Origin of the sequence: Pseudomonas sp. Root329 (genome assembly GCF_001424925.1) — a bacterium.
Classification (GTDB): Bacteria; Pseudomonadota; Gammaproteobacteria; order Pseudomonadales; family Pseudomonadaceae; genus Aquipseudomonas; species Aquipseudomonas arabinosi.
The window spans coordinates 1-53,935 of sequence record NZ_LMCV01000037.1 but is presented as its reverse complement, the minus strand read 5'-3'; the positions used below and the strand labels follow the sequence as shown (position 1 = coordinate 53,935).

General features: G+C 60.1%; 61 protein-coding genes and 1 pseudogene. 33 read left to right on the top strand and 29 right to left on the bottom strand.

Annotated elements, in window-relative coordinates:
- Window positions 1-127: 127 nt before the first annotated feature.
- Window positions 128-343: a hypothetical protein gene (locus ASC74_RS24990; protein ID WP_056744918.1), complete on the top strand. Its 216-nt coding sequence runs from the start codon at window positions 128-130 to the stop codon at window positions 341-343.
- On the opposite strand, the gene ASC74_RS24985 is transcribed toward ASC74_RS24990, so the two are convergent.
- From ASC74_RS24985 to ASC74_RS24975, 3 genes are all read right to left on the bottom strand, one after another.
- Complete coding sequence (locus tag ASC74_RS24985; protein WP_056744917.1) at window positions 340-579, bottom strand: DUF2789 domain-containing protein; 240 nt, start codon at window positions 577-579, stop codon at window positions 340-342. The genes ASC74_RS24990 and ASC74_RS24985 overlap by 4 nt on opposite strands.
- A gap of 131 nt (window positions 580-710) precedes the next feature.
- Window positions 711-941 carry a hypothetical protein gene (locus tag ASC74_RS24980; protein ID WP_056744915.1) on the bottom strand — a complete coding sequence of 77 codons (231 nt, stop codon included), beginning with the start codon at window positions 939-941 and terminating at the stop codon, window positions 711-713.
- Between the two features lie 157 nt (window positions 942-1,098).
- Window positions 1,099-1,347: a hypothetical protein gene (locus ASC74_RS24975; protein ID WP_056744913.1), complete on the bottom strand. Its 249-nt coding sequence runs from the start codon at window positions 1,345-1,347 to the stop codon at window positions 1,099-1,101.
- A 413-nt stretch (window positions 1,348-1,760) separates the two neighbouring features.
- Here ASC74_RS24975 and ASC74_RS24970 point away from each other — a divergent pair, with 413 nt between their 5' ends.
- From ASC74_RS24970 to ASC74_RS24960, 3 genes are all read left to right on the top strand, one after another.
- Window positions 1,761-2,231, top strand: coding sequence for a hypothetical protein (locus ASC74_RS24970; protein ID WP_008151679.1), 471 nt, complete (start codon window positions 1,761-1,763; stop codon window positions 2,229-2,231).
- On the top strand, window positions 2,231-2,434 hold the full coding sequence (locus ASC74_RS24965) for a hypothetical protein (RefSeq protein ID WP_056744911.1): 204 nt from the start codon (window positions 2,231-2,233) through the stop codon (window positions 2,432-2,434). Before ASC74_RS24970 ends, ASC74_RS24965 begins: the two co-directional genes overlap by 1 nt.
- A gap of 118 nt (window positions 2,435-2,552) precedes the next feature.
- Complete coding sequence (locus ASC74_RS24960; RefSeq protein WP_056744909.1) at window positions 2,553-3,569, top strand: ABC transporter substrate-binding protein; 1,017 nt, start codon at window positions 2,553-2,555, stop codon at window positions 3,567-3,569.
- Between the two features lie 98 nt (window positions 3,570-3,667).
- Here the strand turns inward: ASC74_RS24960 and ASC74_RS24955 are convergent, their stop codons facing one another.
- On the bottom strand, window positions 3,668-5,800 hold the full coding sequence (locus ASC74_RS24955; protein ID WP_056744908.1) for a TonB-dependent receptor: 2,133 nt from the start codon (window positions 5,798-5,800) through the stop codon (window positions 3,668-3,670).
- An 89-nt stretch (window positions 5,801-5,889) separates the two neighbouring features.
- On the bottom strand, window positions 5,890-6,276 hold the full coding sequence (locus tag ASC74_RS24950) for a DUF2946 domain-containing protein (RefSeq protein WP_056744906.1): 387 nt from the start codon (window positions 6,274-6,276) through the stop codon (window positions 5,890-5,892).
- A 95-nt stretch (window positions 6,277-6,371) separates the two neighbouring features.
- On the opposite strand from ASC74_RS24950, the gene ASC74_RS24945 reads away from it, so the two are divergent.
- Window positions 6,372-6,809: a DUF3995 domain-containing protein gene (locus tag ASC74_RS24945; RefSeq protein WP_056744904.1), complete on the top strand. Its 438-nt coding sequence runs from the start codon at window positions 6,372-6,374 to the stop codon at window positions 6,807-6,809.
- 143 nt (window positions 6,810-6,952) lie between these two features.
- Here ASC74_RS24945 and ASC74_RS24940 read toward each other — a convergent pair whose 3' ends face one another.
- The 7 genes from ASC74_RS24940 to ASC74_RS24910 all read right to left on the bottom strand — a co-directional run bounded on the left by ASC74_RS24940 (window position 6,953) and on the right by ASC74_RS24910 (window position 14,312).
- Entirely contained in the window at window positions 6,953-7,315 is a 363-nt protein-coding gene (locus ASC74_RS24940) for a Na+/H+ antiporter subunit G (RefSeq protein WP_056744902.1), read from the bottom strand.
- Window positions 7,312-7,590 carry a K+/H+ antiporter subunit F gene (locus tag ASC74_RS24935; protein WP_008151692.1) on the bottom strand — a complete coding sequence of 93 codons (279 nt, stop codon included), beginning with the start codon at window positions 7,588-7,590 and terminating at the stop codon, window positions 7,312-7,314. Before ASC74_RS24935 ends, ASC74_RS24940 begins: the two co-directional genes overlap by 4 nt.
- Window positions 7,587-8,075 carry a Na+/H+ antiporter subunit E gene (locus tag ASC74_RS24930; RefSeq protein ID WP_056744900.1) on the bottom strand — a complete coding sequence of 163 codons (489 nt, stop codon included), beginning with the start codon at window positions 8,073-8,075 and terminating at the stop codon, window positions 7,587-7,589. The genes ASC74_RS24935 and ASC74_RS24930 overlap by 4 nt, the downstream gene beginning before the upstream one ends.
- Window positions 8,072-9,754, bottom strand: coding sequence for a monovalent cation/H+ antiporter subunit D (locus ASC74_RS24925; protein ID WP_056744899.1), 1,683 nt, complete (start codon window positions 9,752-9,754; stop codon window positions 8,072-8,074). The genes ASC74_RS24930 and ASC74_RS24925 overlap by 4 nt, the downstream gene beginning before the upstream one ends.
- On the bottom strand, window positions 9,751-10,095 hold the full coding sequence (locus ASC74_RS24920; protein WP_007986256.1) for a Na+/H+ antiporter subunit C: 345 nt from the start codon (window positions 10,093-10,095) through the stop codon (window positions 9,751-9,753). The genes ASC74_RS24925 and ASC74_RS24920 overlap by 4 nt, the downstream gene beginning before the upstream one ends.
- The gene (locus ASC74_RS24915; RefSeq protein ID WP_056744897.1) at window positions 10,095-13,013 is read right to left on the bottom strand and encodes a monovalent cation/H+ antiporter subunit A; all 2,919 of its coding nucleotides are present in this window, start codon (window positions 13,011-13,013) and stop codon (window positions 10,095-10,097) included. The genes ASC74_RS24920 and ASC74_RS24915 overlap by 1 nt, the downstream gene beginning before the upstream one ends.
- 273 nt (window positions 13,014-13,286) lie before the next feature.
- Window positions 13,287-14,312: a DMT family transporter gene (locus tag ASC74_RS24910; RefSeq protein WP_056744895.1), complete on the bottom strand. Its 1,026-nt coding sequence runs from the start codon at window positions 14,310-14,312 to the stop codon at window positions 13,287-13,289.
- Here ASC74_RS24910 and ASC74_RS24905 point away from each other — a divergent pair.
- The 7 genes and pseudogenes from ASC74_RS24905 to ASC74_RS24880 all read left to right on the top strand — a co-directional run bounded on the left by ASC74_RS24905 (window position 14,307) and on the right by ASC74_RS24880 (window position 20,770).
- Window positions 14,307-14,870, top strand: a complete 564-nt coding sequence (locus tag ASC74_RS24905) for a helix-turn-helix domain-containing protein (protein ID WP_056744893.1) — start codon at window positions 14,307-14,309, stop codon at window positions 14,868-14,870. The two genes, ASC74_RS24910 and ASC74_RS24905, sit on opposite strands and share 6 nt — an antisense overlap.
- Before the next feature lie 155 nt (window positions 14,871-15,025).
- Window positions 15,026-16,228: an SfnB family sulfur acquisition oxidoreductase gene (locus ASC74_RS24900; protein WP_056744891.1), complete on the top strand. Its 1,203-nt coding sequence runs from the start codon at window positions 15,026-15,028 to the stop codon at window positions 16,226-16,228.
- Between the two features lie 10 nt (window positions 16,229-16,238).
- On the top strand, window positions 16,239-16,676 hold the full coding sequence (locus tag ASC74_RS24895) for a hypothetical protein (RefSeq protein ID WP_056744889.1): 438 nt from the start codon (window positions 16,239-16,241) through the stop codon (window positions 16,674-16,676).
- A complete protein-coding gene (locus tag ASC74_RS24890; protein WP_046048133.1) occupies window positions 16,676-18,079 on the top strand; it encodes an LLM class flavin-dependent oxidoreductase in 1,404 nt (467 codons plus the stop codon). Before ASC74_RS24895 ends, ASC74_RS24890 begins: the two co-directional genes overlap by 1 nt.
- Window positions 18,080-18,287: 208 nt before the next feature.
- A complete protein-coding gene (locus ASC74_RS24885; RefSeq protein WP_056744888.1) occupies window positions 18,288-19,193 on the top strand; it encodes an AMP-binding protein in 906 nt (301 codons plus the stop codon).
- Window positions 19,194-19,220: 27 nt separating this feature from the next.
- Window positions 19,221-19,307, top strand: a pseudogene (locus ASC74_RS32760) (ABC transporter ATP-binding protein); the annotation flags it as partial.
- Between the two features lie 23 nt (window positions 19,308-19,330).
- Complete coding sequence (locus ASC74_RS24880; protein ID WP_056744886.1) at window positions 19,331-20,770, top strand: FAD/NAD(P)-binding protein; 1,440 nt, start codon at window positions 19,331-19,333, stop codon at window positions 20,768-20,770.
- A gap of 239 nt (window positions 20,771-21,009) precedes the next feature.
- Here ASC74_RS24880 and ASC74_RS24875 read toward each other — a convergent pair whose 3' ends face one another.
- The 4 genes from ASC74_RS24875 to ASC74_RS24860 form a co-directional block, all read right to left on the bottom strand.
- Window positions 21,010-21,234, bottom strand: coding sequence for a hypothetical protein (locus tag ASC74_RS24875; RefSeq protein ID WP_056744884.1), 225 nt, complete (start codon window positions 21,232-21,234; stop codon window positions 21,010-21,012).
- 107 nt (window positions 21,235-21,341) lie between these two features.
- Window positions 21,342-22,073: a substrate-binding periplasmic protein gene (locus tag ASC74_RS24870; RefSeq protein WP_056744882.1), complete on the bottom strand. Its 732-nt coding sequence runs from the start codon at window positions 22,071-22,073 to the stop codon at window positions 21,342-21,344.
- Window positions 22,074-22,211: 138 nt separating this feature from the next.
- Entirely contained in the window at window positions 22,212-22,514 is a 303-nt protein-coding gene (locus ASC74_RS24865; protein ID WP_056744880.1) for a hypothetical protein, read from the bottom strand.
- Window positions 22,515-22,711: 197 nt separating this feature from the next.
- Window positions 22,712-23,452 carry a response regulator gene (locus ASC74_RS24860; RefSeq protein ID WP_056744878.1) on the bottom strand — a complete coding sequence of 247 codons (741 nt, stop codon included), beginning with the start codon at window positions 23,450-23,452 and terminating at the stop codon, window positions 22,712-22,714.
- A 184-nt stretch (window positions 23,453-23,636) separates the two neighbouring features.
- Here ASC74_RS24860 and ASC74_RS24855 point away from each other — a divergent pair, with 184 nt between their 5' ends.
- Window positions 23,637-23,900 (top strand): DUF2790 domain-containing protein, encoded by a 264-nt coding sequence (locus ASC74_RS24855; protein ID WP_056744876.1) that lies wholly within the window; start codon window positions 23,637-23,639, stop codon window positions 23,898-23,900.
- 74 nt (window positions 23,901-23,974) lie between these two features.
- Complete coding sequence (locus tag ASC74_RS24850; protein WP_056744873.1) at window positions 23,975-25,036, top strand: alpha/beta fold hydrolase; 1,062 nt, start codon at window positions 23,975-23,977, stop codon at window positions 25,034-25,036.
- Between the two features lie 154 nt (window positions 25,037-25,190).
- On the opposite strand, the gene ppnN is transcribed toward ASC74_RS24850, so the two are convergent.
- Window positions 25,191-26,564 (bottom strand): nucleotide 5'-monophosphate nucleosidase PpnN, encoded by a 1,374-nt coding sequence (ppnN, locus tag ASC74_RS24845; RefSeq protein ID WP_056744871.1) that lies wholly within the window; start codon window positions 26,562-26,564, stop codon window positions 25,191-25,193.
- 211 nt (window positions 26,565-26,775) lie between these two features.
- On the opposite strand from ppnN, the gene ASC74_RS24840 reads away from it, so the two are divergent.
- On the top strand, window positions 26,776-27,303 hold the full coding sequence (locus tag ASC74_RS24840; RefSeq protein ID WP_056744869.1) for a DUF3087 domain-containing protein: 528 nt from the start codon (window positions 26,776-26,778) through the stop codon (window positions 27,301-27,303).
- 218 nt (window positions 27,304-27,521) lie between these two features.
- Here the strand turns inward: ASC74_RS24840 and ASC74_RS24835 are convergent, their stop codons facing one another.
- Window positions 27,522-28,511 (bottom strand): LysR family transcriptional regulator, encoded by a 990-nt coding sequence (locus tag ASC74_RS24835; RefSeq protein WP_162247456.1) that lies wholly within the window; start codon window positions 28,509-28,511, stop codon window positions 27,522-27,524.
- A gap of 85 nt (window positions 28,512-28,596) precedes the next feature.
- On the opposite strand from ASC74_RS24835, the gene ASC74_RS24830 reads away from it, so the two are divergent.
- The 6 genes from ASC74_RS24830 (at window position 28,597) to ASC74_RS24805 (ending at window position 35,435) form a co-directional block, all read left to right on the top strand.
- Window positions 28,597-29,766, top strand: coding sequence for a M20 aminoacylase family protein (locus ASC74_RS24830; protein ID WP_056744867.1), 1,170 nt, complete (start codon window positions 28,597-28,599; stop codon window positions 29,764-29,766).
- A gap of 39 nt (window positions 29,767-29,805) precedes the next feature.
- A complete protein-coding gene (locus ASC74_RS24825) occupies window positions 29,806-30,594 on the top strand; it encodes an ABC transporter substrate-binding protein (protein WP_056744865.1) in 789 nt (262 codons plus the stop codon).
- A 92-nt stretch (window positions 30,595-30,686) separates the two neighbouring features.
- Window positions 30,687-31,376, top strand: coding sequence for an ABC transporter permease (locus ASC74_RS24820; RefSeq protein ID WP_056744864.1), 690 nt, complete (start codon window positions 30,687-30,689; stop codon window positions 31,374-31,376).
- Complete coding sequence (locus ASC74_RS24815) at window positions 31,373-32,086, top strand: ABC transporter permease (RefSeq protein ID WP_056744862.1); 714 nt, start codon at window positions 31,373-31,375, stop codon at window positions 32,084-32,086. The genes ASC74_RS24820 and ASC74_RS24815 overlap by 4 nt, the downstream gene beginning before the upstream one ends.
- A 21-nt stretch (window positions 32,087-32,107) precedes the next feature.
- Window positions 32,108-32,875: an ABC transporter ATP-binding protein gene (locus ASC74_RS24810; protein WP_056744860.1), complete on the top strand. Its 768-nt coding sequence runs from the start codon at window positions 32,108-32,110 to the stop codon at window positions 32,873-32,875.
- 982 nt (window positions 32,876-33,857) lie between these two features.
- On the top strand, window positions 33,858-35,435 hold the full coding sequence (locus tag ASC74_RS24805; RefSeq protein WP_056744858.1) for a sensor domain-containing diguanylate cyclase: 1,578 nt from the start codon (window positions 33,858-33,860) through the stop codon (window positions 35,433-35,435).
- A 2-nt stretch (window positions 35,436-35,437) separates the two neighbouring features.
- Here ASC74_RS24805 and ASC74_RS24800 read toward each other — a convergent pair whose 3' ends face one another.
- From ASC74_RS24800 to dapA, 3 genes are read right to left on the bottom strand one after another with little or no spacing between them, the layout of a single operon-like run.
- Window positions 35,438-36,355, bottom strand: a complete 918-nt coding sequence (locus ASC74_RS24800; RefSeq protein ID WP_056744857.1) for a LysR family transcriptional regulator — start codon at window positions 36,353-36,355, stop codon at window positions 35,438-35,440.
- Window positions 36,356-36,377: 22 nt separating this feature from the next.
- Entirely contained in the window at window positions 36,378-36,752 is a 375-nt protein-coding gene (locus ASC74_RS24795; protein WP_056744855.1) for a DUF2784 domain-containing protein, read from the bottom strand.
- Window positions 36,753-36,812: 60 nt separating this feature from the next.
- Window positions 36,813-37,688, bottom strand: a complete 876-nt coding sequence (gene dapA, locus ASC74_RS24790; RefSeq protein ID WP_056744853.1) for a 4-hydroxy-tetrahydrodipicolinate synthase — start codon at window positions 37,686-37,688, stop codon at window positions 36,813-36,815.
- 418 nt (window positions 37,689-38,106) lie between these two features.
- Between dapA and ASC74_RS24785 the strand changes: the two genes are divergently transcribed.
- Genes ASC74_RS24785 through ASC74_RS31895 form a run of 3 tightly spaced genes read left to right on the top strand, consistent with a single transcriptional unit; the run spans window position 38,107 to window position 39,337 of the window.
- Window positions 38,107-38,805, top strand: coding sequence for an AzlC family ABC transporter permease (locus ASC74_RS24785; protein WP_008157336.1), 699 nt, complete (start codon window positions 38,107-38,109; stop codon window positions 38,803-38,805).
- On the top strand, window positions 38,805-39,116 hold the full coding sequence (locus ASC74_RS24780; RefSeq protein WP_165353329.1) for an AzlD domain-containing protein: 312 nt from the start codon (window positions 38,805-38,807) through the stop codon (window positions 39,114-39,116). The genes ASC74_RS24785 and ASC74_RS24780 overlap by 1 nt, the downstream gene beginning before the upstream one ends.
- A 59-nt stretch (window positions 39,117-39,175) precedes the next feature.
- Window positions 39,176-39,337, top strand: a complete 162-nt coding sequence (locus ASC74_RS31895; protein WP_008157331.1) for a hypothetical protein — start codon at window positions 39,176-39,178, stop codon at window positions 39,335-39,337.
- Window positions 39,338-39,401: 64 nt separating this feature from the next.
- On the opposite strand, the gene ASC74_RS24775 is transcribed toward ASC74_RS31895, so the two are convergent.
- The 6 genes from ASC74_RS24775 to ASC74_RS24750 all read right to left on the bottom strand — a co-directional run bounded on the left by ASC74_RS24775 (window position 39,402) and on the right by ASC74_RS24750 (window position 43,604).
- Complete coding sequence (locus ASC74_RS24775) at window positions 39,402-39,629, bottom strand: DUF6555 family protein (RefSeq protein ID WP_046047446.1); 228 nt, start codon at window positions 39,627-39,629, stop codon at window positions 39,402-39,404.
- Between the two features lie 91 nt (window positions 39,630-39,720).
- Window positions 39,721-39,993, bottom strand: a complete 273-nt coding sequence (locus ASC74_RS24770; RefSeq protein WP_056744851.1) for a hypothetical protein — start codon at window positions 39,991-39,993, stop codon at window positions 39,721-39,723.
- Between the two features lie 263 nt (window positions 39,994-40,256).
- Entirely contained in the window at window positions 40,257-40,937 is a 681-nt protein-coding gene (locus ASC74_RS24765) for an SOS response-associated peptidase (RefSeq protein WP_056744849.1), read from the bottom strand.
- Between the two features lie 65 nt (window positions 40,938-41,002).
- Window positions 41,003-41,716 carry an ABC transporter ATP-binding protein gene (locus ASC74_RS24760; RefSeq protein ID WP_056744847.1) on the bottom strand — a complete coding sequence of 238 codons (714 nt, stop codon included), beginning with the start codon at window positions 41,714-41,716 and terminating at the stop codon, window positions 41,003-41,005.
- A gap of 3 nt (window positions 41,717-41,719) precedes the next feature.
- Entirely contained in the window at window positions 41,720-42,556 is an 837-nt protein-coding gene (locus ASC74_RS24755) for an ABC transporter permease (RefSeq protein ID WP_056744845.1), read from the bottom strand.
- Between the two features lie 49 nt (window positions 42,557-42,605).
- Window positions 42,606-43,604, bottom strand: a complete 999-nt coding sequence (locus ASC74_RS24750) for an aliphatic sulfonate ABC transporter substrate-binding protein (RefSeq protein WP_056744844.1) — start codon at window positions 43,602-43,604, stop codon at window positions 42,606-42,608.
- A gap of 296 nt (window positions 43,605-43,900) precedes the next feature.
- On the opposite strand from ASC74_RS24750, the gene ASC74_RS24745 reads away from it, so the two are divergent.
- The gene (locus ASC74_RS24745; RefSeq protein ID WP_056744842.1) at window positions 43,901-44,848 is read left to right on the top strand and encodes an ABC transporter substrate-binding protein; all 948 of its coding nucleotides are present in this window, start codon (window positions 43,901-43,903) and stop codon (window positions 44,846-44,848) included.
- 15 nt (window positions 44,849-44,863) lie between these two features.
- On the opposite strand, the gene ASC74_RS24740 is transcribed toward ASC74_RS24745, so the two are convergent.
- Window positions 44,864-45,781 carry a LysR family transcriptional regulator gene (locus ASC74_RS24740; RefSeq protein WP_056744840.1) on the bottom strand — a complete coding sequence of 306 codons (918 nt, stop codon included), beginning with the start codon at window positions 45,779-45,781 and terminating at the stop codon, window positions 44,864-44,866.
- Between the two features lie 131 nt (window positions 45,782-45,912).
- Here ASC74_RS24740 and ASC74_RS24735 point away from each other — a divergent pair, with 131 nt between their 5' ends.
- From ASC74_RS24735 to ASC74_RS24715, 5 genes are all read left to right on the top strand, one after another.
- A complete protein-coding gene (locus ASC74_RS24735; RefSeq protein WP_056744838.1) occupies window positions 45,913-47,205 on the top strand; it encodes a CitMHS family transporter in 1,293 nt (430 codons plus the stop codon).
- Window positions 47,206-48,570, top strand: a complete 1,365-nt coding sequence (locus ASC74_RS24730) for an acyclic terpene utilization AtuA family protein (protein ID WP_056744836.1) — start codon at window positions 47,206-47,208, stop codon at window positions 48,568-48,570. It begins immediately after the preceding gene.
- Window positions 48,567-48,884, top strand: coding sequence for an AtuA-related protein (locus ASC74_RS24725; protein ID WP_056744834.1), 318 nt, complete (start codon window positions 48,567-48,569; stop codon window positions 48,882-48,884). The genes ASC74_RS24730 and ASC74_RS24725 overlap by 4 nt, the downstream gene beginning before the upstream one ends.
- 98 nt (window positions 48,885-48,982) lie before the next feature.
- A complete protein-coding gene (locus tag ASC74_RS24720) occupies window positions 48,983-49,882 on the top strand; it encodes a polysaccharide deacetylase family protein (RefSeq protein ID WP_056744832.1) in 900 nt (299 codons plus the stop codon).
- A 119-nt stretch (window positions 49,883-50,001) separates the two neighbouring features.
- Window positions 50,002-50,244: a DUF1652 domain-containing protein gene (locus ASC74_RS24715; RefSeq protein WP_056744830.1), complete on the top strand. Its 243-nt coding sequence runs from the start codon at window positions 50,002-50,004 to the stop codon at window positions 50,242-50,244.
- On the opposite strand, the gene ASC74_RS24710 is transcribed toward ASC74_RS24715, so the two are convergent.
- On the bottom strand, window positions 50,241-51,125 hold the full coding sequence (locus tag ASC74_RS24710; RefSeq protein ID WP_033057700.1) for a LysR family transcriptional regulator: 885 nt from the start codon (window positions 51,123-51,125) through the stop codon (window positions 50,241-50,243). The genes ASC74_RS24715 and ASC74_RS24710 overlap by 4 nt on opposite strands.
- 127 nt (window positions 51,126-51,252) lie before the next feature.
- Here ASC74_RS24710 and ASC74_RS24705 point away from each other — a divergent pair, with 127 nt between their 5' ends.
- From ASC74_RS24705 to catA, 3 genes are read left to right on the top strand one after another with little or no spacing between them, the layout of a single operon-like run.
- Window positions 51,253-52,401, top strand: a complete 1,149-nt coding sequence (locus ASC74_RS24705) for a muconate cycloisomerase family protein (RefSeq protein ID WP_056744828.1) — start codon at window positions 51,253-51,255, stop codon at window positions 52,399-52,401.
- A gap of 10 nt (window positions 52,402-52,411) precedes the next feature.
- Window positions 52,412-52,702, top strand: coding sequence for a muconolactone Delta-isomerase (gene catC / locus ASC74_RS24700; protein ID WP_046047438.1), 291 nt, complete (start codon window positions 52,412-52,414; stop codon window positions 52,700-52,702).
- Between the two features lie 55 nt (window positions 52,703-52,757).
- On the top strand, window positions 52,758-53,687 hold the full coding sequence (gene catA, locus ASC74_RS24695; protein ID WP_056744826.1) for a catechol 1,2-dioxygenase: 930 nt from the start codon (window positions 52,758-52,760) through the stop codon (window positions 53,685-53,687).
- The last annotated feature ends 248 nt before the right edge of the window (window positions 53,688-53,935 follow it).

Genomic DNA, 53,935 nt, shown 5'->3' with positions numbered 1-53,935 from the left:
CGTTGATAGACCGGCCATTGTTACCGGTCCAACAACAAAGCTGTGCAGTTGCGTTGCTGTTTCCAAGCGAATGAACTCATTACCATGCCTACATAGTTAGGTTGCTAATGAAGTTCGAGAGGTCAGCATGCAAAGCAAAGTCGATGTCGCCGTCATGATAGGCAGCGGTGTGCCTGCCAGTTTGCGTTCGCTGGGGAAGAGCGTCTGTTGGGTGGTGCTGCTCAATGGCGAACGCCGCGGAACGGCATTCTCAAGTCGCGAAGAGGCGCAGGAGTGCAGGGCTGCCTGGTTGGCGCAATTGAACGCCAAAACACCCGACAGCCTGCATGGAATCAGAGGCTAGTGGATCTGATGCATGCGCAGGTTCAGGTCGTCGACCACCCGCGCCCAATCCGCGTCTTCACGCAATTGTTCTTTCAGGAAGCCGGCTTGCTGCGGGGACCAGAACTCGGCATCGATGAGTTTTTTGTTGTCAGCCAAGGGCGAATGACTGGCAATGAAATCGTCGATGGCCTTCTCGTTGGAGTCCAGACCGAGTTGGTCGAACAAACCTTTCAAGTCATGTATGGGTGAATCCATGTTCATCTCCTTGCGGGTCGCGTCGAGTGCGAGATTTGAGGGGCGGCTTCATTGCATCTGAGGGAGCCGCGCTTCAGGAGTTCGATGGCGATGTTCGTAAGCAAAAATGAGCATAGACTGCAAACCGACTATCAGGCTTTCAATGCACCGTCATCGACGGCAAGCTTCAGCGCCTTGGCGGCCTCCTGGGCGGCAACGGCGGCAACGTCCGAGGTCTTGAACCAGCGATCCTTCTCGACCTGGTGATACGTCACGGCGGTCAGCGGTGGTTTGGCGCGCATGATAATGACTGCCTGGAATTCGCCTTCGACTTCTCTGGCTTCGCCCCGGATAAAAAATTCACCGATATCAAATTCCGTCACGTAGCCGCCTTCCCTTGAAAATATTCTGTTGTTTTGAACGCCGCCCACCCTGGGGACGGATTTCATTGGTCGGGCAGTATGGCAGTAGTTGCATGCTGGCGGCTGAGTTAAGTCGCCGGCATGACGAAGCGTCTATGGAAATGAACGGGCGGGACCGTCAACCGCGTAACTCGAGCGAGCGGGCAAGGGCGCAGGCTTCGTTATGATTGCCGCGGAAACCTCTGACGCGGCCGGTGGAAATTTCCTTGATATGAAAAAAGGCATTGCCGGCCAGAATGACCTGAAAGCGTGGCCGGGCGAGCTCTTCAGGGTAGTATTCATGCGGTTGAAACATCCCTGGGGGCAGTGTCCTCGAGCGGTTCGTATTGGGCGCCTGAGGGTGAGCAAAATGTGTCAGCGTGCACATATGAAGTCCTTTTCGTAGTTTTACCGACGTGCGTACGTGGTTTTGGGTAGTCTCGATGAGCATCGCTGCTCTAGAATCACCGTCAGTGTTTGGCGATCGATGTTCATCTAAAGCAATTTTTTGCTGGCGATATGTCGGAAAAGTGCTTTTTTTAAAGAGTTTTTTCCCTAAAGTTGGTAGTCCCGTTTTTCTGGCCGTCGGAAGGGCTTTTTCCTTCAACCTCTGACGAACGCCAGGCAAGACGACGTGAGTGTTGTTCCAGTAGTCTTCTCAAACCTCGCGATGAATGAGCGCTCTGCTCGTTTCAGGATTTCAACCCGGGTCATTTGGCTACACCTTCGGCATTGCCGCTTTTTTCTGCTGTGCGCTGTTTTCCTGCGTGCAGCATCATTTTCAGATGTGGGGATGTTTCCTTGGCAGTAAGTAATCTCGATATGCATGCTTTGTTCGTGCTGGGTGATTTGCGCGCAAAGCTGGTTAAACAGTTCCAGTCACGTTTTGTTTACATCACCGAACAGAACGCTGAAGGCATTTACATTGCCGAGATCGACACCGAAGAGGCGCTGGTGGTTGATGACAAACCAGGGCTTAAACTCAAGGTCGGCGATCATTTCAGCGCCTCTGTATTGCCCAGTCGCGAAGGCGGCAAGCTGGACATCAAGTTCCGCGAAATCAAACTGACGGTTTACGGCCTGGGTGATTACGCCTTCGTCACCACTGCTGATGGTCACGGGATCGTGTTCAAGGAAGGGCATAGCGTGGTGATGGTGTTCGCCGCCCACCAACAGTTGCAGGAAGGCCTGACCAAAACCCTGAAAGCCGTGACCGCCAAGGCGGCCAAGTGGCGCAAAGGCGAACTGGTCACCTTCAAGGCCAGCGAATAATGATCCTGACCCGCGCCGACTTCCACGAACAGAACCAGGCCAGTGCGCAAGCCGAAGCCCAGCGGATGTTCGACCAGAAGGTTGTTTTGCAAGGTGCATGGCTGGGTTGGGTGGCGTCACAGATCTATACGTTGCGTCCGGCGGAATACGCCAGCATGGTACGAAGAGCGCTGGCGCGCTTGCAGGAACCTTCCGAAAATTGATTGACCTCCCTCGAAAGCAGGAACCTCTACTACAGTCAGATGACTGAGTATTCAGAGGCTTTGCGGTCTTCTGCCAGGCCATCCTGCTATTGCTGTGAACAGCACGAGGTGCAAAAGCATGAACGGATTTCGACGGTTGCTGGCCGCTACCCTGGCCACTTTCGGATTGTTGGCTTCACCCATTCCGGTGTTCGCGGCCCAGGCGCCGATCCACTTCGCCGACCTGAACTGGGAAAGCGGCAGCCTGATCACCGATATCCTGCGGATCATCGTCGAGAAGGGCTACGGGCTGCCGACCGATACCTTGCCGGGGACGACCATCACCCTGGAGACCGCACTGGCCAACAATGACATTCAGGTCATTGGCGAAGAGTGGGCCGGTCGCAGTCCGGTCTGGGTCAAGGCTGAGGCTGAAGGCAAAGTCGCGAGTCTCGGCGATACGGTCAAGGGCGCCACCGAAGGTTGGTGGGTGCCCGAATATGTGATCAAGGGCGACCCGGCGAAAGGCATCAAGCCGCTGGCACCGGGCCTGCGCAGTGTCAGCGACCTGCCGAAATACAAGGGCGTGTTCAGCGATCCGGAAACCCCGGGCAAGGGGCGCTTCCTCAATAGCCCGATCGGCTGGACGTCGGAAGTGGTCAACAAACAGAAACTCAAGGCGTATGGGCTGGATGACAGCTATGTGAATTTCCGCAGCGGTTCCGGCGCAGCGCTGGATGCGGAGATCAGTTCTTCGATTCGGCGCGGCAAACCGGTGCTGTTCTATTACTGGTCGCCAACTCCGTTGCTCGGCCGCTTCAAACTGGTTCAGCTGGAAGAGCCGCCGTTCGACGCCGATGCCTGGAAAACCCTGACCGACGCCGACAACCCGAATCCGAAACCGACTCGCTCACTGCCCTCGAAGCTGTCCATTGGCGTGTCCGCGCCATTCCAGAAGCAATATCCGCAGATTGCCGAGTTCTTCACCAAGGTCGACTTGCCAATCGATCCATTGAACAGGGCGCTGGCCGAGATGAGCGAAAAGCACACTCCGCCACGGCAGGCGGCGCAGGCGTTCATGAAGGCGCACCCGGACGTGTGGCAGGCCTGGGTGCCCAAGGAAGTGGCGGATAAAGTCTCTGCCGAGTTGAAGTGATGCAGTGAGTCTGACGCCTTCGCGAGCAAGCCCGCTCCCACAGGAGTACGCGATCAACTGTGGGAGCGAGCTTGCTCGCGATGCTTTTGTTTTTGCTTTTAGAATCGGGTCTGCACCGCCAACTCGAAGGTACGCGGCGTACCGAGGTAGTACGCCGGTGACACATGGGCAAATTCGGCATACACCTCATTGGTCAGGTTGCGCACCCGGCCGGTGACGGTGGTGTGTTGATCGACCTTGTAGCTGAGGAACGTTCCGTAGAGCGTGTACGACGGCACGGTCAGGGTGTTGGCGCTGTCGGCAAACACCGAGGCCACATACCGCGCGTCGACACCGCCCTGCCATTGCGGCGCGAAGTCATAGGTCAGCCACAGATTGCCGACCCGGTCCGGCACGTTGGTCGGTGTGTTGCCTTTGCGTGAAACCACCACATCCGCCGCATTCTTCTCGTTGAATTCGTCGTACTGCGCATCGACCCAGGCGAAGTTGCCTTCGGCCAACAGCTTGTCGGTGATCCTGAACGAACTGGCCAGTTCGATGCCTTTGGACGTCTGCTGACCCACGGGAATGCTGCTGGTCGGATCCAGTGGATCGGTCACCGCGAAGTCCTTTCGCTCAATCGTGTAAGCCGCCACTGTCGCCGAGCCGCGGCCGTCCAGATAATCGAATTTACTGCCGACTTCCCATTGCTTGCCGGTGGACACGTCGAAGTCTTGCGTGCCATTAGGCTGTTCGGCGGCGGTGCTGTATTGCACGTAGACGTTGGCTTCGGGAATGAATTGGTAAGTCAGGCCGACCCGACCGGTCACCGGCTCCCAGCTGCGCTTGAGGTGCCGGGGATTGCTGGCGGTCACGACCCGGTGGTTGGTCACGTCCAGGTCGATGTCGTCATAACGCAGGCCGGTCAGCAGCGCGAGTTTGTCGGTGAGGGCCAAGCGGTTCTCGGCGAACAGGGCTTTGGTGGTGACTTCGTTGGTCTTGTCGCTGACAAACCCCGGTTTGGTGCCCGGGATGTCGTAGAAGTGACCCGGTTGGAAGTTATTCGGGTCGACGGTGCTGGCACCTTTGACGTTCAGTGGCGAGTTGGTGGTCTGGTTGACCTTGTACTCGAAGCCGCCGGACCAGGTCGTGTCCAGCCCGAACAACGTGTTGTCGTGGCGCAGTTCGAACTGGTTGCCGTTCTGCTCGCCCTGATGGCGAACCTGATAGGCGGTGGAGCGATTCACCGCACTGTTGTCGGCGTTGTACTGGTAGGTTTCCAGGTTGCGGTAATCGCGCTGACTGTCGAGGTGGTAGAGGGTGTTGTGCAGGGTGGTGCTGTCGTTGATCCGGTAGTCGATGATCGAGCGCACCCAGATCGTGCGCTGCTCGTAGCGGCCATCCTCGACGTTGTAGTTGTTGAAGCGGTTGTGCTTGTCGATCTTCAATTTGCCGGCCTTGGGGTTGAGCACCGGCGTGCCCCAGTAAGGGCTGTCTTCGTGTTCATCCTGATATTCCAGGGCCAAGGTGTGAGACAGGTTCGGCGTCAGGTCACTGAGCAGCGAGAACGCCACGCTCCACGCATCACGCTCCTGACGGTCGATGTAGCCGTTGCCGGTGTTGTGGCTGACATCGAGCCGCGCGTAGTGCTGCACGTCCGCGCTGGCATCGCTCAGGGCGTGGTTGAGGCCGAATGCGGTCTCGGTGGTGTCGTAACTGCCGTAGCTGACCCAGCCTTCGACGGCTTGCTCTTCGAGAGTCGCCAGTTTGGTCACGTAGTTCAGCGAACCGCCCACCGAGCCAGCACCATTGATCAGCGATGACGGGCCGCCGACCAGTTCCACTCGATCATAGATCCAGGCGTCTACCGGCCGGGCGAGGCCGCCGGAGACATTGATGCCGTTGAACATCTGGGTGATCTGACTGCTGGTGAAACCGCGGTAGGAGACGAACCCACCGAAACCCGGTGGTGCGCTGGCGTTGACGCCCGGTAGGGTGTTGGCAGCGTCCTGGAAGTTCTGCGCACCGTGGCGCTCGATGTCGTTGCGGTTGGCCACGGCTACCGAGGCGGGGGTTTCGCGCACGCTCAGGCCAAGCCGCGACGCCATGCCGCTGGACTGATCCAGACTCAGCCCCGGCTCGGCCGCCGCTTCGCCGTCAATGGTGGTGGGCGCGAGGTCGATTGTGGATTGCGCCCAAGCGTTTACAGACAGGCAGCCGAACAGGCTTGCCAGTAAAGGAATGCGTTTCATCGATGAATCCTGAATGCTTGACTAGGAAACAGCGCACACGCCAACGCCACGCGTTGGCGAAGTGGGCTGATCGGAAAAGACGAAGAAATTCAGGCGACAGGCGGAGCACGAGGGTTGGCCGAGGGCCAGGTGAAGCGGGCAGGGAGGTCAGCGTTGGCGACGACGGCCAAGGGCGGACTGTGTTGCTGCGGGAGGATTGCCAGGGTCAGGCTGGAGTTGAGCGCCGGGCCCATGCCGCCGGTGGAGCACAACGGGAAGCCGAAGGCCTTGGACAGGGTCGGCAGTTTGTCGTCGGAGGTGTTCGACGAGGCCGGCAACTGGCTGGCCGGGTCGACGGTACAGAACTGGCCGCCGATGCCGTTGAGCTGCATCCCGACCATTTGACCGTGACCGATACTGCAGGTGAACACGTTGAACAGGACGCAGCAATAAAGCATCCATGCCATCAATGTGCGATCAGTTCGGGCGAGTTTCATGGGGCGGCACTTTATCATCGCTGATGACGAATACCCTTACAAAATCGTTCAAGGAAGTTCATCCTGCTGCGACATTTCACGCTGGAAGTCTGAACATGAGCCTATTGATCGCGCAATGGATGGCTGCCATCTTCCTGTTGATCAGCCTGATCCACCTGTACTGGGCGGCTGGTGGCAAGTTGGGTAGCGAGGCGGCGGTCCCGCGAATATCCGCGGAGGACGGCGCAGAACCCAGGCTGGCCTTCAAGCCTTCAGGCTTTGCGACGTTGCTGGTGGCGGTCGGGTTGCTGCTGATAGCGATGCTGGTGTGCATGCGGGTCGGCCTGTATCTGCCGACGGTGCATCACTGGTCGCTGCAATGGGTGATCAGCGCGATTGCGATGCTGATGTTTGCCCGGGCGATTGGCGATTCGCATCTGATGGGGTTCTTCAAACAGGTGAAGGATTCGAAGTTTGCCCGGCTCGACACCTGGGCGTATTCGCCGTTGTGTGTGGTGTTGGGGGCGGGGTTGTTGGCAGTCGCCTGGATCTGAGTCGACCGGACTATCGCCTTCGCGAGCAAGCCCGCTCCCACATTTGATCTCCGTCAGACACAAAATCTGTGTTCACTGGAGAGCAAATGTGGGAGCGGGCTTGCTCGCGAAGAGGCCCTTACAATCAATACAAACCTCTGAACTTAACTCCCGCTTTCCGTGCGCCGACTGCTCACCTCGGCCGGCACATCATCCCCCGCCATGCGCTTACGAAACAGCGCCGCCCGCGCCAGCAACAGCGTGGTCACCGGCACCGTAATCGACAACAGAATCGGAATCAGCCAGGCATGCAACACCGGCCCGGACTTGAGTGCCGAAAAGTAAATGATCGAAGCCAGCGCCACGCACCAGGCGCCCAAGGTCGACGCCAGCGCCGGCGGGTGCATGCGCTGGAAGTAGTCCTTCATTCGCACCAGTCCAACCGCGCCGATCAGCGCAAACAGACTGCTGATCACCAGCAGGATCGCCACCGGAATTTCAATCCACAGAGACAGTTCAGCGCTCATTCGATCACCTCGCCACGCAGCAGGAATTTCGCCAGGGCAAACGAGCCGACGAAACCGAACAGCGCAATCAGCAGCGCCGCCTCGAAGTAAGTGTCACTGGCATAACGAATGCCCAGCGCCAGCATCATCAGCATCGCGATGATGTACAGGTAATCCAGTGCCAGAACCCGGTCCTGAGCCGACGGGCCCTTGAACAGCCGGATCAGGGTCAGAATCATCGCCAGGGAAAAGATGAACAGGCTCAGCAGGATCGCGTTCGACAGCAAGGCGCTCATTCGAAGATCTCCATCAAGGGGCGCTCGTAGGTCGCCTTGAAGTGCTGGATGAACAGCGCTTCGTCATCCAGATCGAAGACGTGCAGCAACAAAATACTGCGGTCCAGCGCCAGTTCCGACCAGACCGTGCCGGGAATCACCGTGCAGATCATCGACAACGCGGCCAGGCCGTTGGCGTCACGCAAATCCAGCGGCACCTTGATGAAGCGCGAGCGCGGTGGACGGCGACCGGCGTTGAGCACGCTCCAGGCCACGGCGAGGTTGGACACCACCACATCGCGACCGACAAGAAAGAACAAACCCACAATCACGCCCGGCCGACGAATGCGGATCGGCAGCGGTCGCAGCTTGCGCATCATCAACGGCGCGCAGAACCCCAGCACCGCGCCCAGCAGCAGATTGCCGGGGCTCATCGACAGGTTCAGCACCAGCCACAGCAACCACAGGGCCAGCGACAACCAGGGAGCAGGAAACAGACGCTTCATGGTGTGACCTCCGCTACCGCGGCTTTGGCTTCCGGGCTTGGAACCGCACGGGTACCGAGCACCGCCATCACGTATTGCTGCGGGTTGTTCAAGGCTTGGGCGGCTGCCTGGGTGTAGAGCAGCAGCGGCTCGGCCTTGAAGGTCAGCGCAATGCTCAAGCCCAGCAGCGCAATGATCGGTACGCATTCGAAGCGTCGCAGCAACGGCGACGGCCGCTCCTCAGGCGTCCAGAACCGCTGGATGCCCAAGCGCGAGAAGGCAATCAACGACGCCAGCCCGGAGAGGATCAACAGCGCCAGCAAGCCCCACGCCGCGTTAGAAACCGGCTCATCGGCGCCATTGCCCAGGCCCAGCGGATTGAGCAGGGCGCTGAGCAAGCCGAGTTTGCCAATGAATCCCGAGAGCGGCGGCATGCCGATGATCAGCAGCGAGCAGGCAATGAAGCTCAACCCGAGGAACGCCTTGGTCCAGGGAATCACCTGGCCGACCACGGCTTTCTGCTCGTCATCGAGGTTGATGCCTTTGGGCGGCTGCAAGGATTCCATCGGTCGCGGCAGATCGCCGTCATCGAACAACGGCATTTCATTCGCCGAACGCGAACGCTCGATCAACTCGGCCAACAGGAACAACGCGCTCAATGCCAGGGTCGAGCTGACCAGATAGAACAGTGCCGCGCCGATCAGGTTGGGCTGGGCGAAACCGATGGCCGACAGCAGAATCCCGGCCGACACCAGAATGCTCAGGCTGGCCAGGCGCTCCAGACGTTGTGCGGCGAGGATCGCCACCGCAGCGCAGACGATGGTCGCCATGCCACCGTAGATCAGCCAGTCGCCACCAAAGTACGCCGAGGCGCCGGCCTGACCGGAGAACAGCAGGGTCCACAAGCGCAGCAAGGTGTAGACACCGACCTTGGTCATGATCGCGAACATCGCCGCCACCGGCGCGCTCGCCGCGGAATAGGCCGGCACCAACCAGAAGTTCAGTGGCCACATCCCGGCCTTGGCCAGGAACGCCACGGCCAGAATCCCCGCGCCGGCATGCAGCAGGCCGCGATCGGCTTCCGGTACCAGCGGGATTTTCAGCGCCAGGTCGGCCATGTTCAGGGTGCCGGTGACGCCGTAGATCAGCGCCGCGCCGATCAGGAACAGCGACGAGGCCAGCAGGTTGATCGAGATGTAATGCAGCCCCGCCGACACCCGCGACCGACCCGAACCGTGGAGCATCAGGCCATAAGAGGCCGCCAGCAACACTTCAAAAAACACAAACAGGTTGAACAGGTCCGCCGTCAGGAACGCGCCGTACAGGCCCATCATCTGAATCTGGAACAGCGCGTGGAAACTCGAACCGGCACCGTCCCAACGGGCCATGGCGAACAGCAGGGCGCTGACGCCGATGATCCCGGTCAGCACCAGCATCAGCGCCGACAGACGATCGACCACCAGCACGAGACCGAACGGCACCTGCCAGTTGCCCGGCAGGTACACGCCGATGGAGCCGGGGACGCCCGTCTCCTGAGTCCATTGCAGCAACAGTACGGCAATGCCCAGCCCCACCAGACTGGAGAACAGGTTGATCTTGGCCTTCAGCGGACGGTGTTTCTCCCCCAGCATCAGCATCACGGCGGCGGTCAGCAGCGGCAGCAGAATCGGTGCAGCGATCAGGTGCGGCATCAGATTCATTCTTTAGGCTCCCGGCCATCCACGTGGTCGGTACCGGTCAGGCCCCGGGAAGCCAGCAGCACCACCAGAAACAGCGCGGTCATGGCGAAGCTGATCACGATGGCGGTCAGCACCAGCGCTTGCGGCAGCGGGTCGGTGTAGTGCAACAGGTCCTGCGGCACGCCGTCCTTGATGATCGGCTCCTTGCCGATAAACAGGCTGCCCATGCTGAAGATGAACAGATTGACGCCGTAGGACAGCAGGCACAGGCCCATCACCACCTGAAACGTCCGTGGCCGCAGGATCAGCCAGACCCCGGACGCGGCCAATACGCCGATGGCGATTGCGATGACTTCTTCCATCAGACGGCTCCTTGCGTGGCAACGGATCTAGGCAGGGCAGCGGTCTTGTGACCCCGTACCGATTGGTGAGCGAGGGCGGTGAGGATCAACAGAGTCGAACCGACCACTACGGCGTACACGCCAATGTCGAAGAACAGCGCACTGGCAATGTGAATGTCACCGAACACCGGCAGTCCGAAATGCCAGGTGTGGGTGGTCAGGAACGGATACCCGACGGCCATCGCCCCGAGCCCGGTCACCGTAGCAAACAGCAGGCCGGTGCCCATCCAGCGCAGCGGTCGCAGGCTCATTTGTGCTTCGACCCACTGGGTGCCGGCGACCATGTATTGCAGGATGAACGCTACGGACATCACCAGACCCGCGACAAAACCGCCGCCCGGTTGATTGTGGCCGCGCATGAACAGGTAGACCGACACCACAAAGGCGATCGGCAGCAGCAGGCGGACCAGCACCGCCGGCACCATCATGAAACCGAGCGCGGTGTCGCTGGCGTGGCGCGGGTTGACCAGATCAGTCACCACGTCCGGTGCCAGCAGACGCTGCTGGGCCGGCAACTGCAGGCTTTCTTTTGGCGGACGGAAGCGTCGCAGCAGGGCGAATACGGTCAGGGCCACGGCCACCAGCACGGTAATTTCACCGAGGGTATCGAAGCCGCGGAAGTCCACCAGCATCACGTTGACCACGTTGCTGCCGCCGCCTTCGGGCAGGGCACGGCTGAGGTAGAACGAGGAAATGTCGTTCGGCGTCTGGCGCGTCAGCATCGCGTAGGCCAGCAATGCCATGCCGCCACCGACCACGGTCGACAGCAGCAAGTCGCGGATACGGCGGATGCGTGCCTTGCGCAGGGTGCTCGGCAACGGCGACACCTCTTCGATCCGTCGAGGTAGCCAGCGCAGACCGAGGAGGATCAACACCGTGGTCACCACTTCGACCGCCAGTTGCGTCAAGGCCAGGTCCGGCGCCGAGAACCAGACGAAGGTGATGCAGGTCATCAGGCCGCAGACGCTGACCATGGTCAGGGCCGCGAGCCGGTGATATTTGGCCTGCCACGCCGCGCCGAGCGCGCACGCAATCGCCAGCAGCCAGAGGATCACGAACACGATCGAGCCCGGAATCTTCGGCCGGTCGCCCCAGCTCAGGCTGCTGTGGAGCATCGGGATCAACCCGGCCAACACGGCCGCGAGCACCACCAGGAACAATTGGGTTTGCAGGCGCTTGGTGCTGATCCGCCGCTCGAGACGACGGGCCAGGCGCATCATGATCACCAGGCTGCGCTCGAACAGGCGCTTGCCGTTGAACCGGCCAATGAACGGCGGGTACTTGAAACGCCCCTGTTTGAGCTGATTGCGCAACAGCAGATAGAGCACGATGCCGCAGGACATGGCGATCACGCTCATGATCATCGGCGCGTTCCAGCCGTGCCAGATCGCCAGGCTGTATTCAGGCAAGGTGCCGCCCACCACCGGCAGGGCAGCCGCGGCCAGCAACGGGCCGACCACCTGCGCCGGGAAAATCCCCACGACCAGGCAGGCGAAAACCAACAACTCCACCGGCGCGCGCATCCAGCGGGGCGGTTCGTGCGGGGTGTGCGGCAGGTCGGTGGCGGTCGGGCCGAAGAACACGTCGACGGTAAAGCGCAGCGAGTAGGCGACGCTGAAGGTCCCGGCGATGGTCGCGACGATGGGCAGCGTCATCTCGATCCAGGCCGTGGCATTGATGAACACGGTTTCGGCGAAGAACATCTCTTTGGAGAGGAAGCCGTTGAGCAGCGGCACACCGGCCATGGAAGCGCTGGCGACCATGGCCAGGGTGGCGGTGAACGGGATCAGCTTGATCAGGCCGCTGAGCTTGCGAATGTCGCGGGTGCCGCTTTCGTGGTCGATGATCCCGGCGGCCATGAACAGCGAAGCCTTGAACGTCGCGTGGTTGAGAATGTGAAACACCGCGGCCACGGCGGCCAGCGGACTGTTCAGGCCCAGCAGCAGGGTGATCAGGCCCAGGTGACTGATGGTCGAGTAAGCCAGCAAACCCTTGAGGTCGTTCTGGAACATCGCGCAGTACGCGCCGAGCAACAGGGTGCAGGCGCCGGCGCCGCTGACGATGTAGAACCATTCTTCGCTGCCGGACAGCGACGGCCACAGTCGTGCGAGGAGAAACACCCCGGCCTTGACCATGGTCGCCGAGTGCAGATAAGCCGAAACCGGTGTCGGCGCCGCCATCGCGTGGGGCAGCCAGAAGTGGAAGGGGAACTGCGCGCTTTTGCTCAGGGCGCCGATCAGGATCAGGGGTAGCAGAATAGGGTAGAGGGCGTGTGCGCGAATCAGATCGCCGGCGGCCAGGACCTTGCCCAGGTCATAGCTGCCGACCACATGGCCGAGCAGCATAACCCCCGCCAGCAGACACAAACCGCCTGCGCCGGTGACCATCAGCGCCATATAAGCACCGCGTCGCGCATCGGCGCGGTGGTGCCAGTAGCCGATCAACAGGAATGAAAAGAGGCTGGTCAGCTCCCAGAAAAACACGATCTGGATCAGGTTGCCGGAGATCACCAGCCCGAGCATGGCGCCCATGAACGCCAGGAAAAACGCGAAGAACCGCGGCACCGGATCGTCCGGCGACATGTAGTAGCGGGCGTACAACGAAACCAGTGTGCCGATGCCCAGCACCAGCATCGAGAACAGCCAGGCGAAGCCGTCCATGCGCAGGACGAAGTTCAGGCCAAGGCTGGGCAACCAGAAAAATTCTTCGCGGATCACGCCGCCATCGGCGATTTGCGGGTACAGCAGGGCGACCTGAACGGTGCCTATCAAGGCAACCAGACCCGCTAACAAAGATTCGGTGTTACGCGCGTTGTGCGGCAGCAAGGCTGCCAGACAGCTGCCGATAAAAGGCAGAAGCAGTAGAACTATCAGGGACATAGGCTTCTAATCTGCGGAAGTTTGTGAAGCATCATACGTGCCAGCTCCCGGATCACCAAACGCCAAGCTGTCGCAGAATCCTACAAGGTAGACGGAAAATTCCTGATTCACATTGTTTCAAAGGGCGGTTTTCAGCAGGTCTGGCCCCTTCGCGAGCAAGCCCACTCCCACACTGGATTTGCTGTGTACACATAACCTCAGCACAACACACATCCAGTGTGGGAGCGGGCTTGCTCGCGAAGACGATCTGGCAGGCGCTACAGGTCTTGAGGTTTAACCTTGTGTTTCCTGCTCCAACTCTTCTTCAGGCGAAGCAGCCTTACCCTTGGTCTTCAACTCGCTGACAATCACCGCCGCCACAATCAACCCCGCACCCACCAGTGCAATCGCCGGCAACCGCTCCCCGGCAATCCTTCCGACAATCCCGGCCCACACCGGCTCACCGGCATAAATCAACGTCGCCCGCGTCGGCGAAACGCTCTTCTGCGCCCAGTTCATCGCCACTTGAATCGCCGCACTGGCCGCGCCCAAGCCCAACGCGCTGCATAACAGCAGCCAGGAGAAGTCCGGAATTCTTTCCTGAGTCGGCACCACCATCAAAAACGCCAGCGCCGAGGTGACCGCCAATTGCACCACCGTCACCCGTCGCACATCGACCTGGCCGGCATACGTACTGATCAGAATGATCTCCGCCGCAATCGCCACGGCGCTGATCAACGTGGCGATTTCACCCGGGCTGAAATTGAACGAAGCGCCGGCCGGTCCCGACAGCAACATCAACCCGGTAAACGCCAACATGATCCCGATGCTCGGCATCAACCCAGGGCGCCGCCCCAGCACCAGCCATTGCAGCAACGGCACGAAGGGCACGTACAACGCGGTAATAAACGCCGACTGACTGCTGGGAATGCTCTGCAACCCGACGGTCTGCAATCCGTAACCCAGCATGATCGCCACGCCGATAAAGGCCCCAGCCTTCAATTCGAACAGGGTCAGATCCCGCAGGTGACGCCAGGAAAACAGCGCAACAATGATCGCCGCCGCGGCAAAGCGCAGACCGACGAAGAACATCGGCCCGCTGACGGTCATCGCATGCTGCACCAGCAAGAAGGTCCCGCCCCAGACCATGGTGATCAGCACCAGCACGCACTCAGCCTTGCTGAACCGCGAGAAACGGGAGGAAGTGTGAGGGGTATTCACCGACGTCATGACCTTGCGCGCTACCTGAGGGCGACGCACAATGCGCCGAATGTTGCGCAGTATACTGCCCAACCCCACCAAGTGAGCAATATAGTGCACAAAGATTCCACGCAACGGACTTCGGTCCTCCAGCACGTCAGCCAGAACGTTCGACGCTTGCGCCACGCCGCCGACATGAGCCAGGCGACGCTGGCGGAAAAATCCGGGGTCAGTCGCCGGATGCTGGTGGCCATCGAGGCCGGCGAAAAAAACGTCAGCCTGACCACCCTCGACCGCGTGGCCGAAGCGCTGAACGTCGCATTCAGCGACCTGATCCAGGCCCCGGATGCACGCGATCCGAGTCGCATCAACGAAGTGGCCTGGGCCGGGACGATTCCTGGCAGCAAAGCCGTTTTACTGTCCAAAGCCACCGCCACCCGTGAGGTGGAACAATGGGAGTGGTGCCTGCAACCGGGGGAGATTTATCCGTCGCAACAGGATGCCGAGGGTTGGAGTGAGCAGATCTACGTGTTCGAAGGCTGCCTGACGCTGATGCTGGGCGATACACCCCATGAGATCGCTGCCGGCGAGTTCTACATGTTCGCCAGCAACCAGCCCCACGCCTATCGCAACGATGGGCCGGTGGCGGCGCGGTTTGTGCGAAATGTGGTGATCTAACTGTTTGCGGATCAACACTGGATAGACACTTTGCTGTTTTAAAGCTGCGAGCCTTTCTCGGATAATTCTTTAACCTATTGAAAATAAAGTGATTTAGTTTCAGGCACGACTCCTGCAAAAGCTTTGGTGCATTCACCAGATCCCGGAGTCGGCCCATGACAGCCTCAACCCAACCCCCTCGCACCGCCCACGTCATCCGCTCGGACGCCGAGGCGATCGCCGTCGCTCACAAGCTCGCGGCACGCTTTGCCATCGAGGCCAGCGTGCGGGATCGCGAGCGACGCTTGCCAGTCGCCGAGCTCGACGAGTTTTCCGCCAGCGGCCTCTGGGGCATTACCGTTCCCAAGGCATACGGCGGCGCCGGCGTTTCCTACGTGACCGTCGCTGAGGTGATCAAGATCATTTCCGCAGCCGACTCATCCCTCGGCCAGATCCCGCAAAACCACCTCGGCGTACTCGACATCCTGCTGCAAACCGCCACCGAAGAGCAGAAGCGTTACTACTTCGGCAAAGTCCTGCAGGGCTACCGATTCGGCAACGCTTTCTCCGAATCCAAAAGCAAAAATGCCGGTGCCTTCGAAACCCGAATCCGTTTCAATAAAGACACCGCGCAGATCGACGGCGAAAAGTTCTACTGCACCGGCGCCTTGTTCGCGCACATCGTGCCAGCGGTGGCGGTTAATGAAGAGAACAAAGCCTTCATCGCCTTCATCGAACGCGACACTCCCGGCTTGACCGTTATCGACAGCTGGGACGGTTTCGGCCAGCGCACCACGGCCAGCGGCGGCGTGACACTCAACGCCGTGAAAGTGCCTTTGACCGCGGTAATCCCGGCCCACAAGGCCTTCGATGAACCCACGGCCGACGGCCCGATTTCACAAATCATCCAGGCCGCCGTGGACACCGGCATTGCCGTCGGCGCCCTGGAAGAAACCAAACGCTACGCCCGCGAAGCCCGGCCATGGATTGACAGCGGGCAGGATCACGGCTGGCAGGACCCGTTCAGCATCGCCGCCATCGGCGACCTCGAATGGCGGGTCCACGGCACCGAAGCGATCCTCAAAAAGGCCGGTCGCGCCATTGACCATGCCTTGCTCAATCCCAACGAAGACACGGTGGCCCGCGCTTCGGTGGTGGTTGCCCAGGCCAAAGTGCTGTCGGCCGAGATCGCTTTGCTTGCCAGCAGCAAACTCTTCGAACTGGCCGGCACCCGCTCGGTGCTCGGCAAGTACAACCTCGACCGCCACTGGCGCAACGCCCGGACGCACACCCTGCACGATCCGGCACGCTGGAAATACCACCTGATCGGCAACTACCTGCTCAACGGCGTGAAGCCTGCGCGCCACGCCTGGAACTGAGGAGCCCACCATGAACGCTTTGACTCAACCGATTGTTGCCGGGCAGCCCCTGGCCAAAAGTCAGCATGATTTGCACAACGCCCGCAGCTTGCTTGATGCGACGTTGCGTTTCGTCCGGCAGCAGGCCCAAACCACGGATGATCCTTACGTCATCAGCCGCTTCGGCGATTTGCACATCCGCATTGAAGTCGCCGCCGCGCTGCTCGAACGCGCCGAAGACTTTTTGAACAGCGTGGATGACGACACGGAAATCAGCGTCGCCATCGCCGAGTCGCACCTGGCCAGCGCCGACGCACTAAATGCCGTCAGCAACGCGGAATTCGAACTCACCGGCCAACGCACCGTGTTGCCCGGATCACTGCATGACCCGCTGCGCCGGAAACTCCACCTCATCGGCAACTTCCGCCTCAACGGCATCCATCCCCCAAGCTTCAGGAGTGCTGTTTGATGGGCCGCGAAATTCGTCTCAACGCCTTTGACATGAACTGCGTCGGTCACCAGTCGCCCGGTCTGTGGGCGCATCCGCGGGATCGCTCCTGGCAATACAAGGATCTGGAGTACTGGACCGATCTGGCGAAAATCCTCGAACGCGGCAAGTTCGACGGTTTGTTCATTGCCGACGTGCTGGGCATCTACGACGTTTACAACGGCAATGGTGACGCGGCGATCCGTCAGGCGGCGCAGGTGCCGGTCAACGATCCGCTGCAATTGATTCCGCCGATGGCGCTGGTCACCGAGCATCTGGGGTTCGGCCTGACCGCTTCGTTGTCGTTCGAACACCCGTATCCGTTCGCCCGGCGCCTGTCGACGCTCGACCATCTGACCAAGGGCCGCGCCGGCTGGAACATCGTCACCTCTTATCTGGAAAGCGGTGCGAAGAACCTCGGCCAGAAAAACCAGACCGAACACGACGCCCGTTACGACTTCGCCGAAGAGTACCTGGAGGTTTGCTACAAACTCTGGGAGGGCAGTTGGGAAGAGGGCGCCATCCTGCGCGATCGTGAGCGGCGGATCTTCAGCGACCCGAGCAAAATCCATGAAATCCAGCATGTCGGAAAACACTTCCAAGTGCCGGGCATTCATCTTTGCGAACCATCGCCGCAACGCACGCCGGTTCTCTATCAGGCTGGCGCATCGAGTCGCGGCAAGCAATTCGCGGCCGAGCATGCCGAGTGCGTATTCGTCGCTGCGCCGTCGAAAGTGCTGCTGAAGAAAACCGTTGCCGACATTCGTCGTCGTGCTGCCGAAGCCGGGCGCGATCCGTCGAAGATCCTGATCTTCAACCTGCAAACCGTGATCCTCGGCGAGACCGACGCCAAGGCCAAAGCCAAGTTCGAGGAATACAAAACCTGGGTCAGTTATGAAGGCGCGATGGCGTTGATCTCAGGCTGGACCGGGATTGATTTCAGCCAGTTCAAACCCGATGAGCCGCTCAAGCATGTGCACACCAACGCGATTCAATCGGCGGTGGAAGCGTTTTCCACGGCAGACCCGAACAAGGTCTGGACGCCTAACGAATTGGCCGACTGGGTTGGCATTGGCGGTTTTGGTCCGTTGTTTGTCGGCAGTCCCGAGACCGTCGCCGATTTGCTGCAGGAGTGGGTCGAGGAGACCGATGTGGACGGCTTTAACCTGGCCTATGCATTGACTCACGAAACCTTCATCGACGCCGTGGAGTTGCTGGTGCCGGAGTTGCAAAAACGTGGGGTCTACAAAACCGAATACGCGCCGGGGACCTTGCGCGAGAAGCTGTTTGGGGAAGGGCCGCGATTGTCGGAAATCCATCCGGGGAGCGGTTATCGGGATTTGGCGGCGTTGCGGCAGCAGGAGAAGAAAGTCGCGTCTGCATAGAACACTCGAACACCACACAAATCCCCTGTGGGAGCGGCGGTGCGGCGATCCGACTTGCTCGCGAAGGGGCCAGTACATCCAACATCGATGTCGCCTATTAGACCGCTTTCGCGAGCAAGCCCGCTCCCACACTGAATCGAAGTCGTTCCATAGATCTCAGCCCAGCGGACCACCGCACGCTTTTGCCCATGAACAGGAGATCAAGCCAATGAGCGTGCACGAACTCAAACCTCCGCCAATCGCGGACACCACCGAGTGTCGGGTCGATCTGCCCAAGGCTTTGGAGCAATTGCGCCACTGGGCGCAGGTCAGGCCCTTGCAGCCTGCGTTGCGCCACAAACGCCATGGCCAGTGGTTCGTCTGGCGCTGGATAGATGCCTTGCGCGATGTCGAGCGTTTGGCCGACGGTTTGAGTCAGCAAGGATTCACAAAAGAATCGCGTCTGGCGTTGAGCGGCGCCTTCGAGCCGAATCTATTGCTGCTGGCCCTGGCATCGCTACATATCGGCGGTGAACTGCTGACCTTGCCGGACAACCTCGACCCCGAATCACTGCACAAAAACCTGCGGCGCAGCCGGCCCACTCACGCGTTCGTCCAGGGTCGACAGCCCCGGAAACTCTGGCTCAACGAAGGTCAATCGCTGTTGAACTTCGCTGATCTACTCGGCCCGGTTGAACCTCCGCAACGCCTGAACCGCTGGGCACAAGGCAAGCCATTGTGGAGCGAAGAGGGCACCCAATGGCAGGCCGGCCTCAGCGTTTTGCTCGAACACTGGCTGAACCGCGGCCATGCTCTGGCCTTCCCGGAAAGCCTCGACAGTGCCAGCCGCGACCGTCGTGAAGTGGCACCCTCGGGATTGTTGTTATCGGCCGAGCGCCTGCAACTGCTGGCCGCCGAAATCGACAGCCGTCTCGCCCCCCAAGGCACCTGGCGCCGACGCCTCTGCGACTGGGCCATCGCCCACCCGGAAAAAGGCCTGCAACGGCTGATCAAAAACCGCGTTCGCCGACTGCTGGGCTTTCAAAACCTGCATTTCATCTGGCAAGCCACGCACGCCCCCGACGCGCAACCTGCGCCTGCCTGGCTATCCGAATTCAAACGGGACATCGCATGAGCTCGACCGATTCCATCCTGCAAGTCAGCGGTATTTCCCTGTCCTACTTTGGTACTGCTTGATGAACCTTCCGTGGGTTTGGCGCCTATTATCGTTCAGGAGATTTTCGAGATGAAACATTGATCAGTGAGAAACCCATGACTGAAACCCAAAGCGGACAGGCCACCGACGCCATCCGCCACGCAGACATCCTGATCGTCGGCGGCGGCCTCAGCGGCGCGATGCTGGCGGCGCAGTTGCTGCGCCTGCCGGGCAAACGCCAGCTGCTGGTGATCGAGCCCCGCGCAGAACTGGGACGGGGCGAGGCGTACAGCGCGGTCGAATTGGGCCATACGCTCAACGGCAATGCGGCGCGGATGAGCGTCGACCCGGACAACGCCGATGACCTGACCCAATGGCTGACCGAGTACATCGCGGCCGGTGGCTGGCCGGAGTCTGACGAGCAACATGTGCCGGTCAGCGAATTGTTCCCGCCCCGGGGGATTTTCGGCCTGTACGTGCAGCAGCGCCTGGCCGAAGCGCAAGCGGTGGGGGCGTTGAACGGGTCAACAGTCGAGCATGTGCGGGCCGAGGTGGTTGACCTGCAAACGGCGGATGATTCTGTGTTGCTGACGTTGAGTGACGGGCAACACTTACAGGGTGCTTATGCGGTGTTGGCCACGGGGATGTTTCCCGCTGCGCGTACGCCACAGACCGAGTCCAGCGGCTTGAATGCCGCTGCGCTTGATCCATGGGATGTCGCTGGCATGCAGCAGCTTGATCCGCAGTCGACCGTGCTGATCATCGGTTCGGGCCTGACCATGGTCGATGCCGTGGTGTCGCTGGAACAGGCCGGGCATCGCGGGCCGATCGAAGTGTTTTCGCGGCATGGCTTGCTGCCTCATGTGCGTCGTCAGCCACCGGCCTGGGCAGATTTTCTCGCCGAGGATCAGAGCATTCGCACACCGCGGCAGCTGGTGCGCGAACTGCGTCGGCATTGCCGGGACGCCATCGCTCAAGGCATCGACTGGCAGGCGCCGCTCGACACCGTGCGGGCGCATATCGGCCGCTTGTGGCATCAGGCGACGGATGTGCAGCGTCGACAGTTCGTGCGGCATGTGCGGCCGTGGTGGGAAAGTCATCACCATCGCTCGCCGCCGTTGAGTGCCGAACTGGTGGAACGCTTGCACAAGGAAGGGCGGTTGCGGATTCAGGCGGCGTCGTTCAAAGGGTTGGAGCCTTCCTCGGGCGGTGAAGTCAGTATTCGCATCCGCCGTCGGGGTGAGGCAGAAACCACCGTAGTCAGCGGCGCGGCGTTGATCAACTCCAGCGGCATCGAATACGACTGGCGGCGGGTGGCCCGACCGCTGCCACAGCAACTGCTGGCCCGCGGACTTGTCCGGCCGGGGCCGTTGGCGCTGGGGATTGCGGCGGCGGTGGATGGCGCGGTGTTGGGCGCCGATGAACACGTCGCCAGTCGTCTGTTCGCCATGGGCCCACCGTTGCGCGGCATGTGGTGGGAAAGCACCGCAGTGACCGACGTCGCGAGCCAGGCCAAGTCCCTCGCCACTCGCCTGACAACTCCGTCGCTTCTGTAGCAGCTGCCGAGCCTGCGAGGCTGCGTTCGGCTGCGAAGCAGTCGTGAAATCAGACGATGCGGTGTTTCAGGAAAACCGAGTGAACAGGGTTTACGACTGCTTCGCAGCCGAACGCAGCCTCGCAGGCTCGGCAGCTGCTACAGATATCTCGAGCCTGTATTTCAACATTAAAGACAACAAACCCCGGGTAGATCGGATCTACCCGGGGTTTGTTGTTTCAAGCGGCGCAACGCCGTTGATCAATAACGCTGATACTTAGAACCGAACTCAGGGCGGTTTTCAGCGATGTACAGTTTGCTCGCCTGGCTGTCTTTGTGATCAACACCGACGGTGTTCACGTTCAGTGTGGCCGGTTGGCTGACTTTGGCCGCGGTAACGACCTGCGAGGTGGCGTGTGGGGCGGCGATGGCGGAGGTAGCGCCAAGAACCGAAAGGGCGATTCCAAGACCGATGATGCTTTTCATGAGGTTGCTCCAGAGCGTGGGGAGAAGATGTGGCCACTGTAGAGCTGGAGCTTCGCGATGAAAAAACACCCTGACGCATAGTTGTTATCGAGAGCGTTGATCCATCGTCAGCGGGGTGTGTTGTCGCTGAGCCAGCGCTGCTTGAGTTGTTCCAGGCGCCCATCGCGGTTCATATCGTCGAGCGCCTGTTGCCAGCGCGCGACCTGGCGCGCATCGGTTTGCGGGGAAAACGCGATGTAGGTGCCTTGCTTCATCAGCGGCATCTGATAGTGCAACTGGCTGGGCGCCAAGCCTTCTTCCCGGGCGAGGGTGGCGATGGAGAGGGTGTCGGCCACGACAAATTCGACGCGCCCCAGACGTGCCAGACGCATCATTTGTTCGGGCGTTTCCACACCATACAGATTGTTCAGACCCTGCTTGCGCAAGTAGTCGTAAGCCAGCCATTTTCGCGGGACGGCGATACGGCCCTGGGTGCTGGCGTCCTGCAAACTGCGCACCGGTTGCTGGGTGTTAGCGGAATAAAGCGCCGTTTCCACGTCCATCAGCGGACCGACCCACTGGTATTGGCTCTCGCGCTCGGCGGTGCGCAACACGGTAAACACCCCGGTGGCAGGCTCGGTCGCGGCGACGTGCAGGGCGCGCAGCAAAGGGACTTGTTGCAAGTGCACCTGGTCGCCGGTGCGTTCGGCCAGTGCCTGCACCACGTCCACGCCAAACCCCACCAGTTGATTACCTTGTTGGAAATGCAGAGGCGGATGGTTGTCGGTGAGCAGGTTCAGATCAGCCGCGACCGCCATAAAGGTCAGGAAAGACAACAGGCAACCGGCAATGCGCTTCATGAATCGTCCTTGATGAAGTGAAGCGCAAATCTTAGTACGGGCGTGCTGCAACTGTCCCGAGGAATTATCGGGGCTTTTACGTCAGATCTCAGGACTTATGGGTGTGGCTTGACACAATCAACTGTGGGAAGGTTTTGATCAATACCGCTGATATTTCGAGCCGAATTCAGGACGGTTTTCCGCGACAACCACACCACCGCGCAGGGCGTTGCTCGGGCTGACCGATGCCACACGTTCGCGCAGTTCTTGCAGGCGGTCGGCACCGCCTTCGGCCACGCGATTCTCGATCAGACGATCGGAGCCGCCTTCCACCAGCAGTTGTTGAACCTGGCCAGGGGACGCCGCATGGCCGGTGTGGGCCGACGCCAGGCTAGTCAGGCCGAGACCACCAACCAGTGCCAGACCGAGTGCCAGGGACGAGACTTTCGAGAAGTTGATCATGGGTGATTCTCCGTGCGTTTAGTTTGAGTGGGTCGGTAGCGGCTGCTATCCGGTGATCACAGTTAAACGCTCGGGTGTATCGGTGATGTGTGCTCGAACACGCCGAAATCGGTGTCTGCGTATCTGTCGCGGGTTCTTATACAGACGGATACAAAACCCTATGAAAAAGTCTCCTCAGGTTCTGCTGGGGGAGAGCTTCATGATTCTGCGCCGAGCAATTCCACCGGGTAGGAGAACACGTAGCCTTCGCTGCGCACGGTTTTGATATAGGTCGATTCCCGTGAGTCATCCATCAATCGTTGGCGCAGACGGCTCACCAGCAAATCAATCGAGCGGTCAAACAGGTCGGCGTCGCGGCCCTGGGTCAGGTTGAGCAGCTGGTCACGGCTGAGCACCCGTTGCGGGTGATCGAGGAACACCCGCAGCAGACGGTATTCGGCGCCACTGAGGGCCACCATCGTGCCGTCTTCGTCGAGCAAGTGCCGGGCGGTGGTGTCCAGGCGCCAGCGACCGAAACCCAGCAATCGGCCGGTTTCGGTAATCAACAGGTTCGGCGGCAGCATCCGGGTGCGGCGCAACACGGCGTTGATCCGCGCCAGCAGTTCGCGGGCGGCGAAGGGTTTGGTCAGGTAGTCGTCGGCACCCATTTCCAGGCCGAGGATGCGATCGGTTTCGTCGTTGCGTGCAGTGAGCATCAGGATCGGCGTGGCTTTGTGTTTGCCCGAGCGCAATTCGCGGCACAGCAGCAGGCCGTCATCGCCGGGCATCATGATGTCCAGCACGATCAGGTCCACCTGATTGGTTTCCAGAAAGCTGCGCATCTGCCGGCCATCGGCGACGACGGTGGTGCGCAGCCCGTTCTTCTTCAGGTAATTGCCGACCAACTCGCGAATCTCCCGGTCGTCGTCGACGATCAGGATGTGGTTCACATGTTCCATCGCTCAAGCCTCTTGTTGTTCGCTTTGTATCGCACTGTATCGGGTGCCCCCGCAGACACCTTACGCCTTACTAATTCCGGTTTTACGACACATGGCAGATACCTCGGGCCGATTAAATGGGTTCCATCGAGACAAGACGACTTGCCTCACAACCACTGTCCATTGCAACCCTGAGGAAATCACCATGAACTGGAACAAACTGATTGCCGCCAGCTTCTTCGCGGTCCTGAACGTTGCAGCGTTTTCGGCCCATGCTGATGTTCAAGCGCCGTCGCAGATAACTTCTCACGGCACCCACCTGGATATCAAGAAAGTGGTTTCCGTCGTCGACAACGGCGGCGGCCATTGCGGCATTGTCGATGCCCGCCTGACCTACCTCGATTCCAGCGGCACGCAGAAAGTCCTCGATTACAGCAAATTCGCAGAGTGCGGCAATCAGGGCGGCTGATCCTTCCACTACGCTCATCGCTGTCGAAACACGTCGTCCAGAACACCAGGTCAATGACTTCCAGGGAAATCACCATGAAGATGAATGTGTTGAGCAAAAAAAACGACTCACGTCGTCGTTTCTTTGGCCCATCGGTCCTCGCTTTCGCGCTGATGCAGTTAGGTGCCCTTGGTGCTGCCAATGCGCAAACCGCGACGCCAGAGCCAGTGGTCGCCAGCGCTGGCACCCTCAAGGCGGACTCGTTCGGCCCGCTGAAGCATGTCAACGCAGGCTTGCTGAATGTGGCTTACGCCGAAGTCGGCCCCGCCGATGGGCCGGTGGTGATTCTTCTGCACGGTTGGCCCTACGACATTCACAGCTATAGCGAAGTGGCGCCCTTGTTGGCGGCCAAGGGTTACCGGGTGCTGATCCCGTATGCACGGGGCTACGGCGACACGCATTTCCTGTCCGACAAGACTGTTCGCAACGGCCAGCCCGCCGCGTTGGCCAGTGACGTCATCGACTTTATGGATGCGCTCAAGATCAAGAAGGCGGTGCTCGGTGGCTACGACTGGGGTGCGCGCTCGGCGGACATCGTCTCGGCGCTCTGGCCGGAGCGGGTGGAGGCGCTGGTCTCGGTGAGCGGCTACCTCATCGGCAATCAGGCCGCCGGCAAGAACCCGTTGCCGCCCAAGGCCGAGCTGCAATGGTGGTACCAGTTCTACTTCGCTACCGAACGCGGCCAGGCCGGTTACGAAAAAAATCGCCACGACTTTGCCAAGTTGATCTGGGAGCTGGCCTCCCCGAAATGGACCTTCGACGACGCGACTTTCGACCGCAGCGCGGTGGCCCTGGACAACCCCGATCATGTGGCTATTACGATCTTCAACTATCGCTGGCGGTTGGGCATGATTCAGGGCGAACCTCAATATGAAGCGCTGGAGCAGCGGCTGGCCAAGGCCCCGGTCATTACGGTGCCGACCATCACCATGGAAGGGGATGCCAATGGGGCGCCACATCCGGCTGCCGAGGATTATGCCAAGCGCTTCACCGGCAAATATGAGTACCGACTCATCAGCGGCGGCATCGGCCACAACTTGCCGCAGGAAGATCCGCAAGCCTTTGCCAAGGCAGTGATCGACGCGGATCACCTCTGAGATCTCGCACCTGTTGCAAGCCAGGCAGCCATCTAATGTGGGAGCGGGCTTGCTCGCGAAGGCAGTGTGTCAGTCGACATTCATAGTGACTGACACACTGCCTTCGTCGGAGCGCCGCCCGGAGCAAGCCCGCTCCCACAGGGGGAATGGCCTGTTACGCAACCACTTGATAACACGGCACATACGCCGCGCCGCCGGGCAGTTTCATCCGGTGCTGGGCGACGAAGGCTTTGAGCAGTTGATCCAGCGGTTGCATCACCGCCACATCACCACGGATCTGGTACGGACCGTGTTCTTCGATCAGGCGGATGCCCTTGTCCTTGACGTTGCCAGCGACGATGCCGGAGAACGCGCGGCGCAGGTTGGCGGCCAGTTCGTGGGCCGGCAGGTTGCGGCTCAGTTTCAGGTTGGCCATGTTTTCGTGGGTTGGATCGAACGGGCGCTGGAAGCCTTCGTCGATCTTCAGCAGCCAGTTGAAATGGAACGCGTCATTGCGCTCGCGGCGGAACTGTTTGACCGCCTTGAGGCCTTGAGTCATTTGACGCGCGACTTCAGCCGGGTCGTCGATGATGATCTCGTAGTGTTGCTTGGCGGCTTCACCCAGTGTGGCGCCGACAAACGCGTCCAGTTGCTCCAGATACGGCGCGGCATGTTTCGGCCCGGTGAGGACCACGGGGAAGGGCAGGCCGGCGTTGTCCGGGTGCATCAGGATGCCGAGCAGGTACAGGAACTCTTCGGCGGTGCCGGCGCCGCCCGGGAAGATGATGATGCCGTGTCCGACGCGGACGAAGGCTTCCAGACGTTTTTCGATGTCCGGCAGGATCACCAGTTCGTTGACGATCGGGTTCGGCGCTTCGGCGGCGATGATGCCCGGCTCGGTCAAACCGAGGTAGCGGCCACCGTGGATACGCTGTTTGGCGTGGGCGATGGTCGCGCCTTTCATCGGACCTTTCATCACGCCAGGACCGCAACCGGTGCAGATGTCGAGGCTGCGCAGGCCCAGTTCATGGCCGACTTTCTTGGTGTATTTGTATTCTTCGGTGTTGATCGAGTGGCCACCCCAGCACACCACGATCTTCGGCTCCACGCCGGGACGCAGGGTGCGGGCGTTGCGCAGCAGGTGGAACACGTAGTCGCTGATGCCCTGGGAGGTGCTCAGGTCGATGCGCTGGGCGTCGAGTTCGTTTTCGGTGTAGACGATGTCGCGCAGGGCGCTGAAGAGCATTTCCCGGGTGCTGGCGATCATTTCGCCATCGACGAAGGCGTCGGCCGGGGCGTTCAGCAGTTCCAGGCGTACGCCGCGGTCCTGCTGGTGAATGCGGATTTCGAAGTCCTTGTAGGCTTCGAGGATGGTTTTTGCGTTATCGACATGAGCGCCGGTATTGAGGATAGCCAGGGCGCACTGGCGGAATAAGGTGTAGGTGCTGCCGGATCCGGCTTCGCTCAGTTGCTGTACTTCACGTTGAGAGAGGGTTTCCAGGCTGCCTTTTGGGCTGACCGAGGCGTTGATTACTTGTCGTTGGGTCATTCAATGATCCTTAAAACGATGCCATTCATACAGGCAAATGGCATCCGAATAGTATGTATCCATGAAAGAAGATGGCACGAACTGCGCTGTATCGCCATTTCCCCGTTTGACGATGAAAAGATGAAAAGGAGCCCCAGCATAGCTAAATCCCCTGCAGAGGCGATAATGCCCCGCAGCCTTTTTACCCATGCCCTCAAGGAACCCCGTCGCGATGTTCGAAATCCAGCCGCAGAACCCCGAACGCTATCGAAGCCAGACGCGACGCAGCACGATAATCATAGCCTTGATTTTCCTGGCCCTGGCGATGGTGTTGTCGACCACGGCGGTGGCGCTGTTCGGTGAGCCCGATGGCGACAATCTGCGCTTTAACGTCGGTGGCGTGTTCGTGGCGGTGCTGCTGATGGCCGCGCTGATGCGTGGCATGTTCTGGACCCAGCCGTGGATGGCCCCGGCGGTTTACGGCTGGCAGCTCAAGCGCAGCCTGATGAGCATCACCAACGTCATGCATCAGGTGACGGCGGCGGTGGAGAAGGAGGATCCGACAGCCATGAAGCTGCTGCGTTTCTACCATCTGGGGTTGAGCCAGATGCACGAGCTGGACGGCAACTCCAGTGATCACAGCCAATTGACCCGCGAGATGGATCAGCACAAGGCGCGGATGGAAGCGCTGGGCATCGAGACTGATCAGACGCAATTGAATCCCGCCTGGATCGAGGCCGTGAAGCAGACGCCACGGTAAAGCATTGGATCTAACGCCGATCAGTTAAGCCATTTCAGCCGCAACGCAAACGTTGTAGCAGCTGTCGAGCTTGCGAGGCTGCGTTCGGCTGCGCAGCAGTCGTGAAATCAGACGACGCGGTGTTTCAGAAAAACCTCGCACTCAGTTTTCACGACTGCTGCGCAGCCGAACGCAGCCTCGCAAGCTCGACAGCTGCTACATGGATCGTGTTATGGCGCTTAAACCCGCAGACGCAGGGTTTCAAAGAGTTCCCTGTCTTCCTTTTTGGCCGAGCGGGCGTGGCGCCGAATGACCTGCAACAGGCAGTCGGTAAAGCACAGCGCTGCATTGCTCAGCGAGCCATTGCGGCGGGTCACGATGCTCAGCTGCCGGGGTTCGAACTGCTCGGCCAGCTCCAGGGCAACCACCCGGCCGAGGAAGGGCGGGGCAACGCTCACGATGGACGGTCCCCAGGTACACATGTCGGCCCGCTCGACCATCATTTGCAGGATGGCCAGCGAATGGGCCCGAACGATTCGGTTCTCATCGATCTGCGCACCGTGTTTCCAGAACAACGCCTGCATCAGCCCGTCGTGTCCGTCCGGCGCGTAGTTCAGCGTCCAGTTCTGCTCCAGTAGCTCATGGATCGACCGAGCGTCCTGCCGAGCATGGCCCTGACGGACCAGCACCGACGTCTGGTAATCGAGCAATGTTTCGCAGGCAAACTCCTGGGTCGATTGCGCCGGGTGCAACTGGCCAATCGCAAAATCCATGCTGCCATCGCGCAACAACGGCTGGGCCACGGCCATCAGGCTTTCGTACAGCTCCAGGCGGATTTCCGGCATGCGCTCGCGAAACGCCAGAACCACCTCGGGCAAGAAGGTCAGGGCGATCCAGGGCGTGACCCCGACACACAGACGCCCCTGGGCCTTGCCGCGCATGTGATCGAGTTCGGTCTGTGCATGCTCCAGTTGCTTGATCACGAGCCGGGCGTGGGTCAGCAATACTTTGCCGTACTCCGTGAAGTTCAGGCCGCTTGGGGTTCGGGTGAACAGCGGTAACTGCTGACTGGTTTCCAGTTCGCGCAATGCTTTGGTCACGGCGGCCTGGGAGATGTCCAGCGAACGCGCCGCGGCGCGGATGCTGCCGGTTTCGGCGCTGGCAATCAGTGCTTGTAATTGATGAAGTTTCATCTGCTCACCCTGGTGACAACCCATGGTTGTCATCATAACCAAACTGGGCCTCCCCAGCCCAGAGCCCGTTCCCTAAGATCCGACTCAGCAACCGCTCAGGTCTTATCGAAGGAATACAACAATGATCGCCGACCCAGTCTTGCCGGGTATTGCAGCCATCCAAGAGGAAATGATTGCGTTGCGCCATAGCATTCACGCGCACCCCGAATTGGGCTTTGAAGAATTCGTCACCAGCGAGCGGGTTGCAGAATGTTTGACGCAGTGGGGGTTTGAGGTCAGCACTGGCGTGGGCAAGACCGGCGTCGTCGCCACCCTGAAAAATGGCGAGGGCCGGTCGATTGGTTTGCGCGCCGACATGGATGCACTGCCGATTCAGGAAACCACCGGTTTGCCCTATGCCAGCCGGATCGACGGCGTCATGCATGCCTGCGGCCACGACGGTCATACGGCAACACTGCTCGCAGCCGCTAAACACCTGGCGCAGACCCGGGCGTTCAATGGCACTGTAAATCTGATTTTTCAACCGGCCGAAGAAGGCCTGGGCGGTGCGCGGAAAATGCTCGAGGACGGTCTGCTCGAACGGTTCCCGTGTGATGCGATTTTCGCCATGCACAACGTGCCGGGTTATCCCGTCGGGCATCTGGGTTTCTACAGCGGCCCGTTCATGGCGTCTGCCGACACGGTGAACATCAAAATCATCGGCAACGGTGGTCATGGCGCGGTGCCGCACAAGGCGGTCGACCCGGTGCTGGTCTGCTCCTCGATCGTGATCGCCCTGCAAAGCATCGTCTCGCGTAACGTCAATCCGCAGGAAATGGCGATCATCACGGTCGGTTCCCTGCATGCCGGCAGCGCCTCGAACGTGATTCCGTCCAGCGCCGAGATGAGCCTGAGCGTGCGCGCCCTTACGCCCGAGATTCGCCACTTGCTCGAAGTCAGGATTACCGAATTGGTCAACGGTCAGGCGGCCAGCTTTGGGGCCCGGGCCCACATCGATTATCAGCATTGTCATCCGGTGTTGATTAACCATCCCGAGCCCACCGCGTTTGCCCGAGAAGTTGCGCGCGAATGGTTGGGAGAAGGGCAACTGATCGACGATTTGCGGCCCTTCACCGCGAGTGAGGATTTTGCCTTTGTCCTGGAAAAATGCCCCGGCAGTTACCTGGTGATCGGCAACGGCGAGGGCGATAGCGGGTGTCTGCTGCACAACCCCGGCTACGACTTCAATGATGCCTGCCTGCCGATCGGTGCGAGTTACTGGGTCAAGTTGGTCGAACGTTTTCTGGGTTGAGTCGCCGTATTTTCGTTGGGCCTGAGAGGAACAAAAATAATGAACAAGATGATTGCGGCTGTTTCATTGGTGTTGTTGACGGCCACAGGTCTGGCCGGCGCAGCCGACTGGTCTGGCAAAGTCCTGAAACTGGGGGTGGACCCCACGTATCCACCGCTGGAGTACAAGAACCAGGACGGCACGCTGACCGGCTTCGGGGTCGACATCGCCGAGGCGCTGTGTGCCGAGTTGAAGGCCCGCTGCATTTGGGTTGAAAGCAGCTGGGACGGCATGATCCCGGCGCTGCTGGCGCGCAAGTTCGACGCGGTGGCGTCGTCGATGACCGTGACGCCCAAGCGTCTGGAGCAGATTGCGTTCACCGACAAGGTCTCCAACGCGCCGGCCCGGTTGGTCGTCAAGCGCGGATCGGGCCTGCTGCCCACCCTCGAATCACTCAAGGGCAAACGCATTGGTGTGGAGCAGGGTTCGACTCAGGAGGCGTATGCCAAAGCCGTCTGGGGTTCGAAGGGCATCGACGTGCTTTCCTACCAAAATCAGGACCAAGTGTATGCGGACCTGGTAGTGGGCCGACTCGATGCCTCGGTGCAAGGGGCCATTCAAGCCAGCTACGGCTTCCTCAACACCACGCAGGGCAAGGACTATGAATTTGCCGGCGCCACTCTGGATGATCCGGCCTTTTTCGGCGTCGGTGACGGCATCGGTTTGCGCAAGAGCGATGTCGAGTTGCGCGAAGACTTGAACAAAGCCCTGGCGACGATTCTGGCCAATGGCACGTACGCGCGGATCAATAAAAAGTACTTCGATTTCGACGTCTACGGCGCGAAGTAGCGCCCCTTCGACCATTGAACCAGAGCGGTCGCCTGACCGCTTCATTGCAGCATCCCCCTTCACCTCGACCTAATAAGAACAAGGAGAGTGAAATGCTTCTGGAAGGCTTTGGCCCGCAGATCCTGCTGGGCACCCTGGCCACTATCAAACTGGCGTTATGGTCATTGTTGATCGCGGTCCTGGCCGGGCTGCTCGGCGCCAGTTCCAAGTTGTCCTCCAACCGTTTGTTGCGAACGCTGGCCACCGGTTATACGACGGTGATTCGCAGCATGCCGGACCTGGTGATCATGCTGTTGCTGTTCTTCAGCCTGCAAATGCTGCTCAACCGGATCACCGATTGGTTGGGCATCGCTCAGATCGACATCGACCCGTTTCTGGCCTGCGTCATCACCCTGGCCTTCATTTACGGGGCTTACTTTACCGAGACGTTTCGCGGCGCCTTCCAGGCAGTCCCGGCTGGCCAGCTCGAAGCGGCAAGGGCCTACGGCATGACCCGTGGCAAAACCTTTCGCAAAATCCTGTTCCCGCAAATGCTCCGTCACGCACTGCCGGGTATTGGTAATAACTGGCAGGTGTTGATCAAGTCGACCGCGCTGGTATCGATCATCGGCCTGACCGATGTCATCAAGGCCACGCAGGATGCGGGCAAGGGCTCGATGCAGTTCTTCTATTTCATGCTGGTCGGCGGCCTGATCTACCTCGCCATCACCACGGTGTCCAACGTTGTCTTGATGTGGCTTGAGCACCGCTATTCGGTGGGTGTCAGGAAGGCCGCGCTATGACCGGCATTCTCGAAAACTACTGGCAGGCGTATCTGTGGAGTGACGGGCCACATTTTTCCGGATTGGCGGTGACCTTGTGGCTGCTCATTCTTTCGGTGGTGACGGGCTTCCTGCTCGCGGTGCCGTTGTCGATTGCCCGCGTCAGCCGCAACCCGCTGATCCGTCTGCCGATCTGGTGCTACACCTACGTGTTTCGCGGCACCCCGTTGTACATCCAGCTGCTGTTTTTCTACACCGGGGTGTACAGCTTGCACGTGGTTCGTTCCCAGGACTTTCTCAACGCGTTTTTCCGTGACGGATTCAACTGCACGGTGCTGGCGTTCGCGCTCAATACCTGCGCCTACATGACCGAAATTTTCGCCGGCTCCATCCGGGCGACTCCCCATGGCGAAATCGAGGCCGCCAGCGCCTACGGCATGAGCCGGTTCACCCTCTATCGCCGGATCGTCTTGCCATCGGCGTTGCGCCGGGCCCTGCCGTTTTTCAGCAATGAAGTGATTCTGATGCTGCATTCCACCTCGGTGGCGTTTACCGCCACAGTCCCTGATTTGCTGAAGATCGCCCGGGACGTCAACTCGGCAACCTATGCATCATTTGCCGCGTTCGGCATTGCCGGGGTGCTGTATGCCGGCAGCGCGTTTTTCCTGATCTGGCTGTTTCGTCGCGGCGAACTGCATTGGCTCGGCTACCTCAAACCGCGGACGCACTGACCCCTCACTGGACATGCTCGAATGTATAAATTGATCGTTGAAGATGTGCATAAGAACTACGGCAGCCATGAAGTCTTGAAAGGAGTCTCACTGAAGGCCAGGGCGGGTGACGTGATCAGCATCATCGGCTCTTCGGGCTCGGGAAAAAGTACCTTCTTGCGCTGTATCAACCATCTCGAACAACCGTCCGCCGGGCGCATCATCGTCAATGCCGAAGAGCTGCTGACCCGCAAGAATTCACGGGGCGATTTGTGTGCGGTCGATCCCGCGCAGTTGCAAGTCATGCGCAGCAAGCTGTCGATGGTGTTCCAGCACTTCAATCTGTGGAGCCACATGACGGTGCTGGAAAACATCATCGAGTGCCCGATGAGCGTGCTGGGTGTCCGACGGGCGGAGGCTCTGGAGCGGGCGCGGCATTACCTTGCCAAGGTGGGTTTGCCGGCAAAGGTCGAGACGCAGTATCCGGTCCAGCTGTCCGGCGGCCAGCAACAGCGCGTCGCCATTGCTCGTGCGCTGGCCATGGAGCCGCAAGTGATGCTGTTCGACGAACCGACCTCCGCCCTGGACCCCGAGCTGGTGGGCGAGGTGCTCAAGGTCATGCAGCAGCTGGCCGAAGAGGGCCGGACGATGGTGGTGGTCACCCATGAAATGGCGTTTGCCCGACAGGTGTCGAACCACGTCATGTTTTTGCATCAGGGACGGGTTGAAGAACAGGGGGCACCCGATACCGTGCTGGAGCAGCCTCGGAGCGAACGGTTGCAGCAGTTTTTGGCGGGAAGTCTCAAGTAACGTAAAACCCTCGCCCGGTCGACCTGTGTTTTGTTGATCGTGTACATATCCGTTTCTGTGGTCACGGCGGCTTATGGTTCCGCTCTTACAGCGGGTCACTTTGGAAGAGCGCCAAAGTAACCAAAGCGCATTTGCCCCTTTCGTTCGGTGCCTCGCTGTGGCTCGGCATGCCCTCGCTCCGGTCCTGCTCCGTGGGCCCGCCGCCATCGGCCATCCATGGCCGGGGGCGGCTAACCCGGCATCCATGCCGGGTTGCCCACTGCGCAGAACCTCCACTCGGCCTCTCGAGGGTGCGGTGCATCAAGATCAAAAGCTGCAGGCGAGCTAACGCTCGGCCTGTTGAGTGGTGAGGAGCGTGCGTGCATCCCCTCTCCCCGGTAGGAGCTGTCGAGTGAAACGAGGCTGCGATCTTTTGATCTTGCTGTTGCTGTTGCCGTTGCTTTGCTTTGGCTTCAGATTTGCCGCCCCTTTCCCAGAGGCCGAACGCAGGCGTTGCGCAGGGGGCACCGCGGCAAGGATGCCGCGGTAGCCGCCCCCGGCCATGGATGGCCGATGGCGGCGGGCCCCCGGAGCAATGCCGGAGTGAGGGCATGCCGAGCCTAGGCGAGGCACCGAATGGCGGGGCAGGAGCCCTTGGTTACTTGGGGCTTTTCCAAGTGACTCGCTGTAAAAGCGAAACCGTAATCAGCCATCACCGCAGAAACGGATATGTACCCCAACCGTAATCAGCCATCACCGCAGAAACGGATATGCACCCCAACCGTAATCAGCCATCACCGCAGAAACGGATATATCCCCCAATCGTAAGTGAACAGCATTACGCCGTTTGTCGAGACATCCGTGCGAATAATTCTCGCGTATATCAACCTATCGGGTGTTTGATGAGGCATAGTCGCCTGGCACCAGGCGGCTCATACCCGTCAGGGGTTATAAAATGGGCGAACGGGAAGATTCGCCCTGTGATCAGTATTCAGGGAGCGTCATGGGTCATCCGTCCGTTAACAATCGAATTGAACAATCCCGTCATGGCATGCCTTGGGTCGCCGAGCAAGCCGGGGTAACTCTCAAGGTTCGCTCTGCGGTGATTCTGCTGGTCGCGGTGTGCCTGTCCATGACGGCTATCGTGATTTGGGAATCCTGGAGCTCGCGCCAGTACCATCTGCACGACAAAGAAGTGGCGATGTCCAACCTTGCCCAGACCCTGGCCTCGCAAGCGCAGGCGTCGATCAAGCAAGCCGATACGTTGCTGTTGACCCTGGTGGATCGTCTCGAAAACGACGGCTTCGACCAGTCCCGGGTACCCCGGCTGGAGCGCTTGCTCAAGGCCCAACGCAGTGAGTTGAGCCAACTCCATGGGTTGTTTGTTTATGACGAAGAAGGGCGCTGGGTGGCCAATTCCAACGGCGCCGTCGTGCCTGATGCCAACAATTCCGACCGTGAATATTTCATCTTCCATCGCGATCATCCCGACCGCGGCCCCCACATCGGCCCGTCGATCAAGAGTCGTTCGAGCGGTGAATGGATCATGACGGTGTCCCGCCGCGTCAATCATCCGGATGGCCGTTTTGCCGGCGTGGCGTTGGCAACGATTTATCTCAGCCATTTCCTCGGGCTCTACGACAGCATCGACATGGGCGGTAACGGCGTGATCAACCTGATCGCCGACGACGCCACCATCGTTGTTCGTCGGCCATTCAAAGAAACTGAAATCGGCACCAGCGTCGCCAAGGGGCCGCTGTTTACGCAACTGTTGCCCAAGGGCAATTCAGGCACGGCAATCGTCCCTTCCTATGTGGATGGGGTCGAGCGGGTGGTCGGATTCCGAAGGGTCGAGGGTTATCCGCTGATCATCTTTGCTGCGCTGAATAAAGATGAAGTTCTGGCCGGTTGGCGTGAGGAGGTACTGCTGAGTGCCGGGATCGTCTCGTTATTCCTGGGGTTCCTGGGCGTCCTCGGTTATCGCCTGATTCGCCTCATGAAGCAGCAGAATCACGTGCAGGGCGTATTGCTGGATGCGCAGGAGAAACTCATCGAGGTCAATCGCAGCCTTGAGTTGCTGGCGCTGGAGGACGCGCTGACCGGGCTGTCCAACCGGCGTCAGTTCGATCTGTTCATCCTCGCCGAAATGGGCCGCGCCAGGCGCAACCAGGCCCACCTCGCGCTGCTGATGATCGATGTCGATCACTTCAAGAGCTTCAATGATCTTTACGGCCATGTGGCCGGCGATGAGTGTTTGCGCAACATCAGCACGATCATCAGGGACAACATCAAGCGCCCCGGCGACCTGGCTGCGCGCTATGGCGGCGAAGAGTTTGCGGTGGTACTGCCCGGGACCGACTACGTGGGGGCGTTTCTGGTGGCGGAAAAAATCCGTCGCGCGGTTCAGATGGCCGGCATCGAGCACCGTGAAGGGGCTGAAGGCACGGTGACGGTCAGCCTGGGCGTCGCCGCTTACGACCCGGCGTCACAAGCCCAGCCCAGCGACCTGGTGGCTGCGGCCGACAAGGCGCTGTACGTGGCCAAGGCCAGCGGCCGGAACATGAGTGTCATTGCCAACTGAATTCAAACAAACCGGTCACTGCCCTGAACCAGTTTGGTGGACAGGTACGATTGCTTGAGTTTTTCCAGCCACCAGCCCAGGGCGCGGCCGTCATGATCGCCACGCCAGCCAGCATACAAAATATTCGGCTCACGCGGATCGGCCATCTGTTTTTCAACCAGCGTGCCGTTTTTCAGCAACGAGCCGACCCGATGTTTCGGTAACCAACCCACGCCCAATCCGTCGCACTGGGCGAGGATCTTGGCGCGCATGGTCGGCACGGCGAGCACCGGTTGGCCGCAGGAGACGCCGTAGGTGCTGCCCTCGGTGACTCGGGATGAGTCGGCCACGACAATCGCCCGATGCTGCGCAACCATGGCGCGTGAAATCGGCTCTTGGGCCCTGGCGAGCGGATGCTTGGGAGAAACCGCGAACACCCATTCCATTTCCCCCAGTTGCATCCAGCGCAAGGAAGGGATGGCCGGTGGTTCGTTGGTGGCGCCGATGATCAAGTCCGCGCGGCCTTCACGCAGGGCTTCCCAAACACCTTTGAGGACTTCCTGAGTGATGCGCAGCGGCACGCCGGACTCCAGCGCATCGAACTCGTGAATCACCGGGATCAATGCTTCGAATTCGAGCAACTCATCGGTAACGATCCATAGCCGGCTCTCCCAGCCATTGGCCACTTGCTGCACCCGCTGAGTCAGCCGCGAGACGTCTTGCATCAGTCGCGCCGCCTCGTTCACCAGCAATTCACCCGCCGGGGTCAGCTGCAAGCGGTAGCGACGGCGATCGAACAGCAAGGCATCAAAGCGTTCCTCCAGTTGCCGCGCCGCGTAGGACACCGTCGAGGGCGCCTTGCCCAAGTGGGCCGCGGCCCGGGACAGGCTGCCGGTTTCCCGGATGGCTTCCAGCAAGGTGAGATCTTCAATCGATAACATGGGCGCAATCCTTGAATCGGGTTTAGGTGGCCCGACGTAACTTCCACAGCCTGATCAACCGAAGGTAGACCAGCACGTTGATCGCCAGCACCACGCTGCCCAGTCCCAGCTGAATCGCCGGTGTCAGGCCCGCCGGGTAAATGACCGGCCACACGTAATTTTCGATGAAACCGCCGCTATAACCGGTTTGTCCGGCCGCGTCGCGCATGAGGTTTTCCCACTCGGTCAGCGGGCAGATCAAGTGGAAGACTTCCACCGACACGCCCCACGCAGCCGCGGGCAGGTGCCACCAGATCAGGGGGCGCCATTTGAGCACCAGCAGCCCGCCGAACAGCACGAACAGAATGAACAACAGATGAAACAGGACCAGCCCGTCGGCGGCAATTCGGTAAAACATGTCGACTCCCTGACGCGTTATGCGAATGGCTCCATGGTACTCGGGCTGGTTGCTGGCGCTCTATCGATTGTTGCTGTTCAACGCCGCCAGCACTTCCTTCAGACGCACCACCATGGTTTCGCTGCTGCGTTGCATCGGCGCGCGCAGTTCGTCGTCGATCAAGCCTTCAAGGGCCAGGGCGGTTTTCACCGGGGCGGGATTGGGCTCGATGAACAGGCTGTGAATCAGCGGCAGCAGTTGGAAGAATGTCGCTCGACCCGCCGCTAACCGGTTGTCGCGGATCTGTTGATACAACGCCACGAACAGCTCCGGATGAACATGCGCCGAAGCGGCAATGGCGCCTTTGGCGCCCAGACACAAAGCGCTGAAGATCTGGTTATCTTCGCCGCACAGCACGTCGACCTTGCCACTGCCTAGCAGTGCCAGGGTGTTGGCCTGATTGCCGCCGCAATCCTTGACCGCGACGATTCGCTCATGGGCGACGATGTTGAGCAGGGTTGCCTGCTCAAACGCCACGCCGGTGCGGTAAGGGATGTCGTAAAGAATGAGCGGAACGCTGGAGGCATCGGCGACGGTTTGGTAAAACGCTTCGAGGCCCGCCTGGGACGGGCGGATGTAATACGGCGGCGGTACCAGTAAACCGGCCAGTGGGCGTTTCAGGATTTCGTTCTGAAATTGCAGCAGCTCGGCCATATTGTTGCCGGCCAGGCCCATGACCACCCGTTCCGCCGGCACCTGCTCCAGCACCGCATCGAGCACCGCCAGCTGTTCGTGTTTGCTCAGTGCCGCCGCTTCCGCCGTGGTGCCGCAGACCACAACGCCATCGACGCCTTTTTCCAGCAGATGATTGACCAGCCGGCGCAAGCCGACGAAATCGATCGCACCGTTGCGAAACGGTGTAACGAGAGGGACCCAGATACCTTGAAACGATGACATGCACGTACTCCTGAAGGTTGACCGATTTCGTCACCGTCAGAAGCGTAGAAGGCAGAAAGCAAGGGGAGGGTGTCCGTCGCGCTCAATGTCCTGTCAGCTCATCTGACGGGACAGCGCGCCCCGGTCACATGAGCGACTGTTTCTTCGATTTGAGGGCGTGCGCAACGCAACCTTGCGCCTTGGCATTCAAGCCAATGACGACAGTGTTGAGGTTGAAGGTTGCGGACATACTTGCTTACACCCTGAATGAGGTGCTCAGTTTTAAAAGCCGGCGCGATTTTTGTCAATCGCGAAAATCAGCCAACTCCGCACGCATCCTGTCGTTGTGCCTGGCCGCGGACCAAGTGCGCAAGATTGTTCAAGCCAGCGGCCGCGACTGCTGGCACAGTCTGAGGTCTTTCCCTGGTTGTAGAGCGTTATGTCCAATTCACTCATGCCGCGCAGTGCCTTTCTTCGCGGCGCTGCGGCCATCATGCCGTTGTCCCTGGCCACCGCGCCCTGGGGGCTGCTGGCCGGTTCCATGGCCATCGAGGCCAATCTCACGCCCCTGCAAGGCCAGGGTTTGTCGAGCATCGTATTTGCCGGGGCCGCGCAACTGGTGGCGATCGGCATGCTCAAGGGTGGTGCCGGGATCTTTTCGATTCTGCTGACCACGCTGCTGCTGACGTCCCAGCATTTGCTCTACGGGATGAGCATGCGTTCGGTGATTTCGCCGTTGCCGGGTCGCTGGCGTGTGGGGCTCGGTTTTTTGCTCACCGACGAACTGTTCGCCCTGACCAGTGCGCATGACAAACAACAGTTCAATCGCTGGTACGCGTTGGGTGTCGGCCTGACGTTTTACATCGCCTGGAATCTCTTCACCCTGGCCGGCATCGTGCTGGGCAGCAGCATTCCGGGGCTGGAACATCTGGGGCTGGACTTTTCCATCGCGGCGACCTTTATCGCCCTGATCACCCCGGTGGTGCGGAACGTGCCGACCGTGGTGTGCGTGGCGGTGTCGTTGTTCTGCTCGGTGCTGTTCAGCTACTGGCAATGGGGCTCGGCGCTGGTGCTGTCGGGGCTGGCGGGCATGACCGCAGGCTTTATTTGCAACAAATTCTACGGTGGACGCACATGATGGTCTGGGCGGTGATTTTCGGTATGGGGCTATTGGTGTTCCTCAACCGCTATGTGTTTCTGGAACCTCGGCTACCCGTGCGCTTGAGCAGTAATGCGCGGCAATTCCTGGGTTTTGCGGTACCGGGCATGTTGACAGCGATCTGCGGGCCGATCGTGTTCATGCCAGACAAGCAGCTGAATCTGCAGTGGGACAATCCGTACCTGATCAGTTCGCTGGTGGCAGTGGGGCTGGTGCTTTACACCCGCAATACCTTGCTCAGCATGTTGTTGAGCATGGGGTTCTTCTTTTTGCTGCGTTGGTGGCTCTAAGTCGTTCCCGTCAAATTGTTCTACGCTTAAAGGGGACCCCTACAGGAAGAGAGGTGAGCATGGCTAATGATCCAAAGCGTCCGTACCCGGATGAAGATGTGGATGACGAACCCACGGAAGAAGAGATTGAGCGGCAGAGGCGTTCGACGCCGGACTGGAAGCACCCCGACGACGGTAAAGAACTGTCAGACCGCGACCAGGAGCGTCCGCTGAAGCCTTGACCTCGCTGCATATACAAAAAAGCCCCGCTATCAAAGCGGGGCTTTTCATTGGTCGTTGATTAAATCAGATCGCTTCATTCCAGCGAATGTGCGTAATGCCTAATTGCTGCGCTTTGATGCGCGCGGTTTCGAGATTGGCGTGTGCGGCGATTTGACGATCGGAGTCGGGATAAGCATGGGCAGACGCCGAATGTATTGCCTCGACATCCGAGAACTGTTCAGCCAGTTTGAAAAAGTGCTGACGAACGCCGTCGAACATATAGTGCACGGCATAGGGAACGAGTTTGCTCATATATTCCTCCTTGGGCCGAAGCTCTGTTATTGAGAGTGGCTCGATGTCGGGTTCGTTCAGTTCTTTGGCTGAATGAACCCGGTCCATTAACTCAAACCTCTTCCACCGGCAGAAAATCGGGGTGGGAGGCCCTATAACCCAAGGTCTTGTCGATCCAGGCGTTCAGTTCGTTAACCATGATCGGAGGTTTGCCCGGATAGTTTTCGAGGGTTGAACGAAGAATGTTGCTGATAGTGGAGATTGAACCCAGGTTGCGGGTCTTTATGTATTGCCCGATGAAACAGTCGAGTGGGTAATGTTCTGTCTTCGAAAGATAAACACACGCCAGACCATCGACTTGATTAATTGTGAAATCGTCGCGCAATTTAATTCTCTGCAGGCTTGTTGTTGTAGGGATTTCCTTGGTTTATTGACTCATTGGTCAATTGCGGAGTGCCGAAGGGAATGCGGCGCGCATGCTATCCATAGTTATTCTAAATGTATCGAAGTGTCAGACAGGCGGTTATCAGGTTAAATAGCAAACAAAGCAAAGTGTCTCTTGGCTGAAACAGCCTGTGTCACGTTCAAGTGATCAATATGTATATATAACCGTTGCTTATGCCTGCATTTATGTCTGTATTGATACGTTTATAGGATTTCATCAATCAATGCTGCGCCTTGATTTCTTGAATTGCCCACCGCTTTGTCCACCTTGTACCACTCGAAAACCTCGCTGACTTCGCCCTGCAACAGCGCCATCTGCTCCGCGCGTTCTTTGGGGGTGGCCGGGTCAAGCCATTCCCGCGCCAGCGGCGCAGACAACACAACGGGGCGCCGGTCATGAATGTCGAGCATGCCGCCCGCACTGTCGGCGGTGATGATCACAAAACCGTCGTCGGCCCGCGGCTCATCACCCGCGCGGGGAAACTGTCCGATTGCGGCGCATAAAATCGGTGCCCGGTCCCGTCGGCGGATGAGCCACGGTTGCCTCGTCGAATCCCCGGCGTCGACCCATTCGAACCAGTTGTCGATCGGCACGATCGCGCGGTGCGGCCAGATCGCCCGGAAGAACGGGCCGTGGGCGACTTTTTCGACCCGTGCATTGATCGGTGCCGCCCGATCCTTCGCCCAGTGCGGCCGCCATCCCCAGTGCTGAAAATCGGCGTGCAGGCCGTTGCTTTCCAGATGCAGGAGGGCGAGTTGCGTGGTGGGCGCAGCGTTGTAGCGGGCCAGCGGTTCATCACCGACGTGGTTGATCAACGCGTCGGGGATGCTCAGCACCGCGACAAAATCGTGAATGCCACGGTACTGCGACAGACGTCCGCACATTGGCTGATTCTCTGATTGAAGCGCTCCGATTGAAGAGCTCTGACTGGAGATTTCAGCTTAGTTGCTCAGATCACATGGGCACGCTGCAACTCGGTCAACGACAAGGCCTTGAGGCGAGCCAGCAAAGGGTTGCGCCGGTCACGGGGGTGGGCCAGTTGCACCGCCAGCTCCTGACGAATGCTGCTGGGGCGATTGTCCATCACCAGCACCCGATCACTGAGGTACAGCGCTTCATCCACGTCGTGGGTCACCAGCAGCAGGGCGATGGCGTGACGTTCGGCCAGTTGCAGCAGCAGGTCCTGCAGTTTCATGCGGGTGAAGGCGTCCACCGCGCTGAAGGGTTCATCCAGCAACAGCACGTGCGGTCGCGAGTAGAGGCCGCGAGCGATCGCCACCCGCTGCGCCATACCGCCGGACAGCGCTTTGGGCAGGGCTTGAGCAAAACCGCCGAGACCGACTTCGTCGATCAGTTGCGTGACCCAGGCTTTGTCGTAATGGTCGTCGGCGCTGAAACCGATGTTCTGTTCGACCGTCAGCCATGGCATCAGTCGCGGCTCCTGGAACACAAAAGCGACGTCCCCGGCGCTGCTGAGCACTTCGCCCTCAAAGTCCTTTTCCAGGCCGGCGATGATCCGCAGCAACGTGCTTTTCCCGCAGCCGCTGGGGCCCAGCAGGCTGACGGCTTCCCTGGGTTGCAATTGCAAGTGGATGTCCTTGAGCACGGTGGTGGCGGCGAAGGTTTTGCGCTCGACGCGAATGTCCAGCAGGTGGTCGGTCATGGCTCAATCCTCTGCGCTTTGGCCGTTGAAGGTGTCGCGCCAGGCGAGGAAGCGTTTCTCCAGGCCGGCGAGGATGCCGTCGCTGAGTTTGCCCAGCAGCGCCAGCACGATGATTGCCGCCAGCACGATGTCCGGGCGTGAAGTCTCGCGTCCGTCGCTGAGCAGATACCCCAGGCCTTTGGTCGCGGCGATCAGTTCGGCGGCGACCAAAAACATCCAGGCCAGGCTCATGCCGCTGCGCAACCCGGTGAACAGACCGGGCAGGGCGGCGGGCAGCAGAATGCGGCGCACCAGTCGCGGCCGGCTGAAGCCGTACATCTGCCCGACTTCTACCAGTTTGCGGTCGATGTCGCGGATCGCCGCGACGCCATTGAGGTACACCGGGAAGAAGGCGCCGATGGCGATCAAGACGATTTTCGAGGTTTCGTCGATGCCCAGCCACAGCAGCAACAGCGGCACCCAGGCCAGGCTCGGAATCGAGCGCAGGCCGGCGAACGTCGGCTCCAGCCAGGCTTCGGCTTCGCGGCTCAAACCGACCCACGCTGCAAACACCAGGGCCAGACCGGCGCCGATGGCGAACCCCAGCAGTACCCGCAACAGGCTGGCGCTGATGTGCTTCCACAGCGCGCCTTCGGCGAGGTCGCGCAAGGTCAGCGCGATCTCGCTGGGGGCCGGCATTTGGTAGGACGGCAGCCAGCCGATGCGTACGACGAATTCCAGCGCGAGGAGGATCAGCACCGGCAAGGCCAGGCCTTTGAGGCGCAGGCGCCAGGCGGTGTTGAGGCGTCGGAGTGCGGGCAATGCCAGCGGGGCGGACAGGTGTTTGCTTTTGCTGGTCATTGGGTTCTCCGGTCACGACGAATCAAGATCAAGAGATCGCAGCCTCGTTTCACTCGACAGCTCCTACACGAGCCACGGTTTCTTTGAAGCCGGTGTCGATCAGTTGGTCGATCACTTGATCGACATTCACCCCACGACGAACCAGTTCTTCGGAAACCAGAATCGGTGCGGCAGCCTTGGAGGCGATCACGTCCTTGGCGGTCAGTTGCGGGCTGCTCAGGTCGGTGCGCGACAATTGCAGCTTGGCCACTTCCAGCGGCAGGCCGGATTCGCCAGCGAGTAGCTTCGCCAGTTCCTCCGGATTTTTTACCGCCCACTCGCGAGCTTGCTCGTAGGCATTCAGTACGGTTTCGATGGTCTGTGGGTGTTCTTTGGCATAGCTGTCGGTGACGCTGACCACGCCGTAGCTGTTGAAATCAGTGTTGCGATAGAGCAACCGGGAACCGGCCTGAACCTGGCTCGCCGCCATGTGCGGATCGAGTCCGGCCCAGGCGTCGACGTCACCTTTTTCCAGCGCGGTGCGACCGTCCGGGTGCTGCAAATGCACCAGTTCCACATCGTCTTTGCTCAGGCCTGCCTGTTGCAGGCTGCGCAGGGTAAACAGGTACGGATCGGTGCCCTTGGTGGCGGCAATTTTTTTGCCTTTCAGATCGGCCACGGTCTTGTAGAGCGAATCCTTGCGCACCACCAGCGCCGTCCATTCGGCGCGGCTGTAGACGTAAACCGATTTGATCGGGCTGCCATTGGCGCGGCTCAGCACGGCGGCGAGGCTGGCGGAGGAGGCGAAGTCGACGCCGCCGCTGTTGAGGTATTCCAGCGAGCGGTTGCTGCCCTGGCTCAGCACCCAGCTGACCTTGGTTTGTGGCAGGGCTTTTTCCAGAAAGCGGAAGTGTTTGAGCACCAGGCTTACGGGCGAGTAATAGGCGTAATCCAGATGCACTTCGGCCGGTGGCGCTTCAGCGGCCTGGGCAAGCGGATGCAGGCTCAGCGCCAGGGCGCAGGCGCTGAGCAGTGACCTGACGTGGGGAAAACGGAAGGTGGGTTTCATGGGACAGCTCCGGGCAAGGCGGCGAGATTCTTATTTCCAAAAAATCATTTTTTATAAATGCTTCCTGCATAAAAGGAATATTGCAGGCTCTGTGCCATGTTTTACGTGACGAGTATTTTCAAGGCCTTGGCGATGAAGCAGGAGCAGAGAAATGTTCAAGGGAAAACAGTCTGTTTAGTCGCTGTTGCTGGGCAAACACTGTTCACTGCTGGTCATGAGCTTATGCATAAATTGAATTTCAAATGGCTTCTGTAAGAGCGTTATGGTCTATCGCAATAACCCTCAAGGAGCCCCCGATGAACCTGTCCCGATTCGTGCGCAGTCTGCTGACCAGCGCACTGTTCGCCGCACCACTGGCTTACGCCGCCGAGCCCGTCGTCCTGCACGTCGGTGATCAGAACTACTACAACGTTCGCGCTTCGGTGGAGGCGTCTGGCGTACTGAAAGATGCGCCGTATACCGTCGACTGGAAGCACTTCCAGGCCGCCGCGCCGCTGGCCGAAGCGTTGAACACCGGCGCGCTGGATCTGGGGTTTCTCGGCGATTCGGGTTTTCTGTTCCTCGCCGCCAAGCAGGCGCCGGTGAAACTGATCGGCGTGTCGCGGCAGAACCCCGACACCATTGCCTTGCTGGTGCCCAAGGATTCGCCGGTCAAAACCATCGCCGATCTGAAGGGTAAGAAAGTCGCTTATTGGCCCGGTGCCTGGAGCCAGCAACTGACCCTGCGCGCCCTGGAAAAAGCTGACCTGCCGGAAGACTATGTCGACTTCATCAAACTGATGCCGATCGATGCTGCCGCCGCGTTGCCTCAGGGCAGCATCGACGCGTTCCCGGTCTGGGAACCTTACATCTCCCAGCAGATTCTGTTCTCCGGTGCCCGACCGATCCTCACCGCCAAGAACCTGATGCCCGGCCTGAGCGCCATCGCCGCCTCGACACCGTCGATCGACAGCAAACGCGAAGCCATTGCCGACTTTCTGGTGCGCCTGAAAAAGGCCCGGGCCTGGGTCGACAACCACACCGACGAGTACGCCGATCTCTGGGCGAAGAAAGCCAACCTTGACCAGAACGTCTCGCGTCATTGGTTGCGCCAGGCCCACATGACCGTCGGCCCGGTGGATGCGCAGGCAGCAAAGGATCTGCAAAGCACCGCGGACTTCCTGTTCAAGGTAAAAGCGCTGCCGGCTGCGTTGGCGACTGCGCCGATTATCGACAGCTCGTTTCAGCAGGCTTTGGCTGAGTAAGCGTGCAGCGTTGCGTCATTGCCGGGTCGCTTCTTGCCCGAATTTCTGCACGCCGGTCGAGGTGCTTTGCAGCATCTCGATGAACCGTAGCGCGGCGGGCGCCATGGCTTGCCCTGTGCGGGTGATCAGGCCGATGGCGCGCGTGATGCCCGGATGATCCACCGGCACTTTGACCAGATCATCGCGACCGTCGTCCGCCGACTCGGGCAGCAGGCTCATGCCCAGCCCCTGACGCACCAGCGCCAGCACCGTCGACATGTAATTGGCTTCCAGTCCCGGCGACAACGGCAGTTGTGCGTCGGCGAACAATTGCTCGACCAATTCGCGCACGCTGCTGTCGCGCCCGGTCAGAATAATCGGTTGAGCCGTCAGCTCGCCCAAGGTGACTGAGCGTCGCTTGGCCAGTGGGTGATCGATGGGTATGAACAGACATAGCCGATCTTCCATGACCACCTGAAATTCCAGCCCATGGCTCATTCGTGCCCGGACGCCGAGGCCAAAATCCACCTCGCCATCGCGAACCAGCGTGTCGATGCGTTGGGCGACGACGTCCCGCAGACGAACTTCCACGCCCGGAAACTGCTCGCGAAACTGCTTCAGAAGTGGCGGCAAGGTTGAGGCACACAGCGAGGGCAGGGCGGCGATGGTCACGACGCCGCGGCGCAACGACGCCAAGTCCCGCGAGGCGGTGACGATGTTTTCAAGGTCCAGCAGCAACTTCTCCATCGGCAGCAATGCGCTTTGCCCGGCGCTGGTGAGGCTGACGTGGCGTGGGCTGCGTTCGAGCAGGGCGACGCCGAGCCAATCCTCCAGTTGTTGAATTTGCACGGTCAACGCCGAAGGCGAGAGGTTCAGCACCACCGCCGCCCTGGAAAAACTACCGGTTTGTGCAACGGCCAGAAAAGCGCGGATGTGTTGGATCGAGTTCTTCATTTTGTTTTTCCGAATGATGACCGCCGAACATTTCAATTTACAAAGATTACCTGCAATTCCAATACTCGGTGAAAACAACAACAGCGCGTCTCATCGCCCAGGCGATCAGAGAGGCCGAACAGGATCTGCCCATGCTTGCCACACTCGGTGTCATTACCATTCTCTGTTTGCTTGCTGCTGTCATGAGCAAACGCCTTTCACCCCTGGTTGCATTGATCGCCTTGCCCATCATCGCTGCACTGATCGGCGGATTCGGTCTGCAGACCAGTGCCTTCATCATTACCGGTATCAAGAACGTCGCCCCGGTGGTCGGGATGTTTGTGTTCGCGATTCTGTTCTTCGGCGTGATGACGGACGCCGGCATGCTGGACCCGATCATCGACCGGATCCTGCACCGAGTGGGGACCCGTCCGACGCGCATTGTCATGGGCACCGCGCTGTTGGCGTTGCTGGTGCATCTGGACGGTTCAGGGGCCGTCACCTTCCTGGTGACCATCCCGGCCATGCTGCCGTTGTATACGCGGCTGGGCATGGATAAGCGCATTCTGGCCTGCGTCACGGCCATGGCCGCCGGGGTCAATTTCCTGCCATGGACCGGCCCGGTCCTGCGGTCCTCGGCGGCATTGCATGTGCCGGTAGCCGACCTGTTTCAACCACTGATCCCCGTGCAGATCGTGGGGCTGGGGTTCGTCTTTACCTGCGCCTGGTTCCTCGGTCGTCGCGAAGAGCGGCGCTTGGGCCTTGGTGCCGGGGCGTCGGTGGACGTGATGCCGAAACGGGTGCTGAGCGACGTCGAGGTCGCACTGCGCAAACCGCATCTGTTTTGGGTCAATCTGGTGCTGACCGTGGTGGTGATGGGCGTGATGATTGCCGGGTTCGTGGACCCTGTGGTGATGTTCATGCTCGGTACCGTGCTCGCTTTGTGCCTCAACTACCCCAACGTCGATGCCCAACGCGCACGCATCGACGCCCATGCGAAAACGGCGCTGACCATGGCCAGCATTCTTCTGGCGGCCGGTGTGTTCACCGGGATCATGCAGGGCAGCGGGATGCTCAAGGCCATGGCTGAGGTCGCGGTGGCGCAGATTCCCGCCGGGCACGGCAAGTTGATTCCGATGGTGGTGGGCTTCATCTCCATGCCCTTGAGCCTGCTGTTCGATCCCGATTCCTTCTATTTCGGCATCATGCCGGTGGTGGCTGAAGTCGGCCGGGCCTTGGGCGTCGACCCTGTGCAAGTGGCCCAAGCGTCATTGCTGGGGGTGCACACCACCGGGTTCCCGGTCAGCCCGCTGACCCCCGCGACTTTTCTGTTGGTGGGGTTGTGCAAGATCGAACTGGCGGATCACCAGCGCTTCACCATCCCTTTTCTGTTCGCGGCCTCGGTGCTCATGACCCTGACAGCGCTGCTTCTTGGAGTCTTCTGAATGAAAACCTTACGCATCGGTTCCGGTGCCGGTTACTCCGGCGACCGCATCGAACCGGCCATCGAATTGGCCGAGCACGGCGAGCTGGATTATCTGGTGTTCGAATGCCTGGCCGAGCGCACTATTGCCCTGGCACAGCAAGCGCGGCTGGTTGACCCCGATGCGGGTTTCGACCCGTTGCTGGGGGAGCGCATGCGTCGCGTGCTGCCCTTTGTCGGTCGTGGCGCCGATGGCCAGCGCCGACGTTTGCGGGTGATCACCAACATGGGCGCGGCCAATCCGCTGGCCGCGGCACGGGAAGTCCGACGGATCGCCGCACAATTGGGTTTGTCGGGGCTGAAAGTGGCGGCGCTGACCGGTGACGATGTGCTGGCGACACTGTTGCGCGATCTGTCGCAGACCCTGGATAACGGCAGCACGTTGGCGTCCCTGGGTGATCGTGTCATTTCGGCTAATGCTTATCTGGGTGTGGAGGGCATCATCGACGCGTTGCACGCCGATGCCGACGTGATCATCACCGGCCGTGTGGCGGACCCTTCGCTGTTCCTCGCACCACAGATGTTCGAATTCGGCTGGGCGGCGGATGATTGGTCGCTGTTGGGACGCGGCACACTCGTGGGGCATTTGCTCGAGTGTGCGGGCCAGATCAGCGGTGGCTATTTTGCCGACCCGGGGTTCAAGGATGTGCCGGATCTGGCGCGCCTGGGGTTTCCACTGGCCGAGGTGGATACCACGGGACGCGCGGTGATCAGCAAGGTCGCCGGCTCTGGCGGACGCATCGATACGGCGACCTGCACCGAACAGATGATCTATGAAGTGCATGACCCGGCTGCTTACCTGACACCGGATGTCAGTGCCGATTTTTCGGGTGTGTTCTTCACGGCCCAAGGTCCGGACCGGGTATCGGCCCAAGGCGCTGACGGCCGGGCGCGACCGCCGTCACTGAAAGTCTCGGTGGGTTATCTCGACGGCTGGATCGGCGAGGGCCAGATGTCCTATGGCGGGCCGGGTGCGTTGGCACGAGGGCGATTGGCACGAGAGGTGGTACTGGAGCGCTTGAAACTGACGGGCGTGGTGTTTGAGGAGATCCGCGCCGAGTTGATCGGCGTCGATGCCTTGCACGGTACTGAATTGGGTTCACGGACGGACAGTGAACCCTGGGAAGTGCGCCTGCGAGTGGCGGCACGTTGCGCCGATCGCGCCGAAGCGCTGCGGATTGGCAATGAAGTGGAAACCCTCTACACCAATGGCCCTTACGGCGGTGGCGGGGCCAGCAAGTCGGTGCGGCAGGTGGTGGGGGTGGCTTCGCTGTTGCTACCGCGCGATGCCGTCACTCTGCAAGTTCATTTGGAGGACATCGCATGAGTCGCATCAAACTGCGTGAACTGGCCCATTCGCGAACGGGCGACAAGGGCGACACCTCCAACATTTCGGTGATCACCTTTCGTGCCGAAGACTATCCGCGACTGTGTCAGTGGCTGACGGTGGAGCGGGTGACCGAGCATTTCGCCGAATTGCTCGGCCCACACAGTCCACCGGTACGGCGCTACGAGTTGCCGAACGTCCATGCGCTCAATTTCGTCTTGCCGGGCATTCTGCGCGGCGGTGTGACCCGCTCCCTGGCGCTCGACGCCCACGGCAAGGCGTTGGGTGCGGCGCTGCTCGACCTGGAGCTATGAGCACCCGATGAGGCGACGCTGGAACCAAACACTGTGTACCCTTATCCAACCTCGGCCCGCAGCGACCTGCGGGCCGACGAAGGATAAATGGGCAAAACATGAAACAGCTGTTCAAGGTTCTCTCTGCACTCATCATCGCCACCGGTCTGGTTGGGTGCATCGCTTCTCCCATTGAAATGACGCCGCAGACCGAACAGCGTCTGAGCGCGCAACCGCCGGTCCGTTTTCTGCTGACCTTCGACGACGGTCCCAGCGCATCGAGTTTCTGGAATCCAACGATGACGGTGCTCGACAGTCTGGCGACGAACCCGGTGCAACCGAACCTCAAAGCCGTGTTCTTCGTGCAGACGGGTGCGCCACGTGCTGGCGACAGCGATATCGGTCGCGAGGTCATGCGCCGCGAACACGCAGAAGGGCAGATATTGGGTTTCCACACGGCGACCCACGGGCACACCAATCATCGGTCTCTGAGTCCGGAGGAGCTGGAGCAGTCGCTGACTAAGGGCAGCGCCGACATCGCCGCGATCACCGGCGCGCCGCCGACCCTGGTACGTCCGCCATTCTGGAACTATGACAAACGGGTCTTCGCCGCCTATCAGCAGCACGGCATGCACGTATTGCTCACCGACCTGAGCGCCAATGACGGCAAAATCTGGGGTTTCAACGCCAGTCCCCGGCGGCGGGCCCACTTCTTGCGCACAATGTCCGAAGTGCGCGAGCGCATCGCTTTTGGCGAGTTGCCGGTGGTGGATGGGGTGATTCCGGTGGTGGTGACGTTCCACGACCTCAATCGCTACACCGCCCGGCACGCGCGCGAGTACCTGCAAATCCTTCTCGACAGCGCACAGGCTACCGGTGTGAAAATCGCAGAAAAGCCGTTTTACGACGACACGGCAGCGCTGCAACGGGCGGCCATGGCGCGTACCGTTCGCGACGGTTCAGAGGCGGTTAAATTGCCGGGGATCTGGAATTGGATCTGGGATGGGGATTCTCACTGAAAGGTTGCCAAAGTGAGAAACAGCTAACACTTTTTCTGACCATTGGCGGGCGCAGGATTGGAAAAGCGCATCTATGCTGAGCAAGTTGGATCCGATTACCTGCCACGGAGGCGCCAGTCATGGTTTCAGTTCCTGAGCTTTGCCGCATTGTTGAGTCCGGTTTTCAACCGCTTTCCTGTGCCTGCACAGTGAATCCGGACGAAACGTTGCGGATCAAAGTCTACGAACCCGCCACCGGGCGCATTGATCTGTTGATTACCGGTGTATCACCCGAACGGCTGACCAGCGTTCGCGATATCTCCAATCTGATTGGCGAGTTGCGCATTGAAATGCGTGCCGGGCGCCGGGCGTTTGCCGGCTAGGCCCGCGGTTGCAGTTCATCAATCATCTGCAAGCAATGATTCAACCCCGGCGATACGTCGCCCACGCGCCTGCTGAGAATGATCGGCGAGGTCGCGTTGTCTTCCAGCAGCGGCGTGAAACCAATGTCGTCGCGGTGCAGCAATTGCACCGAGGCCGGCACCAGGGTGACGCCGATTCCCGCTCCCACCAGACCGATAGCTGTTTGCAGCTCGTTGGTCCATTGCGCCACGTGGATGCTCACACCATAGGATTCGAATAACGCGATCACATGGTCGGCGTAGCTCGGGCGCGGGTTGCCGGGGTACAGCACGAACGGTTCTTTCGCCAGTTCGCGGAGGCTGATCGGCCCGGCCAGTAATGGATGGCCGGCGGGCAGGGCCGCGACCAACCGATCTTCGGTCAACACAGTCTGGATGATCGCCGGGTCGTCGATGCGGATTCGGCCGAAACCAATGTCGATGCGCCCGGCCTTGAGCGCCTGTACTTGCTGCAACGTGGTCATTTCCGAGAGCCCCAGTTCAAGCTCCAGGGGCTCGCCGCTGCGCAAACGGCGAATCAGTTCCGGCAGTACGCCGTAGAGCGTCGACGGGGCGAAACCGATGCCCAGCCAGGTTTTCTCCCCCAGACCGATCCGTCGTGTGTTGTCACAGACCTTGCCCAGTTGCTCGAGCAGGGCGGTGGAGTGCTCATGGAAAAACCGCCCGGCGTCGGTCAGCTTCAGCGGCCGCCCGCGCTCCAGCAACAACACCCCGAGTTCGTCCTCCAGTTGCTGCATCTGCCGGCTCAGTGGCGGTTGGGCAATGTGCAGAAGCTCGGCGGCACGGGTGAAATTGAGGGTTTGAGCCAACACCTGAAAATACCGCAGGTGACGCAGTTCCATAAAGCCTCCAGACACAAGTCGGTTGCATACCTTAAAGGTATCAAGCCAGACCAATTCTATATTGGCTTCCCGAAAAAAGCCGTACCAGAATCGGTTCCAGAACTTTAAGAACCTGACGGGTATCGACATGCTTGCAACAGCCATTGAATCGATCGAGACGATCATCGTCGATCTGCCGACCATCCGCCCGCACAAACTGGCGATGCACACCATGCAGAACCAGACCCTGGTGATCATTCGCGTGCGCTGCGCCGACGGCATTGAAGGCATTGGCGAATCCACCACCATTGGTGGCCTGGCCTACGGCAACGAAAGCCCTGACAGCATCAAGACCAACATCGACAAACACTTCGCGCCGCTGCTGCTGGGCCAGGACAGCGCCAACGTGAACGCCGCGATGTTGCGCCTGGAGCGCAGCATCCGTGGCAACACCTTCGCTAAATCAGGTATCGAAACCGCCTTGCTCGACGCTCAGGGCAAACGCCTCGGGCTGCCGGTCAGCGAGTTGCTGGGCGGCCGCGTTCGCGATGCCCTGCCAGTGGCATGGACCCTGGCCAGTGGCGACACCGGCCAGGACATCGCCGAAGCGGAAAAAATGCTCGATCTGCGCCGCCATCGGATCTTCAAACTGAAAATCGGTGCCGGTGAGGTCAACCGCGACCTGGCCCACGTCATTGCGATCAAAAAAGCCCTGGGCGATCACGCCAGTGTGCGGGTGGATGTCAATCAGGCCTGGGATGAAGCGGTCGCGTTGCGCGCCTGCCGGATCCTGGGAACCAACGGCATCGACCTGATCGAACAGCCGATTTCGCGCAACAACCGCGCCGGCATGGCGCGCCTGAACGCCATGAGCCCGGCGCCGATCATGGCCGATGAATCCATCGAATGCGTGGAGGATGCGTTCAACCTGGCCCGTGAAGGCGCGGCCTCGGTGTTTGCCTTGAAGATTGCCAAGAACGGCGGCCCGCGCGCCGTGCTGCGAACCGCTGCGATTGCCGAAGCGGCCGGTATCGGCCTGTATGGCGGCACCATGCTCGAAGGCGGCATCGGCACCCTGGCCTCGGCCCATGCCTTTATCACGCTGAACAAGCTGGCGTGGGACACCGAGCTGTTCGGTCCATTACTGCTGACTGAAGACATTCTCAGCGAGCCGCTGGTCTATCGCGATTTTGAGTTGCACGTGCCGAAAACACCGGGGCTGGGCCTGAGCCTCGATGAAGAACGTCTGGCGTTCTTCCGCCGTGACAAAACGTCTACTGCCATTCATCAAGCCTGAGGAGAGCATTATGCTGTTCCACGTAAAAATGACCGTGAACCTGCCGGTCGACATGAATCCCGAAGCAGCCGCGAAGCTGAAGGCTGACGAAAAAGCCCTGGCCCAGCGCCTGCAAGAGCAAGGCAAGTGGCGTCACCTGTGGCGCATCGCCGGGCACTATGCCAATTACAGCGTTTTCGACGTCGACAGCGTGCAGGAACTGCACGACCTGCTCATGCAATTGCCGCTGTTTCCGTACATGGCGATCGAGGTCGACGCGATGTGCCGGCATCCTTCTTCCATTCGCGAGGATGACCGCTGAACCCAGCCTGTTCAGTTCGCTACGCTAATAATTACAAGATGAGGAACCCACCAAAATGAACGTCAAGATTTCCCACACTGCCGAAGTCCAGAAATTTCTCGAAGAGGCCAGCGGCCTGCTCAACGACGCCGGCGACCCGCGGACCAAGGCATTGGTGTACCGCATCCTGCGTGATTCGGTGAACATCATCGAAGACCTGGCCGTGACGCCGGAAGAGTTCTGGAAAGCCGTCAACTACCTCAACGTGCTGGGTGCGCGTCAAGAGGCCGGGTTGGTGGTGGCCGGGCTCGGTCTGGAGCATTACCTTGACCTGCTGATGGACGCCGAAGACGAGCAGGCCGGCAAGGCCGGCGGCACGCCGCGGACCATCGAGGGCCCGCTGTACGTGGCGGGTGCGCCGCTGTCGGACGGCGAAGCGCGACTGGATGACGGCGTCGATCCGGGTGTGGTGCTGTTCATGCAGGGCCAGGTCAAGAACACCGCCGGCGAACCGTTGGCCGGCGCGGTGGTGGATGTCTGGCACGCCAACACCGGCGGCACTTACTCCTACTTTGATACCACTCAATCGGAGTTCAACTTGCGTCGTCGGATCGTCACCGATGCTGAGGGTCGTTATCGCTTTCGCAGCATCGTGCCGTCGGGCTATGGCTGCCCGCCGGACGGTCCGACCCAGCAACTGCTCGATCAACTGGGCCGTCATGGGCAACGGCCGGCGCACATTCACTTCTTCATCTCCGCGCCGGATCATCGTCACCTGACTACCCAGATCAACCTCGACGGTGATCAGTACCTGCACGACGATTTCGCCTATGCCACTCGGGATGAGCTGATCGCTAAGATCACCTTCAGCGACGATCAACAGCGTGCGGCGGCCCATGGTGTGAGCGGTCGCTTTGCCGAAATCGACTTCGATTTCACCTTGCAGACCTCCGCGCAACCCGACGAGCAGCAACGCCACGAGCGGGTCCGCGCACTCGAGGACTGATAGCAGAATGTGATCGAACCCGACCTTGTGGGAGCGGGCTTGCTCGCGAAGGGGCCATCAGCTTCAGCATCAACGCTGACTGACACACCGCCTTCGCGAGCAAGCCCGCTCCCACATTATTCAACCGCGTTCGCCCTGAAGAAATCCGGTCAAATAATGAAATGGCTACCCCCGCTGCCCTCTGTGATCGCCCACTAAGCTTTCACAGGGGGCTCACCGGAGACCGTTGCCATGAACAAAGTAGCTAT

What these genes read in the sequence shown, in the direction of transcription:
- ASC74_RS24990 (WP_056744918.1), top strand. Translation starts at nt 128, where the DNA reads ATGCAAAGCAAAGTCGATGTCGCCGTCATGATAGGCAGCGGTGTGCCT.
- ASC74_RS24985 (WP_056744917.1), bottom strand. Translation starts at nt 579, where the DNA reads ATGGATTCACCCATACATGACTTGAAAGGTTTGTTCGACCAACTCGGT.
- ASC74_RS24975 (WP_056744913.1), bottom strand. Translation starts at nt 1,347, where the DNA reads ATGTGCACGCTGACACATTTTGCTCACCCTCAGGCGCCCAATACGAAC.
- ASC74_RS24965 (WP_056744911.1), top strand. Translation starts at nt 2,231, where the DNA reads ATGATCCTGACCCGCGCCGACTTCCACGAACAGAACCAGGCCAGTGCG.
- ASC74_RS24960 (WP_056744909.1), top strand. Translation starts at nt 2,553, where the DNA reads ATGAACGGATTTCGACGGTTGCTGGCCGCTACCCTGGCCACTTTCGGA.
- ASC74_RS24955 (WP_056744908.1), bottom strand. Translation starts at nt 5,800, where the DNA reads ATGAAACGCATTCCTTTACTGGCAAGCCTGTTCGGCTGCCTGTCTGTA.
- ASC74_RS24950 (WP_056744906.1), bottom strand. Translation starts at nt 6,276, where the DNA reads ATGAAACTCGCCCGAACTGATCGCACATTGATGGCATGGATGCTTTAT.
- ASC74_RS24945 (WP_056744904.1), top strand. Translation starts at nt 6,372, where the DNA reads ATGAGCCTATTGATCGCGCAATGGATGGCTGCCATCTTCCTGTTGATC.
- ASC74_RS24940 (WP_056744902.1), bottom strand. Translation starts at nt 7,315, where the DNA reads ATGAGCGCTGAACTGTCTCTGTGGATTGAAATTCCGGTGGCGATCCTG.
- ASC74_RS24935 (WP_008151692.1), bottom strand. Translation starts at nt 7,590, where the DNA reads ATGAGCGCCTTGCTGTCGAACGCGATCCTGCTGAGCCTGTTCATCTTT.
- ASC74_RS24930 (WP_056744900.1), bottom strand. Translation starts at nt 8,075, where the DNA reads ATGAAGCGTCTGTTTCCTGCTCCCTGGTTGTCGCTGGCCCTGTGGTTG.
- ASC74_RS24925 (WP_056744899.1), bottom strand. Translation starts at nt 9,754, where the DNA reads ATGAATCTGATGCCGCACCTGATCGCTGCACCGATTCTGCTGCCGCTG.
- ASC74_RS24920 (WP_007986256.1), bottom strand. Translation starts at nt 10,095, where the DNA reads ATGGAAGAAGTCATCGCAATCGCCATCGGCGTATTGGCCGCGTCCGGG.
- ASC74_RS24915 (WP_056744897.1), bottom strand. Translation starts at nt 13,013, where the DNA reads ATGTCCCTGATAGTTCTACTGCTTCTGCCTTTTATCGGCAGCTGTCTG.
- ASC74_RS24900 (WP_056744891.1), top strand. Translation starts at nt 15,026, where the DNA reads ATGACAGCCTCAACCCAACCCCCTCGCACCGCCCACGTCATCCGCTCG.
- ASC74_RS24895 (WP_056744889.1), top strand. Translation starts at nt 16,239, where the DNA reads ATGAACGCTTTGACTCAACCGATTGTTGCCGGGCAGCCCCTGGCCAAA.
- ASC74_RS24890 (WP_046048133.1), top strand. Translation starts at nt 16,676, where the DNA reads ATGGGCCGCGAAATTCGTCTCAACGCCTTTGACATGAACTGCGTCGGT.
- ASC74_RS24885 (WP_056744888.1), top strand. Translation starts at nt 18,288, where the DNA reads ATGAGCGTGCACGAACTCAAACCTCCGCCAATCGCGGACACCACCGAG.
- ASC74_RS24880 (WP_056744886.1), top strand. Translation starts at nt 19,331, where the DNA reads ATGACTGAAACCCAAAGCGGACAGGCCACCGACGCCATCCGCCACGCA.
- ASC74_RS24875 (WP_056744884.1), bottom strand. Translation starts at nt 21,234, where the DNA reads ATGAAAAGCATCATCGGTCTTGGAATCGCCCTTTCGGTTCTTGGCGCT.
- ASC74_RS24870 (WP_056744882.1), bottom strand. Translation starts at nt 22,073, where the DNA reads ATGAAGCGCATTGCCGGTTGCCTGTTGTCTTTCCTGACCTTTATGGCG.
- ASC74_RS24865 (WP_056744880.1), bottom strand. Translation starts at nt 22,514, where the DNA reads ATGATCAACTTCTCGAAAGTCTCGTCCCTGGCACTCGGTCTGGCACTG.
- ASC74_RS24860 (WP_056744878.1), bottom strand. Translation starts at nt 23,452, where the DNA reads ATGGAACATGTGAACCACATCCTGATCGTCGACGACGACCGGGAGATT.
- ASC74_RS24855 (WP_056744876.1), top strand. Translation starts at nt 23,637, where the DNA reads ATGAACTGGAACAAACTGATTGCCGCCAGCTTCTTCGCGGTCCTGAAC.
- ASC74_RS24850 (WP_056744873.1), top strand. Translation starts at nt 23,975, where the DNA reads ATGAAGATGAATGTGTTGAGCAAAAAAAACGACTCACGTCGTCGTTTC.
- ppnN (WP_056744871.1), bottom strand. Translation starts at nt 26,564, where the DNA reads ATGACCCAACGACAAGTAATCAACGCCTCGGTCAGCCCAAAAGGCAGC.
- ASC74_RS24840 (WP_056744869.1), top strand. Translation starts at nt 26,776, where the DNA reads ATGTTCGAAATCCAGCCGCAGAACCCCGAACGCTATCGAAGCCAGACG.
- ASC74_RS24835 (WP_162247456.1), bottom strand. Translation starts at nt 28,511, where the DNA reads ATGATGACAACCATGGGTTGTCACCAGGGTGAGCAGATGAAACTTCAT.
- ASC74_RS24830 (WP_056744867.1), top strand. Translation starts at nt 28,597, where the DNA reads ATGATCGCCGACCCAGTCTTGCCGGGTATTGCAGCCATCCAAGAGGAA.
- ASC74_RS24825 (WP_056744865.1), top strand. Translation starts at nt 29,806, where the DNA reads ATGAACAAGATGATTGCGGCTGTTTCATTGGTGTTGTTGACGGCCACA.
- ASC74_RS24820 (WP_056744864.1), top strand. Translation starts at nt 30,687, where the DNA reads ATGCTTCTGGAAGGCTTTGGCCCGCAGATCCTGCTGGGCACCCTGGCC.
- ASC74_RS24815 (WP_056744862.1), top strand. Translation starts at nt 31,373, where the DNA reads ATGACCGGCATTCTCGAAAACTACTGGCAGGCGTATCTGTGGAGTGAC.
- ASC74_RS24810 (WP_056744860.1), top strand. Translation starts at nt 32,108, where the DNA reads ATGTATAAATTGATCGTTGAAGATGTGCATAAGAACTACGGCAGCCAT.
- ASC74_RS24805 (WP_056744858.1), top strand. Translation starts at nt 33,858, where the DNA reads ATGGGTCATCCGTCCGTTAACAATCGAATTGAACAATCCCGTCATGGC.
- ASC74_RS24800 (WP_056744857.1), bottom strand. Translation starts at nt 36,355, where the DNA reads ATGTTATCGATTGAAGATCTCACCTTGCTGGAAGCCATCCGGGAAACC.
- ASC74_RS24795 (WP_056744855.1), bottom strand. Translation starts at nt 36,752, where the DNA reads ATGTTTTACCGAATTGCCGCCGACGGGCTGGTCCTGTTTCATCTGTTG.
- dapA (WP_056744853.1), bottom strand. Translation starts at nt 37,688, where the DNA reads ATGTCATCGTTTCAAGGTATCTGGGTCCCTCTCGTTACACCGTTTCGC.
- ASC74_RS24785 (WP_008157336.1), top strand. Translation starts at nt 38,107, where the DNA reads ATGTCCAATTCACTCATGCCGCGCAGTGCCTTTCTTCGCGGCGCTGCG.
- ASC74_RS24780 (WP_165353329.1), top strand. Translation starts at nt 38,805, where the DNA reads ATGGTCTGGGCGGTGATTTTCGGTATGGGGCTATTGGTGTTCCTCAAC.
- ASC74_RS31895 (WP_008157331.1), top strand. Translation starts at nt 39,176, where the DNA reads ATGGCTAATGATCCAAAGCGTCCGTACCCGGATGAAGATGTGGATGAC.
- ASC74_RS24775 (WP_046047446.1), bottom strand. Translation starts at nt 39,629, where the DNA reads ATGAGCAAACTCGTTCCCTATGCCGTGCACTATATGTTCGACGGCGTT.
- ASC74_RS24765 (WP_056744849.1), bottom strand. Translation starts at nt 40,937, where the DNA reads ATGTGCGGACGTCTGTCGCAGTACCGTGGCATTCACGATTTTGTCGCG.
- ASC74_RS24760 (WP_056744847.1), bottom strand. Translation starts at nt 41,716, where the DNA reads ATGACCGACCACCTGCTGGACATTCGCGTCGAGCGCAAAACCTTCGCC.
- ASC74_RS24755 (WP_056744845.1), bottom strand. Translation starts at nt 42,556, where the DNA reads ATGACCAGCAAAAGCAAACACCTGTCCGCCCCGCTGGCATTGCCCGCA.
- ASC74_RS24750 (WP_056744844.1), bottom strand. Translation starts at nt 43,604, where the DNA reads ATGAAACCCACCTTCCGTTTTCCCCACGTCAGGTCACTGCTCAGCGCC.
- ASC74_RS24745 (WP_056744842.1), top strand. Translation starts at nt 43,901, where the DNA reads ATGAACCTGTCCCGATTCGTGCGCAGTCTGCTGACCAGCGCACTGTTC.
- ASC74_RS24740 (WP_056744840.1), bottom strand. Translation starts at nt 45,781, where the DNA reads ATGAAGAACTCGATCCAACACATCCGCGCTTTTCTGGCCGTTGCACAA.
- ASC74_RS24735 (WP_056744838.1), top strand. Translation starts at nt 45,913, where the DNA reads ATGCTTGCCACACTCGGTGTCATTACCATTCTCTGTTTGCTTGCTGCT.
- ASC74_RS24730 (WP_056744836.1), top strand. Translation starts at nt 47,206, where the DNA reads ATGAAAACCTTACGCATCGGTTCCGGTGCCGGTTACTCCGGCGACCGC.
- ASC74_RS24725 (WP_056744834.1), top strand. Translation starts at nt 48,567, where the DNA reads ATGAGTCGCATCAAACTGCGTGAACTGGCCCATTCGCGAACGGGCGAC.
- ASC74_RS24720 (WP_056744832.1), top strand. Translation starts at nt 48,983, where the DNA reads ATGAAACAGCTGTTCAAGGTTCTCTCTGCACTCATCATCGCCACCGGT.
- ASC74_RS24715 (WP_056744830.1), top strand. Translation starts at nt 50,002, where the DNA reads ATGGTTTCAGTTCCTGAGCTTTGCCGCATTGTTGAGTCCGGTTTTCAA.
- ASC74_RS24710 (WP_033057700.1), bottom strand. Translation starts at nt 51,125, where the DNA reads ATGGAACTGCGTCACCTGCGGTATTTTCAGGTGTTGGCTCAAACCCTC.
- ASC74_RS24705 (WP_056744828.1), top strand. Translation starts at nt 51,253, where the DNA reads ATGCTTGCAACAGCCATTGAATCGATCGAGACGATCATCGTCGATCTG.
- catC (WP_046047438.1), top strand. Translation starts at nt 52,412, where the DNA reads ATGCTGTTCCACGTAAAAATGACCGTGAACCTGCCGGTCGACATGAAT.
- catA (WP_056744826.1), top strand. Translation starts at nt 52,758, where the DNA reads ATGAACGTCAAGATTTCCCACACTGCCGAAGTCCAGAAATTTCTCGAA.